The following is a 55,763-nucleotide window of genomic DNA, read 5'->3' as shown; positions in this document are numbered from 1 at the left end:
CTTCGCGGGTTTACCCGCGAAGCCGCCCACTCCGTCTGCAGAATCTTTCCACGGTGCCCCCTCGTTGTCGCGTGCATTTCTCGGTATGGTGGTGTCAAAGAAGGATGTTTTACCCGCACAGGAAAGACTTAGATGCCTCAACGCCATGTCATAAATGCATCCGTCAGCCCCAAAGGCAGCCTGGAGACGCTGTCGCAACGTGAAGTGCAGCAACTGAGTGAAGTCGGTACCGGTAGCCTTTACACCCTGTTCCGCCAGTGCGCCCTGGCCATCCTCAATACCGGCGCGCATGTCGACAATGCCAAGACCATCCTCGAGGCCTACAAGGACTTCGAGGTGCGCATCCACCAGCAAGACCGCGGCGTACGCCTGGAGCTGTTGAATGCCCCAGCCGATGCCTTCGTCGATGGCGAGATGATCGCCAGCACCCGCGAAATGCTCTTCAGCGCCTTGCGCGACATCGTCTATACCGAAAGCGAGCTGGCCAGCCAGCGCATCGACCTGGAAAGCTCCCAGGGCATCACCGATTACGTATTCCACCTATTGCGCAACGCCCGCACCCTGCGCCCCGGCGTAGAGCCGAAGATGGTGGTGTGCTGGGGCGGCCACTCGATCAGCACCGAGGAATACCAGTACACCAAGAAGGTCGGCCACGAGCTGGGCCTGCGCAAGCTGGACGTCTGCACCGGCTGCGGCCCTGGGGTGATGAAGGGCCCGATGAAGGGCGCCACCATCGCCCATGCCAAGCAACGCATGCACGGCAGCCGCTACCTGGGCCTGACCGAGCCGGGCATCATCGCTGCCGAGGCGCCGAACCCGATCGTCAACGAACTGGTGATCCTGCCGGACATCGAGAAACGCCTGGAAGCCTTCGTCCGCGTCGGCCACGGCATCATTATCTTCCCCGGCGGCGCCGGTACAGCCGAGGAGTTCCTCTACCTGCTCGGCATTCTCATGCACCCGGACAACCAGGGCCTGCCCTTCCCGGTGGTGCTGACCGGGCCGCGCAGTGCCGAGCCGTTCCTGATGCAGTTGCACGCGTTCGTCGGCGCCACCCTGGGGGACGCCGCCCAGCGCCACTACCAGATCATCATCGATGACCCGGCCGAAGTGGCGCGGCAGATGGTCGAAGGGCTCAAGGAGGTGAAGCAGTTCCGCCGCGAGCGCAACGATGCCTTCCATTTCAACTGGCTGCTGAAGATCGACGAGGGCTTCCAGCACCCGTTCGACCCGACCCATGCCAACATGGCCGAACTGGCCCTGCGCCGCGAGCTGCCGCCGCATGAACTGGCCGCCAACCTGCGCCGGGCGTTTTCCGGGATTGTGGCGGGCAACGTCAAGGACAAGGGCATCCGCCTGATCGAGGAACACGGGCCGTACCAGATCCGTGGTGACAGTGCGGTTTTGGCGCCGCTGGGGCACCTGTTGCAGGCGTTTGTCGACCAGCACCGGATGAAACTGCCGGGTGGCGCGGCGTATGTGCCTTGCTATCAGGTTGTGACCTGAGTGTTTGGGGGCCGCTTTGGCGGCCCCCAGCGTCAAGCGTTGCTAGCTACCCGAGCTGACCAGCGTCCGGTCAACCAGGCGAATGCTGTCGCGCCCACCGCGCTTGGACTGATACAGCGCTACATCTCCCTGCTCGATCAACGCCGCCAGGCTCGCGGGCGGCTGGTCGAACAGGTTGGCACCGATGCTCAAGGTCACGGCCTGCGGCGTGGGCACCGTTTGCAGCGCAAACTGCTGAAACTGTTCACGCAACTGGCTGCCCAGCGCCACCACGCGCTCGCTGGTCGCCGCACTGAGCAGGATGACAAACTCGTCGCCGCCAAGCCGCGCCGCCAGTGACCGCTCCGGCAACACCGCACGCATCATCTCGCTCAAGGCGATCAACAGCCGATCACCGGCAATGTGCCCGTGCAAATCGTTGACCAGCTTGAAATTGTCGATGTCGATCAGCAGCAAGGCGCCTGGCCGTGCCGGGCTCACCTCTTTGAAAAAGTGCGTCGCCCGCACTTCCAGCGCGCGGCGGTTGTACAACGCCGTCAGCGGGTCCCGTGCCGCCAGCCGGGCGATGCGCTCTTCACGGCGATAACGCACCGTGCCGGTCATCGACAGCGCAATCAGCATGATTGCCATCGCCCCCTCGACCAGGGAAACCTGGATGATCAGCCCGCCAAACGTCGCCAGGTCAATCAGCGTGCCCGGGGCAATCGCAATGATCGCCTTCGCCACATAGAACAGGCCATGAATCAGCAGCACATAACGCAACTGCACCGCGCCCACGCTCAACGACCTGCCGTGGGGCTTCAACAGAAAACTGGCTTTGAGCGTCAGCAACGCCACCAGCAACGAGTTGACCATCAGCATCACCTTCGACCACTCCGGGCCGGCGGGCAACAGCAGCAAGGCGAACCACACCCCTACCATCAGCAGCCAGGCGCGCGACAGGCGGTGCTGGGTGAAGCGCAACACCCCCAGCAGAAAAAACCCGTGCGCCACCACCAGCAAGCCATTGGCGAACCAGATACCGATCAGCAGCAAGCCGATGCCCCGCAACAGGGCCAGGGTGGAGCCGACGGTGATCGTGGCGAAGCCGGCGCTCCAGAACAGCAGCGAAGGCTCGCGAACACTGCGCCACTCGATCGCCAGGTACAAGGCAGCCGCAGCTGCCAGGGCGATGGTGATTGTCAGCATCGTTGGGGGGTCAAGCGCCATGGACGGTTTGGCCTATCTGGTTAACGTGGAAAAGGCCTGATTGTATGCGCTTGCAAGACTTTTTCAGAGCCCCCTCACCAGCGTTACAGCACCCGCTTGATCAACGGTTCCAGGCGGCTGTAGCGCAACCGCCGCAAGAACTTGCGCACTTCCTTGGGGTGCTCGGCCTTGACCCCCAGCTCGGCAGCTGAATCGATCCTGCGCGCATGCTGGCGCAACCCCGCCAACTCGGCTTCGCGCGGCACTAACCACTGTGCCTCGGGGTCATCGATCAGCAGGCCGTTTTCCAGGTCCAGGTTGAACCCTCGGGGGTTCAGGTTGTTGCCGGTCAACAGCGAGTAGCGCTGGTCGACCCACAGCCCCTTGGCATGGAAGGTGTGCCCTGGGTCGTTCCAGATACGCACTTCAAGCTGGCCACTGGCAAGGGCGGCCTGGCGACGGCGGGTGAAGGCGCGCAGGTTGTCCTCGTACAAGTAAGGCAACGCGCCGCTGGCACTGAACGGCTCGCCGGGCGCGATATAGAAGTCATTGGCGGTACGATCGCCGACAATCAGCTCCACCCGCACGCCTCGGTCGAGTGCATGGTCGATCTCGCGCATCAATACCCGTGGCGGGTTGAAGTACGGCGTGCTGATGACGATTTGCGTGCGCGCAGCGCCCAGCAGTGCGCAAAGCACCCGGTTGAGCAGATTGCCGCGCCCGACACCCAGCAGCGGGATCACCCGCAGGCCCTGCCCCGACGCGCTGGCAGGCACGTCATAGGCCATGCGCCGCAGCCGCGCGCGCAAGCGCCGGATGTCGCCGCGCAGGCTGCGGGACGAGGGCGGTGCCGGCAGGTCGAGGCGCGGCGTGGCAGTGTGGTGCAGCAGGCGACGCACCAGATCGACCATGGCATCGGCCAGGGCCGGTGAGTGGAACAGGTGGTAGCGATCCAGGCGGTAGCGGTCGAAACGGTGCAGGTAGACGTTGTTGAGACTGGCGCCGGTGTAGATCACGCAATCGTCGATGATGCTGCCTTTAAGGTGCAGTACACCAAACAGCTCGCGGGTTTGCACGGGCACGCCATGGATGACGATGTCCAGGCCATGGTGCTGGCGCTGAGCCTGATACCAGGCAGCGTTGCCCGGCTGCCGCCCTCCCCCCAGCAGGCCACGCCGGGCACGGAACCAGTCGACCACGATGGTGATCTCCAGGCCTGGCCACGCGGCTTTGGCCTGGTACAAGGCATCCAGCACTTCCTGGCCGGCTTCGTCTTCCTGCAGGTACAACGCGACGATGACGATACGCCGGGTCGCCGCCCTGATGCGCTCGAGCAGGCAGGCGCGGTAGGCCCTGGCATCGGGCAGCACCTCGATCGACGCGGGTGTCATGGCGAAACCTGGCAATGCCGCCAGCATGGATTCGGGGTTCACTGAACGTTCACCTTCTATGGGCAATCACTGTTGGCAGCCGCCAGCCGGCGGAGCCATTCCTGGCCGCTGCGCCGGGGGTGTAAGATCGACCCGGCAACGACCCATAACAACAAGAAACACGCGAGGCTTGGATTTTTCACTGCCCCTGACCAACTATGCCTCAGCTTGCACAGGAAGATCGCAATGGTCCACCCCGCTACAGCACCCGTATCACCCTGCACCGTCAAGACCTTCGGCTTTCTGATCCTGCCCAACTTCACCACCATCGGCCTGGCGTCGGCGGTGGAGACCCTGCGCATGGCCAACCTGGCCGCCCGCCGCCCGATGTTTCGCACTGTGCTGATCGCCGCCAGCCACGAGCCGGTAATGGCCAGCAACGGCATGCGCGTGCTGCCTGACCACAGTATCGACAACGCCCCTGCGCTGGACGCCCTGCTGGTGGTCGGTGCCAACCCGATCGACCGCAGCCGTGGCACCCGGCCACTGATCGACTGGCTACGCCAACTGGCCCGTCAACGCCTGCCGCTGGGCGGCATCTGCACCGGCAGCTACCTGCTGGCCAAGGCCGAGCTGCTCAAAGGCTACCGCTGTACCATCCACTGGGAAGACATGCAGACCTTGCAGGAGCAGTTCCCCGGTATCGTCATTTCCGGCCAGCTGTTCGAACTGGACCGCGACCGCTATACCTGCTCGGGCGGTGTGGCGGCCATGGACATGATGCTGCAACTGGTGGCCCGTGAGGAAGGTGGCCAGGGCATCGCCGCCAAGGCGGCCGAGCTGCTGCTGTGCGACCGGGTGCGTGGCGAGCGCGAACGCCAGCGGGTGCCGCTGCGCACGTTGCTCGGCAGCGCCCAGCCCAAGCTGAGCCAGGTGGTGGCGATCATGGAGGCCAACCTGGAAGAGCCACTGGGGCTGGAGGAGCTGGCCAGCCTCAACGAGGTGACCGTGCGCCAGTTGGAGCGGTTGTTCCATAAATACCTGCAGCGGACACCCAGCCAGTACTACCTGGAGTTGCGGCTGTCGCGCGCGCGGGAGCTGCTGCTGCGCAGCGATGTGCAGGTACGTGAGGTGGCGCTGGCGTGCGGCTTCAGCTCGCCGGCGCATTTCTCCAAGAGCTACAGCCGCTTCTTTGGGCTGTCGCCGTTGGGGGAGCGGCGCCAGGCTTCGTTGCACTGAGTGAGGTGATGCCGCTTCGCGGGTAACCCCGCGAAGCGGCCGGCAAAGCCCGCTAGTCTTTCAAGGCCGCATGCGCCGTCTCCCGGCACATCAACATCGCCACCAGCGCCACCAGTGCCGCCGCCAGCAGGTACCCGGCCGGCGCCAGCTTGCTGCCGGTCACTTGTATCAACCAGGTGGCAATGAACGGCGCCGTCCCGCCAAACAAGGCATTGGCCACATTGAAGCTCAGGGCAAAGCCGCTGAAGCGTACCCGGGTCGGGAAGATCTCCGCCAACAGGCACGGCAAGGTACCGTCGTTCATCGCCAGCATCGCGCCGAAGAGGATCTGGATGGCCAGGATCACCAGCAGTGGCTGCCCATCTAGCAGGGTGAACAGCGGCACGGTAAGCCCCAGAAACAACAGCGAGGCGATCACCAGCATGGTCTTGCGGCCGAAATGGTCAGACAGCCGCCCCATCAGGAAGATCAGGCCGATGTAGGTGGCCAGCGAGACGGTCGAGGCGATGAAGGCATCCCGCTCGCCCATGCCCAGCTCGGTGGACAGGTACGTGGGCATGTAGCTGAGCAGCAGGTAGAACGCGACCGCGTTGAGGCAGGTGACGCCGATACCGATGGCCAGGCTGCGGCGGTGCGCGGTCAGCAGCTCACGGATCGGCGCCGGGGCCATGCAGGCCTTGTTCTCCAGGCGCTGCTCCATCTCCAGAAACTTGGGGGTGTCCTGCAGGCTCATGCGGATATATCGGCCTACCAGGCCGAAGGGTGCCGCGAGCAGAAACGGCAGCCGCCAGCCCCAGCTGTGCAGGTCTTCGCTGCTAAGCACCTCATGCAGCACCGCCACGAACGCCGCGCCGAACAACAACCCCGCCGCCGTACTGGCCGGTACGATGCTGGTATACAGCCCGCGCCGGCCCTGTGGAGCGTACTCAGCCAGAAACGCCGACGCCCCCGCGTATTCGCCCGAAGCAGAAAAGCCCTGTACCAGGCGGATCAACAACAACAGGCACGGCGCCCACACGCCGATTTGCGCGTAGCCGGGCAGCAGCCCGATGCAGAAGGTCGAAATCGACATGATCAGGATCGACAACGACAGCGCGTTGCGCCGCCCGTGGCGGTCGCCGAAATGGCCCCAGACCACACCGCCCAAGGGGCGAACGAGAAACGACAGGGCAAACACCGCGAAGGTTGCCAGCAAACCGCTGGTCTTGTCGGTTTGCGGGAAAAACGTAGCGGCAATGATGGTTGCAAGGTAGCCGTAGGCGGCGTAATCGAACCATTCGACGAAGTTGCCCATGAAACTGGCGCGCGCGGCCTTGCGCAAGGCCTGGCGTTCGGCGCTAGGCGCGGAGCCGTCGAGAGTGGAAGCGTTCAGGGTGGTGCTGGACATGACGGGTACCCTCTGATTCTTCTAATTGGAGGCAGGGTCTAATGGTCATTCAGTAATTATTGTGGTGTGCGTGCCGGCCTCTTTGCGGGGCAACCCCCCGCCCAAGAAGGCCGGCACCGGGCGTTATTTGCGAATGATGTTGTGCTCCGGGCCATACGGGAAGCGCGTGATGTTCTCGGCACCGTTGTCGTTGACGATCAGGATGTCATGCTCGCGGTAGCCGCCAGCACCCGGCCGACCCTCGGGCAGCATGATCATCGGCTCGATCGACACCACCATGCCGGGCTCCAGCACGGTGTCGATGTCTTCGCGCAGTTCGAGCCCCGCCTCGCGGCCGTAGTAGTGGCTGAGGGTGCCGAACGAATGGCCATAGCCGAACGTGCGGTACTGCAGCAGGTCGTGACGCAGGAAGATCTCGTTCAGCTCACGGGCAATGTCGCTGCAGCGCATGCCCGGGCGCACCAGTTTCAGCCCTGCTTCGTGCACCTCGACGTTGGCCTGCCACAGGCGCAGGTGATCATCCGGGCAATGGTCAAGGAACAGGGTGCGTTCAAGCGCCGTGTAATAGCCGGCGATCATCGGGAAGCAGTTGAGGCTGAGGATCTCGCCCTTGCCGACCTTGCGGCTGGTAACCGGGTTGTGCGCGCCATCGGTGTTGAGCCCGGACTGGAACCAGGTCCAGGTGTCCATCAGTTCGCCGTCGGGGAAGCGTTTGGCAATTTCACGCACCATGGCCTGGGTAGCATGCAAGGCCACTTCGTACTCTGGCACATGCTCACGCAGGGCCTCGACCACCGCAGCGCCGCCGATATCGGCCACCTGGGCACCGTGGCGGATCAACGCCTGCTCTTCGGCGGACTTGATCATGCGCATGCGCATGCACGGGGCGCCGATGTCCAGCAACTCGGCCTTGGGGTAGCAGGCGGCGAGCTTGCCATGGTTCTGCAGGTTGAGGTGGTCGTACTCCACGCCGATGCGCGAGGCCAGCGGCAGCGCCTGCTGGATGGCGACGAAGTAGTTGTCGCGTTGCCAGTCGGTGTAGACGATGTTGTCGGTGCCGACCGTGCGCCGCCAAGGTTGGCCGCCATCGATATTGGCGCTGATCGAGACGACCTTGTCCTGGGTCACGACCAGCGCGTACGGGCGGCCGAACGAGCAATAGAGGAAGTCGCTGTAGTAATTGACGTTGTGGTACGAGGTGAAGATCGCCGCCTCGATGTCCTGCTCGGCCATGTAGGCCCGCAGACGGGCGTGGCGGGCTGCGTATTCCTGTGCGGAGAAAGTCGCTTTGACCTTTTCGCCGTTACGGATCTTCAGGGTCTTTGGCATTTGCATGGTCGGGTTCCTTGTCGTTGTGAGCACGCTGTTCAGGCCGGCCGCCTGAGAAGCATTGCAACAGAACGAACAAGGACGCTTTTGTATCTATCCGACCTGGAATTGGCGGGATGGCCAGGGCTGCTTTGCCGGCCATTTGCGACAAAAGGCCGCCCCCACACCCTGTGGAAGCGGCCTTGCGCCGCGAATGGGGCGCACAGCGCCCCCACGTACTGATGGCGTTACTTCAGATCAAAGCGATCAAGCTCCATCACTTTTACCCAGGCAGCAACGAAGTCCTTGATGAACTTGGCCTGGCCATCGCTGCTGCCATATACCTCGCTCAGCGCGCGCAACTGGGCATGCGAGCCGAACACCAGGTCGACGCGGCTGCCAGTCCATTTCACCTGCCCGGTCTTGCGGTCCCGGCCTTCGAAGGCTTCGTTGTCGGCCGAGGTCGGCTTCCACTCCACGCCCATGTCCAGCAGGTTGCGGAAGAAGTCGTTGCTCAGGGTACCGGGCCGGTCGGTGAACACGCCGTCCTTGCTGCCACCCTGGTTGGCGCCCAGTACGCGCAGGCCACCGATCAGCGCGGTCAGCTCGGGGGCGGTGAGGGTCAGCAGTTGCGCCTTGTCCAGCAACAGCTTCTCGGCCTTGACGCTGTAACGGTCCTTGGTGAAATTGCGGAAGCCATCCGCCAGCGGCTCCAGCACCGCGAACGACTCGACGTCGGTCTGTTCCTGGGTCGCGTCGACGCGACCGGGGCGGAACCCCACGCTGCCCGTGTAACCGGCATCCTTGGCGGCCTTTTCCACCGCTGCAGTACCGGCCAGCACGATCAGGTCGGCCAGGGAGACCTGCTTGCCGCCGTTGTTGAACTCGCCCTGAATTTTCTCCAGCGCCGCCAGTACCTTGTCCACGCCCTGGTTGGCAGCCCAGCCTTTCTGCGGCGCCAGGCGCAAGCGCCCGCCATTGGCGCCACCGCGCTTGTCCGACCCGCGGAAGGTGGAAGCCGACGCCCAGGCGGTCGACACCAGTTCACCCACGCTCAAGCCCGAGGCCAGCACCTTGGCCTTGAGCGCAGCGATGTCCTGCTCATTCAGCGACGAGGGCTCGGCTTTGGGCAACGGGTCTTGCCACAGCAGTACCTCGTTGGGCATTTCCGGCCCGAGGTAACGCGCAAGCGGGCCCATGTCGCGGTGGATCAGCTTGTACCAGGCGCGGGCAAAGGCGTCTGCCAACTGCTCGGGGTTGTCCTTGAAGCGCCGGGCGATCGGCTCGTAGATCGGGTCGAAACGCAGCGCCAGGTCGGAGGTGAGCATCGAAGGTGCGTGTTTCTTGCCCGGGTCATGGGCATCCGGGACGGTGCCGGCGCCCTTGCCTTCCTTCGGCCGCCACTGGTGCGCGCCGGCCGGGCTCTTGGTCAGTTCCCAGTCGAAGTTGAACAGGTTGTTGAGGTACTCGTTGCTCCAGCGCGTCGGCGTCGAGGTCCAGGTCACTTCGAGGCCGCTGGTGATGGTATCGGGGCCTTTGCCGGTGCCGAAGGTGTTGGCCCAGCCCAGGCCCTGCAGCTCAAGCCCGGCGGCCTCGGGTTCGGCGCCGACATTGTCGGCGGGGCCGGCGCCGTGGGTCTTGCCGAACGCATGGCCACCGGCGATCAGGGCCACGGTCTCTTCGTCGTTCATGGCCATGCGGCCGAACGTTTCGCGGATATCCTTGCCCGAGGCGACCGGGTCGGGGTTGCCTTCCGGGCCTTCCGGGTTGACGTAGATCAGGCCCATCTGCACGGCGGCCAGCGGGTTTTCCAGGTTGCGCTCGGCCTGCAGGTCGCGGCTTTGCTCTTCGCCATGCTTGGCAGGCTCGGCCACCAGGTCACCCTGGCCGGGCGTCTGGGCCTTGAGCTGTTCCTTGCCGTAGCGGGTGTCGCCGCCCAGCCAGACCTTTTCCGAGCCCCAGTACACGTCTTCGTCCGGTTCCCACACATCGGCGCGCCCGCCCGAGAAACCAAAGGTCTTGAAGCCCATGGACTCCAGCGCGACGTTGCCGGTGAGCACGATCAGGTCGGCCCAGGAAATCTTGTTGCCGTACTTCTGCTTGATCGGCCATAGCAGGCGCCGGGCCTTGTCCAGGCTGACGTTGTCCGGCCAGCTATTGAGCGGCGCGAAGCGCTGCTGACCAGAGCCTGCGCCACCCCGGCCATCACCAATACGGTAGGTACCGGCGCTGTGCCAGGCCATGCGGATAAACAGCGGGCCATAGTGGCCGAAGTCGGCGGGCCACCAGTCCTGCGAGTCGGTCATCAGGGCCGTCAAGTCTTGCTTGAGGGCCTGGAAGTCGAGGCTCTTGAAGGCTTTGGCGTAGTCGAAGTCCGGGTCCATCGGGTCGGACTTGGACGAATGTTGGTGGAGGATTCTCAGGTTGAGCTGGTCAGGCCACCAGTCACGGTTGGTGGTGCCGCCACCTGCGGTTTGATGGAACGGGCATTTCGATTCGTTCGACATCTGTGGGTACCTTTGGGTCGGTTATCCAGATTTCCGGTCTATGCCAGGTGTTCTATCAGCCGAGCACTGGGGCTCGTGCCTACCCCTCATCAGGTCGGGTCGGTCTTTTGCCGACACGGGGCTTGCAACGCTGTCACGCCATGGCGGCAGGGTCTTGAATACAGGTGCTCAGACGCCGCCCACATGCGCAATTCGCAGGGCCAGAGGAAAGACTAGTCGAGCTTGGGCAGACTTCTAATAGAGCCAGTATTCCGGCGTAATAGGCTGGCTCTGTCAGCGCCGATCCGGCCCGCCATAAGGCCGGCACATCCATACAAGGCACAACGGCCGGCGCCGTGCTTCAATGCACCGCGAACCTTCCAGCCAACGTGAGCCAAGCCCCATGAACCGCAACGACCTGCGTCGCGTCGACATGAACCTGCTGGTGCTGTTCGAAGCCCTGATGATCGAACGCAACCTGACCCGCGTCGGTGAAAAGCTGTTCATCACCCAGCCCACCGTCAGCGCCGCCCTCGCCCGCCTGCGCGAGCTGTTCGACGACCCACTGCTGATCCGCAATGGCCGGGCCATGGAGCCCACGCCGCGGGCGATGCAGATTTTCACCGAGCTGGGGCCGGCCATGGATGTGATCTCCTCGGCCATCAGCCGCGCGCGGGCATTCGACCCGGCCAACAGCTGCAATGTATTCCGCCTCGGGCTGTCGGACGATGCCGAGTTCGGCCTGTTCCCCGCCCTGCTCCAGGCCCTGCGCGAAGAGGCGCCGGAGATCAGCGTGGTGGTGCGGCGGGCCAATTTCCTGTTGATGCCGGGGCTGCTGGCCAGCGGCGAGATTTCGGTTGGGGTGAGCTATACCACCGACCTGCCCGCCACCGCCAAGCGCCGCAAGTTGCGCGACATTGGCGTACGGGTGCTGCGCGCCGACGATCGCCCGGGGCCACTGACCCTGGACGAGTACTGCGCCCGGCCGCATGTGATGGTGTCGTTCTCTGGCGACATGAGCGGCAATATCGACCTCGACCTGGCGCGCATCGGCCGTTGCCGCAAGGTGGTGCTGGCCGTGCCGCAGTTCGGCAGCCTGCGTGCGCTGCTGCGCAACACCGAGCTGATCGCCACGGTACCGGACTACGCCGCCTGCGCCCTGGCCGATGACGGCAGCCTGCGCGCCGACCCGGCCCCCTTCGAGATCACCGAAGCGGAGCTGTCCATGGTCTGGAGTGGCGCCCAGGACAACGACCCGGCCGAACGCTGGCTGCGCGAGCGTATCCTGCAGTTCATGGCGTTGCCGTGAACACGGGCAATTTCACTTGCGCCGCTGCATCCAGGCGGCGCCCAGGCCACTGAGGCAGATGATCGAGATGCCCACCAGGCTCAGGCTGTCCGGCACCTGGCTGTAGAACAACATACCGAGCAGCCCGGCAAACACGATCTGGCAGTAACTGAACGGCGCCAGCAGCGCGGGGGCGGCATGGCGAAACGCCTGGGTCAGCAGCAGGTGGGCGGTCATGCCGAACCCGCCGAGCGCCAGCATCAACAGCGCGTGGTCCCAACGCGGTACCTCCCAGAAGAACGGCACCAGCGCACTCATCGCCAGGGTGTTGCACAGCCCTGCATAGAAGTTGCTGGTGGTAGGGCTGTCGTGAGCGGCCAGAATCCGCGTCAGCAACTGATAGAAGCAAAAGCCCAGCGCCGAGCCGAAGGGGTACAGGATTGCCGGTGTGAACATTGCGCCGCCGGGGTGCACCACCACCAGCACGCCGATAAAGCCCATCACCACCGCCACCCACTGCCCCACCGTCACCCGCTCCTTGAGCAGCGGGGCCGACAAAGCCGTGACCAGCACCGGCGCCAGGAAGTTGACCGCAGTGGCTTCGGCCAGCGGCAGATACTGCAGGCCGGTAGTGAACAACAGGCTGGTGCTCAACAGGCTCAGGGCACGCAGGGTCTGCAACAGCGGGCGGCGGGTGCGCAGCACATTGAGGCCCGACTTGGGCAGGAAGATCCCGGCCATCAGCAAGGTGTGCACCAGATAGCGCGCCCATACCACCATGATGATCGGGTACAGGCCACCGAGGAATTTGGACAGGGCATCGTGACTGGCAAACAGGAACGTCGCCACCACCACCAGGGCGATGCCACGCAGCGGTTGGTTGACTCCGGACAGCGGTGTGCTGGAACTCATGGCGTTCTCGACGGCGGCGCGGCTGAATGCAGCGCCCAGGGAAAGCCGCACAGGGCTGGCCTGGCGGATGTAACAGCTGGAATTCTAGAAGAGATGCACGAGCATAAGGAAGTTCAATTGCCGCCTGTCCAGGCCAAAAGCAATTTCCGTTCGCTGATCGACCACTTTCCGCCTGCCGCGCATGGTTCGCACCGGGCTGATCGAAGACCATCCGTTACGGACTCTGTAACCACTACAAGGAATCGTCATGCGAAGGCTCACCACTCACAACGGCCTGGACCTGCCCTGCATCGGCCTGGGCACCTGGCCGATGACCGGCACCGAGTGCACCCACGCCGTGCGCCAGGCCCTGGAACTGGGTTACCGACACATCGACACCGCCACTGCCTACGACAATGAATCCGCCGTGGGCCAAGCCCTGCGCGACAGCGACGTGCCACGCGAGCAGATCCACCTGACCACCAAGGTGTGGTGGGATCGCCTTGAACCCAAAGCCATGCGTCAGTCACTGGAAGACAGCCTGCGCGCCCTGGGCACCGACCAGGTAGACCTGTTTCATATCCACTGGCCCGGCAAGGACTGGGACCTGGCCCGCAGCATCGAGACCCTGGTAGCGCTGCGTGACGAGGGCAAGGCGCGCAGCATCGGCGTGGCCAATTTCCCCCTCGGCCTGCTGCGCCAGGTGATCGAGACGCTGGGCGCGCCGTTGTCGGCTATCCAGGTGGAGTACCACGTGCTGCTCGACCAGCAACCACTGCTCGACTATGCCCGCAGCCATGACCTGCTGCTTACCGCCTATACCCCGCTGGCCCGTGGCCAGGCGGCGCAGCAGCCGGTGATCCAGTCGATTGCCCGCAAGCACGGCGTACTGCCAAGCCAAGTGGCGCTGCAGTGGCTGCTCGACCAAGACGGCGTCGCGGTGATCCCCAAGGCCAGCAGCCGCGAAAACCAACTGGCGAACCTGGCGGCACTGGAGGTACGGCTGGATGATGAAGACCGGGCGTTGATCGCAGGCTTGCCGAAGGATCAGCGCGTGGTAAGCCCCGATTTTGCACCCGACTGGAACAGCTAAGGCCAACGCCCAGCCTATACGGTTGGGCGCACCTTACTGAGCCATCTGCGCCTGCAAGAACCCAAGCAAAGCCTGCGCCGCCGGCGACAGGCTGCGGCCTTTGCGAGTCAGCATGCCAATCTGCCGCTCTACCTTCGGCGCCGCCAGGGGCAGGAATGCGAGCTTGTCGTTTTCCTGCGGGAACGCCAGGTACGGCAGGGTACTGATACCCACGCCCTCCTCCAGCATCGCAATCAGCGAAATCATGTTCGAGACAAACAGCCGGCTGTGGGCGAGCAAGCGCTCGGCATCCGTACCTTCGAGCAACCGCGAGGTGCCGTTGCGGATCATCGCCAGCCCCTGCAACTGTGACCAGTGCAGCGTCGCACCGGCCAGCACCAAGGGGTGGTCGGCCCGGCACACCACCCCGACCTGATCGTGGATGATCGGCACAAAGGCGATCTGCTCATCGCTCAGCCACAGGCTGCTGATACCAAAATCCACCTGCCGGTGTGCCAGCAGATGCTGAACGCTTTCAGCGGTGCCGTCCTGGATGCTGACCTGTACGTTCGGGTGCTCGGCCACAAAGCGCGCCAAAGGCCCCGGCAGCAGGCGGCTGGCCACCGATGGCACGGTGGCGATACTGACCTGGCCGATCTCGTGCCGGGCCAGCAAAGTGGCCTCCCGAGCAATGCGGTCGTGGTGCTCCAGCAGGCCACGAAACAGGGGCAGGCAATGCTCGCCGAACGGCGTCAACTCGACCCGACCACCGCCCTTCTCCACCAATGCCTGGTCAAGCTTTTGCTCCAGCTCACGCACCGCCAGTGAAATCGCCGGCTGGGTGCGGCAGGCCTGGCGTGCGGCGGCGTGGAAGCTCTTGAGTTCAGCGACCAGCACAAAGTAGCGCAGCTGGGTGATTTTCAGCTCGGGCAACATGGTTAGCTTTCCTTATCGAAGCATTTTTTTTATTAATTTTTATTTGGGCCATATTGCTCGCAAGATGAACGCCAGGCAAACAGAGGCTTTCATCCATGTCACACAACACCTACAAAAACTTCATCGATGGCCAGTGGTGCGAAGGCCAGGCCACCCTTGCCAACCACAACCCCTCGGACATCAGCGACCTGATCGGTGACTACCATCAAGCCAGCACCGAGCAGCCCCTGCAGGCCATTCAGGCGGCCCGAGCCGCACAACCACAGTGGGCGGCCATTGGCCTGGAGGCGCGCCAGCAAGCGCTGATGGCGATTGGCGATGAGTTGATCGCCCGCAAGCAGGAGCTGGGTGAACTGCTCTCACGTGAAGAAGGCAAGCCGCTGGCCGAGGGTATCGGCGAGGTCAACCGCAGTGGTCAGTTCTTCCATTACTACGCCGCCGAGGTATTACGCCAGATGGGCGAAACCGCAGCGTCGGTGCGCGCGGGCGTAGACATCGAAGTGCACCGAGAACCGGTGGGCGTGGTCGGTATCATCACCCCCTGGAACTTCCCGATGGCCACTGCCGCCTGGAAGATCGCCCCGGCCCTGGCCTTCGGCAATGCCGTGGTGTTCAAACCCGCCAACCTGGTGCCGGCCAGCGCCTGGGCACTGACCGAAATCATCAGCCGCCAGCAGTTGCCGGCCGGCACCTTCAACCTGGTCATGGGCAGCGGCGCCAGTGTCGGCGAAACCCTCGTGCAATCTGCTGACATCGACGCGCTGACCTTCACCGGCTCACTGCAGACAGGCCGGCGGGTCGCCGTGGCCACCGCAGGTAACTTGGTGCGCTGCCAGCTGGAGATGGGCAGCAAGAATGCCCTGGTGGTGATGGATGACGCCGACCTTGAACTGGCTGTGGACTGCGCCCTCAACGGTGCCTTCTTCGGCACTGGCCAGAAGTGCACAGCCTCTTCACGGTTGATCGTCTGCGACGCTATCCACGACCGCTTCGTCGAAGCCCTGCGCTTGCGCATGCGCCAGCTCAAGGTTGGCCATGCCCTGCACGCCGGCTCGCAGATCGGCCCGGTGGCCGAAGCACGACAGCTGGAGCAAAACCTGGAGTACCTGCGCCTGGGCCAAGCCGAAGGCGCGACCCTTATAGAAGGCGGCGAACGCCTGCACCTGGAAACTGACGGCTACTACATGCGCCCTGCGCTGTTCATCGACAGCCGCAACGACATGCGCATCAACCGTGAAGAAGTATTCGGCCCGATCGCCTGCGTGATCCGCGTCAGCGGCTTTGAAGAGGCCGTGGCGACCCTGAACGACACCGAGTACGGCCTCACCGCCGGCATCATCACCCAATCGCTGCGCCATGCCAGCGCGTTCAAGCGCCGCGCCCAGACCGGCTGCGTCATGGTCAACCTGCCGACCGCCGGCACCGACTACCACGTGCCGTTCGGCGGCCGCAAAGCCTCAAGCTTCGGCCCGCGCGAACAAGGCCAGTACGCCCGCGACTTCTACACCGTGGTCAAGACCACCTACCTGCGGCCCTGAAGGAGTACGGACCATGCACGACATCCTGATGATCGACGGCCTGCAATACTCCAACTGGAGCCCGGAAATATTCCAGCAGATGCAGGCCGGTGGCCTGAGCGCCGTTCACGCCACCATTGCCTACCACGAAAACGCCCGTGAAACCCTGTCACGGCTGGGCGAGTGGAACCGCCGTTTCGAGACCTGGCCCGAGCTGATCCGCCCGGTGCGCTCGGCAGGCGATATCCGCCTGGCCCAGCAGGAAGGCCGGGTGGGCATCTTCTTCGGCTTCCAGAACTGCTCGCCGATCGAAGACGACATTGCGTTGGTAGAGGTATTCCGGCAGCTCGGCGTGTTCGTCATGCAGCTCACTTACAACAACCAAAGCCTGTTGGCCAGTGGTTGCTACGAGCACGAGGACAATGGCATCAGCCGCTTCGGCCGCCAGGTAATCGCCGAGATGAACCGGGTCGGCATGCTGATCGACATGTCGCACAGTGCCGAACGCAGCACCCTGCAGGCCATCGAGCTGTCCAGCCGCCCGGTGATCATCTCCCACGCCAACCCGTCGAGCTTCCATGCGGCCAAGCGCAACAAGTCTGACGCCGTGCTGCGTGGTATCGCCGAATCCGGCGGCCTGCTGGGCTTCAGCACCTACCCGTTCCACCTCAAGGGTGCTTCGGACTGCAGCCTGGAAAGCTTCTGCGACATGGTCGCGCGCACCGCCGACCTGATGGGTGTGGACCATATCGGCATCGGCACCGACCTGTGCCAGGCACAACCACTGGCGGTGCTGGAGTGGATGCGCAACGGCCGTTGGAGCAAGGACAAGGACTACGGCGAGGGGTCCAAGGACAACGCCAACTGGCCGGCGCCCCTGCAGTGGTTCCGTGACAGCCGCGACTTCCCCAACATCGCCCGGGGCCTGCGTGCCAGGGGCTTTGCCGAAGACGAGGTAGGCAAGATCATGGGGCTGAACTGGTTGCGCCTGCTGGAGACCGCCACCCCGGCGCCAGCTTGAGCTCTACACACGGACAGCATCAACAATAACAACAATCGCAGGTTCCGGAGGCATCATGAAAAACCCCACCACCCTGCCGGCCGAAGGCCAGGCCATGCGCCTGCCACTGGCACGGGACATCGACTGGCCGCTGTTCCTGATCAGCGGCGGCTTTCTTGGCGCATTCCTGATTGCGGCGCTGGTCGACATCGATGCGGTGTCGGCGTTGGTCAACACGCTGTTCGCCTGGTCGACCAAGTTCTTCGGCCTGTACTGGCAGGTGCTGATGCTGGCGACCTTCGCGGTCAGCCTTGGCATTGGTTTCTCCCGCTGCGGGCGGGTGCGCCTGGGCGGTGTGGCCCAGCGCCCGGACATCAGCACCTTCAACTGGATTGCGGTGATCATGTGTGCGCTGCTGGCAGGTGGCGGTGCCTTCTGGGCCGCCGCCGAACCGCTGATGCACTTCGCCAGCCCGCCGCCCTTGTTCGCCGGCGTACAACCGCACAGCGCAGCCGCAGCAACCGCAGCACTGGCGCAGTCCTTCGTGCACTGGGGCTTCCTGGCCTGGGCCGTGCTCGGCAGCCTGTTGGCGATCGTGCTGATGCACCTGCACTACGACAAGGGCCTGCCACTGGCGCCACGTACCCTGCTCTACCCCCTGTTCGGCGAGCGTGCATTGAAAGGCCCGATCGGTACCCTGGCCGACGCCACCTCGATCATTGCCGTGGTCGCCGGCACCATTGGCCCGATCGGCTTCCTCGGGTTGCAGATCAGCAGCGCCCTGCACGCCGTATGGGGTGTGCCCAACGGCATTCTCACCCAGTCACTGACCATCGTCCTGGTCACACTGATGTACACCGTATCGTGCCTGGTGGGGCTCAAGGGCATTCGTTTCGTCAGCGAGATCAATGTCTGGCTGATGATCGGCCTGGCGCTGTTCATGGTGGTGTTCGGGCCGACCCTGTTCATCCTCGGCGGCTTCCCGGCAGCGTTCGCCCTGCACGTGGAAAACTTCATCCCCATGACCCTGTTTCGCGCCGACCCGAAATGGCTGGACTGGTGGACGGTGTTCTACTGGGGCTGGTTCATCGGCTATGCACCGATGGTCGCGCTGTACGTCGCCCGAATCTCGCGGGGGCGCACCATCCGCGAGATCATCATGACGCTGTCGATCATCGCCCCGCTGGTGACCATGTTCTGGTTCACCGTGGTGGGTGGCACCGGCATCGGCCTGGAACTGCAGACACCGGGCATCGTTACTGCCCATGGCACCCAACCGGAAGACTTGCTGCTGGGGGTGACGCAGAACTTGCCGCTGGGCGGCCTGATCAGTGCGCTGTTTCTGTTCTTGAGCTTCATCTCGGTGGCTACCAACGGTGATGCCATGGCCTTCACCGTGGCCCTGGCGATGTCCAGCAACGATAAACCGAAGAAGTGGCTGTGCGGCTTCTGGGCCATCGGCATGGGCCTGGCGGCGGTGGTGCTGATCACCATTGGCGCGGGCGGGGTGACGGCCTTGCAGTCCTTTATCGTCATTACTGCGGTGCCGGTGTCGCTGGTGATCCTGCCAGCGTTGTGGGATGCGGTGCGCATCGCCCGCCACATGGCCCGCGAACAAGGCGTCTGAACCATGAAGCATGCAGGTACAACAACAATGTCCAACCCCGTGTTTGCAACCGCCCCACTGCGCCCGGCCAGCCAGGTCATGGACCTGGCCCGCCTGGGCAGCCACTTCCAAAGCCCCTTGAGCTTCGTGCGCAGCAGCATGCGGCGGATGATGACGCAGCGCTGGCAAATCCGACGCTGGCGCTTCGACCTCGACCACCAGGGCTTCGGTACCGCCATCTACCGGATCGACACGCCGCACGCCCATTACCATTGCGTGCTCTTCTCGGCTTACCTGCCCCCGGAAAAGCGCAGCGACCGGGTGATCGCCGACCAATGGGACGTGACCTTCGTGCTGGTTGCCGGCGATGTCGATGACGCGCAATTGGCCGACCTGCAGCGCAATGTGCCCTTGCAGGAAGCCGGTCGCTTCGACGCCCGCGTACTGGTGCTGTCACGTGCCAACCGTAGCCTGCGCAACTTCGACCGCTTCCTCGTGGCGTTAGCCGAAGGTCACCAGCCTGCCGCGCAGCAACTGGCCGAGGTCGGCTACCTTTATCGCACCACCGCCGTGTACGGCAATGGCAAGTTCGGCATCGCCGACTTCGCCTGCCTGCAAGGCAACGCAGACTTCAATCAGCCTTTCAGCGCACAGATGTTCACGGTGTACCTGTTGCGCCATTTCAGCATCGAGCAGATCGAGCACATGGCCCGTGCGCTCAATCCGCATCGCGCAGCCCCCCTGGATGTAGCGTTGCAACGTTACCTGGGGGTGGGCAATGCCACCGGGCTGGGCATGGCGCCGTTCCTGATCAACCACCCGCAACTGGTCGAGCGCTGGGTCCACACGCGGGAAACCGCCTTGGCGCGGGTACTGGCTCAAACACCTGCGCCGGCAACGCTGGCCCGCCTGCACAACCTGCTGGCACGTGCCCGTGAGCATCTGCAGCAGACCCGCACCGAAGATCAGCGCCAACATCAACAGGACCAACAGACCCTCGTCGAGCTGGCTCAACTGGCCGACTGGCTCGCCTGCCAGCCTTGCAGCGAAGGGCTGTGGCAACGCGTGCAGGCCTGGGGCGAGGCACACGCGGGGCTGGGCTGCCAGGAACTGCTGGTGAGCGTACTGCTGGAGCTTTACCCCGAACAGGTTGCACCGCTGGCCGAGCAAATGGGGGTCGTCGAAGGGTGGCGCCTGGATGCACAGATGCCGCTGGGGCAGTTGCGCGAGCTTATCGAAACGCACTATGCCTGGGCCTTGGCCTACGACTTTGACAACGTCGAGGCCGAGCACTTCTTCTGGTACCGCTCAGCAGAAAAGGAAGAGCCACGCCTGGGCATGCGCAGTGAAGAACCTGGCGCCGAGAAAGAAATGCAACTGGGCATCGCGCGCAATATCCAGCGTTGCCACCGCGCCCTGCTCGCACACCTGCGCGCACAACCTCAGGCACTGACGGCACACTTCCTGATCGCCCAGCCGGGGTTCAAGGGCACGGTGCGTCGCCTGCAAGGCATGGCGCAGAGTGCCTATGGCGAAATACGCGCCAACCTGCTGGCCAGCGACATGCTGCCCATCCACCTGCTGCGCTGCAAACTGGCGTTTTTCGGCGCTGGCAAGTTCGACCCCAAATCAAGCCGTTGGGTGCGCATTACGCTGTTCCAGGGCGCGCCCCTGGTCAGTGAAATCGGCCAGCCGTTCGACGACGACTGGAACTTCGCCGTCATGCCGCACGGAGGCCTTTGACCATGCGCGTGTCACTCAACGAAATCCAGGTGATGTGCCGCAAGGCCTTCGAAGGCATGGGCTTTGCCGCCGGCGACTGCGAGGACGCCGCCGAGCTGGTCGGCTGGCTGCACCTTCAAGGGCTGGACGGCTTGGGCACGCTGGAAAAAGCCCTGGACTACCTGCACCACGAAGCAGCCCAGCCCTACACCCTGTGCCTGGAAGACAGCGCCCTGCTGGTGATCGACTGCCAAGGCCAGAGCGTGCTGCGCTGCGCGGCGACCGTGGTGGAGCTGGCCATGGACAAGGCGTTGCAGGTTGGCCACGGCGTGCTGCGCATCCAGCACTGCCACAACCGCCTGTTATTGCTGGGCTACCTGAGCCGGGCCGCCGAGTTGGGCCTTGAGGTACAGGCGCGGTGGGGCGATGCGCGCCAGCAGCATGCGGCGTTCTTCGCCGCGGGTGCCACCCGCCCGCAACTGCTCAGCGACGACCAGCCTTGCCCCGGTGCAGCAGTCGACCAGAGCATCACGGTGCTGCTCGATCGCCCTCTGCAAACGGCCCACCCGGTTGCCCCCCATGCCCCGGTCAGCCTGGGGTTCACGGTGCAAGCGCACACCTGGCAGCGCCTCAAGCAGCTTGCCGAGCAGATCCTGGTCGAGAGCACCGATGCCTCGCGTCAGCATGGCGCAGGTGGCGGTAGCGATGCCGACTGAGCACTTCGAACACTCAAGGAATTACCCATGAAACATGCCATCAAGACTGATCTGTATGCCTCCAAAGCGCCGCTGGAATGGGCGGTGGTGGGTAACGGCACGCTGTACACGGCACAAATCCCCATCGACGCCCAGGGCCAGGTGGTCGCCGGTGGCATCGAGGCGCAGACTCGCCAGACCCTCGACAACCTGCGCCACACCCTGGAGGCTGCGGGCGCGTCACTGGACGCCGTGACCCAGGTGCTTATCTACGTTACCGACCGCAGCTACCTGGCAACGGTCAACAGCCTGTATGCCGAGTATTTTCAGCCGCCCTACCCTAACCGGGCAGCGGTCGTGGTGGCGGGGTTGGCGCGTGAGGAAATGCTGGTGGAGCTGGTGGTGTATGCCTGCGTGTAAGGCGTCAGGCTAGGAGGCCTCAAGCCGGGGGGCTCAAGCCACAGCCCCCTCGGAGACGCGAACGAACACGCTGTACTTGCCCCCCTCCATCTGCTCGAAGGCAATCAGCTTTTCCACCAACGCCGTACTCAGCACCTTGCCGGCATTGAGCAAGAGCATGCCGTTGTCCGCATTCAGATTGCGCACCAGGACCATGCCGGCGGCCAGGTCGCGGGTACCGAGGGCCTGCACCGTCGGGTCGGCCAGGGTCACATCGCTGAGAAACTCCGCGCAGACGTTTACAAAGTCTTCCACAAGCGCCGGGTCATACAGCTTGCCTGCGTATTTGCGGATGTACATCAAGGCCTCATCGCTGTTCATCTGCCGCTCCAGCACCAGGCCGCGTTGCAACTCGATGAAGTCCACGGCCAGCTTCAACCAGCGCGCCCCAAGGGGGATGGCCTCGCCCTTGAGATGGTCGGGGAAGCCGCTGCCATCCCAACGTTCCTGATGGTGCAAGATCAGTTGCGCCGCTTCTTTCATCGGCTCCAGGGTCATCACCAGCGATTCGCTCTGTTTCGGGTACGACCGGTACAGGTCGCGCTCGGTATGCGGCAGCAGGTCTACCGGGCAGGTCAGCATGCTGTCGGTCCAACTCATCTTGCCGATGTTGTACAGGGCGGCAGCCATGGTCAGGTCGCGGCGGCTGGCTTCGTCCAGGCCATGGCGGGTGCAGTACACACGAATCAGTTCGATGACCTGGCGGTTGGTCTGCTTGGGCTTGGGCAGGCGCAGGTTGGCCAGCAGCGAGAACACCTCGGTGCCGGTGACGTAACTGTGCTTGAGCTCTTCGTAGGCAAGGTCGAGCATGTCGGCCGTTTGCTGCAGCTCGGCGGTGCGCGCCGCGACACGCTGTTCGAGGCTGGCATTGAGCACCTTCAACTGCTGGTTCTGTGCCTGGGTCAGCGCCTCCAGGCGCCGTCGCTCGCTTTCCGAGTGTTGCAAGGCCAAAGCCTGGCGCACGGTCACCAGCATCTCTTCGTCATTCCAGGGTTTGCTGATGTAGCGGTGAATCTGGCCGTCATTGATTGCCTTGGTGATCGTGGCCATGTCGGCATAACCGGTCAGCAGGATGCGCAAGGTGCCGGGAAAGCGCTGGTGCACCTGGGCCAGCAAGGTCGCGCCATCCATGCCGGGCATGCGGGCATCGCTGATCACCAGGTTGACGGGGTGTTGTTCAAGCAGCTCAAGGGCCTGAGCGCCGCTTTCGGCCAGCAACACATCATAGGGCTGGCCACGCAGCAGCCGGCGCAGGCTGTTGAGAATCGAGGCCTCGTCGTCGACCAGCAGCACAACGGCTTTCTCACAGGCGCTGTCGGCCACATCATCCATTACCGGTTGTTCCATGGTCCCCTCCGTGCACCGGGTAATCAAACGGGTCCTTGATTACAGGCTAGATGACATTTGCCCCACCGGTTAGCGCTGGCGCACGGCACTGACTATTCTCAGCGGCATAGCGCGTTGTCACCAGGGAGGGTTGCCCGATGCCTATCCACCCGCCGTTTCGCACGTGCGCGGGCGTGCTGTTGCTCCTGGTGCCTTCGATTGGGTTGGCACAGGCCATTGGCGGGCCCCTCACCCCATTGCCCGCGGTGCCTGCATTAGCGCCTGAGCGGGTCGAACTGGGCCGCAAACTGTTCAATGACCCGCGCTTGTCGAGCAACGCCAGCCTGGCCTGTGCCAGTTGCCACCGGCTTGACCAGGGGGGCGCCGACGGCCAGGTGCGCTCGCTCGGCGTCGATGGCAAGCCCTTGCCGGTCAATACCCCCAGCGTGTTCAACGCCAGCCTGAACTTTCGCCAGTTCTGGGATGGTCGTGCGCAAACCTTCGAAGAGCAGGCCCACCTGGTGGTCCAGCGCCCAGGCGAAATGGGCAGCGACTGGCAGGTGGTTGTGCAGCGCATCGCCGCAGACCCAAGCTACCGCGCAAAGTTTGCCAAAGCTTATGGCAAGGCGGTGGATGAACACACCCTTCAGGACGCGCTGGCCACCTTTCAACGCACGCTGTTGACGCCGGGTTCACGCTTTGACCGCTACCTGCAGGGCGACACCGAGATCCTCAGCAAGGACGAAAAATACGGCTACGCGCGGTTTCAGGAGTACGGCTGCATTGCCTGCCACCAAGGCGTCAATATCGGCGGCAACATGCTGCAGAAGTTCGGCGTGCTGGGCGATTATTTCGCTGACCGCGGCAACCCTATGCCTGCCGACCTGGGGCGCTTCAACGTGACCGGCGATGAAGAAGACCGGCATGTGTTCAAGGTGCCCAGCCTGCGCAATGTCGCGGTCACCGCCCCGTACTTTCACGATGGTTCGGCGCCGACCCTGGAAGCGGCGGTGGACGTCATGTTCCGCTACCAAGTGGGGCGCACGCCAAGCACCGACGACAAAGCGCTGATCATTCAGTTTCTCAAGACCCTGACCGGTGAATGGAAGGGCAAACCCCTATGAGGCTGACCCGCCGCCGCAGCTTGCTGTTGTTGACGACCAGTGCCGTGTTGCTGGCCTCGGTGCTGATCTACCTGTACTTGATGTCCAAGGCCGACGAGAGCGGTACCTACACCCAGGCCCGTGACCTGATCCGGCAGATCAAGCAAAACGACTCGCAATGGGAAAACGAAATACTCAAGGCCCGCACCAGCATCAACTACAACTACGACCCCTTGGTCTGGCCAGTGGTCGAGATGAAGCGCCTGTGGCGGGCTTTCGAAAGCATTGAAACCCGCAACCAGCACGGTGACTCCCCGGCATGGCGCCAGGCCTACGCCGACTACCAGCAGGCGTTCGAGGAAAAGGCAAACTACGTCGAGCGCTTCAAGTCGCATAACGCCGTGCTGCGCAACTCCCTGGCGTTTCTGCCCGCCGCCGCCGACGGTATCCAGGCACAACTGGGGCAGTTGGCCGATGCCGACGCACTGCGCTTGCACAACATTTCTACCGACACCTACGACCTGATGCTCAGCAGCCTTGAGTTCGCCCAGATGACCACGGATGACAAGGCGGCTGACATCCTCGTCGGCCTGAACAAGCTGGCGGTCAACAAAGAGCGCCTGCCGCTGGAGTTTCATGCGCCCATCGACACCCTCAGCAACCACATTGCGTTGATCCTGCGCGAGCAACCCAAGGTCAATCAATTGCTTGAGCAGATCGGCGCCTTGCCGGTCGCCGCGCACCTGGATGCCATTGCCATGATGCTCGACCGTGACGAACGCACGGCGCTGCTGGTCAATCAGCGCTACCACTTCTACCTGCTGGTGTTCTCTACCCTGTTGGTCTTGCTGTTGCTGTACATGGCGGTGTGGCTGTTGCGCAGCTTCGGCGAGATAAACCGGGTCAACCGCGCCTTGGTGGTCGCCAACGATGAACTGGAACAACGGGTCGCGCGCCGCACCCAGGCACTGACCCAGGCCAGCGCGGCGCTGCAGCGCGAGATCGATGAACGCAAACTCCTCGAAAGCCAGCTGGTGCAATCAGAAAAACTCGCCTCCCTTGGCCAGCTGGCGGCGGGCATCGCCCATGAGGTCAACAACCCGATCGGCTTCGTCTCCTCCAACCTGGGGGCGCTGGGCAGCTACTTCGCCCGCTTGCAGGACATGCTCAAGGCCTACCGTGACGCAGAGCCGGCCATCGGCCCGGCGACGCTGCAGGCGAGCTTGGTGAAGCTGCGCAGCGAAATGGAGCTGGCATACATTCTCGACGATATTCCGTTGCTGATCAGTGAGTCCAAGGACGGCATCAGCCGCGTCGGGCAGATCGTCAGGGACCTCAAAGACTTTTCGCGGGTGGACAGCAGCCAGGATTGGCAATGGGCCAACTTGCACCAGGGCATCGACTCGACCCTGAACATCGCGGCCAGCGAGCTCAAGTACAAGGCTGACCTGGTCAAGCAATACAGTGTGCTGCCAGAGGTCGAGTGCCTGCCGTCACAAATCAACCAGGTGATCATGAACCTGGTGGTCAATGCCGCCCACGCCATGGGCACCGAGCGTGGCACCATCACCGTGCGCACCGGTTGCGCCAACGACGACAAGGTGTGGATCGAAGTGGCCGACAATGGCTGCGGCATTCCTGCACAAAGCCTGCAGAAGATCTTCGACCCTTTCTACACCACCAAGCCGGTCGGCCAAGGCACCGGGTTGGGGTTGTCGCTTTCGTACGGCATCATCAAGCGCCACTGCGGCGAGATCCATGTGCACAGCGAGGTCGGCGTGGGCACCACGTTCAGGGTCGAACTGCCGGTGCGCCAGGCACAAGCGGCCATTCGTTGATCAAGGCAGGCGCTTTTCCATCGGCTGATAGACCAGCCCGGCAATCTCGCCTACATCCCCTGCCAGTGCGAATCCGTAGCGTTGGTAGGCGGCCACCGAGCTCAACGATGCGCTGACCGTCACTACCGCCGCTCTCGCCTGCTCCAGTGCTGCGTTCATCAGGCGCGTGCCCACGCCCCGACGCTGCCAACTCGGCGCGACAAACAGCATCGCCACGTGGCGCCCTTGCTTGAGTTCGATCAGCCCGGTGATCACGCCCCCTGCGACACAGACCAGCATCAGGTTGTCGCCGGCCATGCGTTCGGCAAACGCCTGCGCCGTAGCTACCTTGGCGAAGGTTTCCACCCCCTGTGCCGACAGCGAGGGCGCAACGGCCTGGGTGAATGCATCCAGGCACAGGGCGCTGGCGTGGGGCAGGTCATCGTGGGTCAGCTTGCGTACTTGCACGGTCGTCGTCCTTGTCTTGTCGAAACCGGATAATGCATGCATTCACGGGTGCGGCGCACGCCCTACCTGTGGCTCAGCCTTGGCCGTTGGCCTCATGTCGGGAGATAGGGCGATGGCGGCTAGGTGCCTGTCTTAGTTTTTCGGGGGGCGGGCTGCCCTCGATCTCCGCCCCACCGCCAACCCCAAGCCAGGCGCCGCATACGTATGAACTGGCCTGCGTCACGCGCGCAGCTGATACCAAGTGGTCTTGAGCTGTGAGTATTTGTCGAACGAATGCAACGACAGGTCGCGACCAAACCCCGACTGCTTGCCCCCACCAAAGGGCACCGTGACATCCAGCGCATCCACCGTATTGACCGAAACGGTGCCCGCCTTCAACGCCCGCGCCACGCGATGCACCTGGTTGAAGTCATCGCTCCATACCGACGCGGCCAGGCCATAGACACTGTCGTTGGCCAAGCGCACGGCCTGCTCCTCGCTGTCGAACGCGCTGACCGCCAGCACCGGCCCGAACACTTCCTCCCGGGCCAGGCTCATGCTCGCCTCGACCCCGGCAAAAATGCTCGGCTCGATGTAGTTGTCCGACCCGCCCTGGGTCAGGCGCCGGCCACCACACACCAGCCGGGCGCCCTGCTCGTGCGCATGGTCGATGGCGGCCTTGATGCGGCCGGTCTGCTCGGCATCGACAATTGCACCCGCGCGGCTCGCAGGGTCCAGCGGGTTGCCTGGCATCCATTGGCGGGCCTTGGCTTGCAGGCGTTCGATGAACTCATCGTGGATCGAACGCTGCACGTACAGGCGCGAATTGGCCGAGCACACCTCACCCTGGTTGAAGAAGATGCCAAATGCCGCTTTTTCCGCCGCCATGTCCAGGTCCTGGCAGTTTTCGAACACCAGGTTCGGGCTCTTGCCGCCACACTCCAGCCAGACCTGCTTGAGGTTGGACTGCGCCGAGTACTGCATGAAGTATTTACCGACCTGGGTAGAGCCGGTGAACACCAGGCAGTCGACGTCCGGGTGCAAACCCAGCGCCCGACCCGCCTGTTCACCCAGGCCAGGCACCACATTCAGCACGCCTTCCGGCAAACCGGCCTCCAGCGCCAGTTGCACCAGGCGCAGCGCTGAGAACGGTGACTGCTCGGCAGGCTTGAGCACCACGCTGTTGCCGGCGGCCAGCGCCGGCGCAAGCTTCCACGCGGCCATGTCGAGCGGGAAGTTCCACGGCACCACGGCGGCGACCACGCCCAGCGCTTCGCGGGTGATCGTGGCCAGCGCGTTGGGCGCCGTGGGGGCCACCTGATCGTACAGCTTGTCCAGCGCCTCGCCGTACCAGGCGAAGACATGGGCCGAGCCAGGCACGTCGAGGGTGTAGGCATCCATCACCGGTTTGCCCATGTTCAACGAGTCCAGCAGTGCCAGCTCTTCGCGATTGGCCATGATCAGCTCGGCCAAGCGCAGCAGGACTTTCTTGCGCTCGACCGGGGCCATGCGCGACCACGCGCCCTGTTCGAAGGCCCGCCGTGCGGTGGCCACCGCGAGGTCGACTTCGGCCTCAGCGCAGGCGGCAACCTGCGCCAGCACCTGCTGGGTGGCCGGGTTGATGGCCGCGAAGGTGGCGCCGGAGTTGGCGCTCACCTGCTGGCTACCGATCAAGGCCTTGTCGATAAAACGCAGGCCTGCGGCGCGGGTTTGCCAGTATTCGAGACTTTTCATTTGCGCTCCATACGACTGTCTTGGATTTTGCGGCTGCCTTGCGGCCCCAGATACTCAGAGCCTGCCCACCAACTTGGCAGTGCGGTCCACGGCAATGCGGGTCTTGTCGACCAGCTCGTCCAGCTCGGCGCGGTTGGCCACCAATGCCGGCGCCATGATCATCCGCCCCAACGTCGAGCGAATGATCAAGCCTTCCTCGAAACCGAAGGTGCGGCATTGCCAGGCCAGGTCGTTCTCGTTGGCAAAACGCTTGCGGCTGGGCTTGTGCTCGGCAAACTGCAGCGCCGCCACCAGGCCGGCACCCTGCACCTGGCCAATCAGCGGGTGGTCGGCGAACACTTCGCGCAGGATGCGCTGCAAGTACGGTCCGGTGTCGTCCTTGACCTGACGCACGATGCCTTCGTCACGCAGCGCCTTGAGGTTGGCGATGGCCACCGCCGCCGCCACCGGGTGGCCCGAATAGGTCAGGCCGTGGGCAAACACCCCGCCGCGCTCCACCAGTGCCTCGGCGATGCGCTTGCTCAACACCAGGCCACCCATGGGCACGTAGCCGCTGGTCAGGCCCTTGGCGATCGACAGCGTGTCCGGCTCGAAACCGAAATACTCATGGGCAAACCACTCGCCGGTGCGACCAAAGCCGCCGATCACTTCGTCGGCACACAGCAACACGTCGTACTGGCGGCAGATGCGCTGGATCTCGGGCCAGTAGCTTTCCGGCGGGAAGATCATGCCCCCAGCGCCCTGGAAGGGTTCGGCGACAAAGCCTGCGACGTTTTCCGCGCCCAGTTCGAGGATCTTCTCCTCCAGCTGCAGCGCGCAGCGCCGGCCGAACTCGGCCGGGGTCAGGTCACCGCCCTCGGCGTACCAGTACGGTTCGTCGATGTGCGCCACGTCCGGGATCAGCCCGCCCATCTCGTGCATGAACTTCATCCCGCCCAGGGCCGTGGCCGCCAGGGTCGAGCCGTGGTAGCCGTTCCAGCGGCCGATCATGACCTTCTTGTTCGGCTGGCCGACCACCTGCCAGTAACGGCGCACGGTGCGGATCAGCACTTCGTTGGCCTCGGACCCGGAGTTGGTGTAGATCGCATGGCTGTAGTGGCCTGGCAGCAAGCTGAACAGCAATTCGGACAGTTCGATCACCGCCGGGTGGGTGGTGTGGAAGAACATGTTGTAGTAGGCCAGTTGGTCCATCTGTGCGGCGGCCGCGGCGGTCAGGTCCTTGCGGCCGTAACCCAACTGGGTGCACCACAGGCCCGACATACCGTCCAGGTAGCGCTTGCCCTCGCTGTCCCACAGGTGCAGCCGTTCGCCACCGACCATGACCCGCGGGCCTTCGGCATTGAGCGCCTTCTGGTCGAGGAAGGCATGAATGTGGTGCGCCGCGTCAGCGGCCTGGTAGTCACGGGTCTGGCGTTTGGGGGCAAAAGGCGCGTTCATTGGCGGGTTTCCTTGTGGTTATAGGGGCGGGCGAGGCGACTGCGCTCAGCGCAGCTTGCCCATGTAGCTTTCCAGCGGGTCCTTGCCCAACACGCCCTGGGCATTGGCCAGCGCGTCGATGAACAAGGAGAACAGCTCGGACTGCGTGCCGATGTCGAGCTTGGCGTAGACATGCTTGCGGTGTGACTTGATGGTGTCTTCCGAAACCCCCAGGCGCTCGGCCAGGGACTTGGTCGAGTGGCCACGCAAGATGAGCTGGGCAATGCGGCATTCGCGCATCGTCAGCAACGAACTGCCGAAGTTGTTGAGGGCGGCATGGATGCGTTGCTCCAGCACATTCTCGAAACGCCCACCGCGGCTGCCCAGCCCGGCAAAGTGCTTGCTGAGTACCGCCAGCACCCAGGGCGTGATGCGCCCGAACAGGTCGCGGCTTGGGGCGTCCAACTTGTCGGTGAAGGCCAGCGACACTGCCAGGCTCTGGCCGGGCGCGACCTGCAGGATGTAATTGAGCTCATCCTCCAGGTGTGAATGGCGGTAGAACGACTGGTAGTACTCACTCACTTCGAAGTGGTCGGGCGCCACGTCGAACAGGCCATAGCAGCCAGACGCGACCTGCTCGACGCAGGCGCCGTAGAACGGGTCGAGCAGATAGAAGCCGGAAAGGTAGCGGCTGACGTTGCCTTCTGGCTGCCAGGGAGCCTTGTCATCCTGCTCGAACAACGCGCATGGCATGCCGTCATGCGGGTAGAGGTAGACCGTGGTGGCCTGGATGGGCCGGATCACCCCGAGCGCTGCGAACAAGGTGGCGGCAAAGCCCGGTTGGCCGATCATGTCGGTAACCCTGGCAATGTGCTCGAACCACTGTGTTGAAGCCAATTGATCACTGGTCACTGGAAATCTGCCGGTAGCGGGAAAACGGTATCGCCGTCGGGGCGGCGCGTTGTTTCCAGATACTCCCATGGCCAGGCGAAGACCGAAATCACCCTTTGGGGTGAGCGTTTTCAGGCGACCAGCGGCTCACCCCAAAGGGTGATTTCGAGCGGGCCCGGGGTATGGGAGCATCGTCCGGCCCCACCCCTGAGGGCTGCGCAACCCAAGCTGGCCCAGCCTCCTTTCATGGCCCCTCAACAGTATCGAGCCCGCTCGCATACTGCGGCGTCCTGCATCCGATTTCAGGAGTTCGCAATGCATACAACAACAACTACGGCCCAGACCCACTCCGCCAACGCCTCGTCACCCTCCGCGTCTTCCGGCCGCTTCAGAAAGTCCATGGGGCTCAGCGCCCTGGTGCTGTTCGGCCTTGCCTACATGGTGCCCCTGGCGGTGTTCACCACCTATGGCCTGGTCACCCAAATGACCAAGGGGCACCTGCCCACCGCCTACCTGCTGACCCTCGCCGCCATGCTGTTGACTGCCTACAGCTACGGCCGCATGGTGCAGGCGCACCCCTACTCCGGCTCGGTGTACACCTACACCCGCAAGGCATTTGGCACCCACATCGGCTTCATGGCCGGCTGGACGCTGCTGCTCGATTACATCTTTTTGCCGTTGCTCAGCTACCTGCTGATCGGCATCTACATGTCGGAGTACTTCCCGGCCATCCACGCCTGGGTATGGGTCGCCGGCTCCATCGCTTTGGTGACCTTCCTCAACCTGATCGGCATCGAGTCGATTACCCGGGTCAACTGGATCCTGGTGGTTGTGCAACTGGTGTTCATCGTCGTGTTCGTCGGCTTGTCGATCAACAACCTGGCAGGTCAATCGGCGCCGGTGTCACTGCTTGCCCCCTTCCACCACGAAGGGTTCAGCGTGCCGCTAATCATGACCGGTGCCGCGGTGCTGTGCCTGTCGTTCCTTGGTTTCGACGCGGTCTCGACCATGGCCGAGGAAACCAGCAACCCGACGTTTCGCATCCCACTGGCGATCATGGCCGTGTCGCTGATCGGTGGCCTGCTGTTTCTGGTGGTGTCGTACTGCGCGCAGAGGGTCTTCCCCGAGTGGGGCGCCTTCGCCGACCCCGATTCGGCCTCGGTGGACGTGATGCGCCGGGTCGGCGGTGAACTGCTGGTGACGGCGTTTACCGCCACCTACGTGGCCGGCTGCTTCGCCTCGGCCATGGTCTCCCAGGCAAGCGTGTCGCGGGTGCTGTTCGCCATGGGCCGCGATGGTGCGTTGCCAGGGGTGTTCGGCCAGTTGGTGACGAAAAAACGCGTACCGGCTGCGGCCATCATGCTGGTCAGCATCCTCTCGCTGATCGCCCTGGTCATCACCCTGGACACAGTCGCCAACATGATCAGCTTCGGTGCGCTGTTCGCCTTTTCGGCAGTCAACCTGGCGGTGGTCAAGCACTACCTGGTCGACCAGAAGCTGCGCGGCACCCGCAATTACCTGCTGTATGGCGCGATTCCGGGGTTGGGGTTTCTCAGCACGCTCTGGCTGTGGAGCAGCCTGTCGAGCCTGTCGTTCACCATCGGGCTGTGCTGGATGGCCGTGGGCTTCCTCTGCCTGCTCGGGCTGACCCGGGCGTTTCGGGTGAAACTGCCCGAGTTGCAGATGGCCGAATGACGCTCAGAGCGTCATGAGCATTTCGTGCCAGGCCATGCCGCCGTGGTCGGACGGCGACGGTTTAACGTAGGCGTAGCCGAGCTTGGCGTACAGCGCGACATGCTGTTCCTTGCACATCAGGTGGATGGTCTGCTTGCCTTGCGCCTTCATGCGCTGGATGAACGCGCCCATCAGCAGCTTCGCATAGCCTTTGCCCTGATGGGCGGGGTCGACCACGACCGACATGATCACCACGTTGGGCGCCGCCGGGTCATGGCCGACCAGTTCCTTGAAGGCTTCGTCGGACATGACCACGTCATGGGCACAGCCACTGTTGATGAAGCCGACGGTTTCACCCTCGGCTTCGAGCAGCAGGAACCCTTCGGGGTACTGCGCGATGCGGGTGCGGATTTTTTCCAGGGTTGCCGCTTCATCCCCTTCATAGGCACCGATTTCGATCGCGTAGCAGCGTTCAGCGTCGGTGGGTTCGGGGTTGCGGAACTGGGGGGCGCTCATGCGCTGACTCCTTTGGGACATGACAACAGACTGCATGATAAATCACTGCCGTTTATTTTCGGCGTGACAGGATCGTTTCCTAGGCTGAGTGATCTTATTACCATGCTCCTTTTGCCACTTCGACATGGAAATCCCCGATGACTGCAACCGCCACGCGTCTCACCGTCCCCGGCCGCTGCGCGCGCCTGAAGGCGTCCAGCAGCCGCGACCACGACAGTGTCGATGAACTGGTCATGGCCGCACGCCCCTTCGAAGACCGTGAGCGCTATGCGCGCTTTCTGCAGGTGCAACACCGCTTCCATGGCAGCCTGCTGGCGTTGTACCACGATGAGTTGCTCAACGATCGCCTGCCAGGGCTGATGCAATTGTCGCGCTTCGCGGCGGTCGAGCGCGATCTGCTTGACCTGGGCCTGGCGCTGCCTTCGGCGCCGCCGACGGTCATTGCCAGCCCGGCCCAGGCTTTGGGTTGGCTGTATTGCAGCGAGGGGTCGAACCTTGGGGCGGCGTTTTTGTTCAAGCAAACCCAGCGCCTGGGCCTTGACGGCAACCAGGGGGCTCGGCACCTGGCGCCCCATCCCGACGGGCGTGCCCTGCACTGGCGGGAGTTTGTTGCCAGGGTTGATGGCCTGGCACTTGATGCCGGGGAAGAGGCTGAGGCGATTGTAGGGGTGATTGCGGCGTTTGACAGTTATCGGGGGCATTTGCGTGCGGTGTTTGCCGGGGGTGACGGTGTGGGGGGCTGACTGGTGCCTGGCATTGGATCTCACAGGCGCTAAAAACCTCAAGCCAGGAACCCCCAAAACACCGCGCGAGCACCCGAGCCCAAGACAACCATCAAACCTACCTCACCAGAACTTTTCCCAATTTAAAGGTCTATGTACTCAGGAAAAATGGTTTACCAGAGGTTGCCTTCGCTGATGAAAATGCATGTCGCACGGTTGATGCTTCTCGGCCTGTTCACCTTCGCGGCGGTGGGCTCGGCATCCGCATCACAAATGAAAACCCCGAACGCTGCCTCGCCTGTCGCAGCCCCTGCCGAATCCCCTTGGCCCAGCGTGGCCAGCCTGGCTGGCGAGCACTCAGCGCCCTTGCTCGCCCATGATGACCGCTACCGGCACGACGACCGTTGGCACGATCACCGAGGCGACTGGCGCCGGGACCAGTGGCGCCGGGAACAAGCCCGCCGCGAAGCCGAGCGACGTCGCGACTGGGAACGCCGGCGGGACTGGGAACGTCATCATGAGCGGGCGATGCGTCACCGCTACCAGGACGACCATCGTTACTATCGCCGTTGATACGTCCAGCCCTCACCCGCTCAGCTCTGGGCGTCTACAACCGCACCCTCGGCAGCTTCGGCTGCCAGCTTCAACCGGTCGGCTTTACTGATGTACTTGGGCTTGCTCTTGGGCGCCAGCTTGGCACTGGCCTTCTTGGCATGCGCCTGCATCAACTGTTTGATCTTTTTACGACGGTTCATATTCCACTGCGCCTGTAGGTCTGGTTACGCTGCCGACATCATACCTGCACGCGTGGCGGGGACCACGGGTTAAGTTATCGCACCCATTACAGGACAGGCGTTGGCGCCCTTGGCAGTTCGCGCAATGGCGCAATACGGCTGGGCCTCCTTGCCAACGGCATTGACGTTATTTTCACAGCCATCAGATTAGCGTCACGCCCTTTCCGGCCGCCCGCACATTGGGTGGCTGCCAAGGTTCAACGAGGCATACGTGTCAGACACTACAACAACCCCCTCCCCGAGCAAACGGGTGGACTGGGCCGGCCTGGGCTGGCTCCTGCTGTTCTTCTGGTATTTTTCCGGCGTAACCCAAGCGCTGCTGCTGTTCAGCGGTACCACAGGGTTTGCCGGTTTTCGCGATGCGCTGTTCCTCAGCAGCCTGTGGCTGGCCCCGGTGCTGCTGCTGCCGCGCTTCACCCGGGCCACTTCGGCGGTCATCGGCCTGGTGCTGTGGGGCGCTTCGCTGGTAGGCCTGAGCTACTTCGGCATCTATCGCCAGGAGTTCTCGCAAAGCGTCATCTTCGTGATGTTCGAGTCCAACACCGCCGAGGCCGGCGAATACTTCAGCCAGTATTTCAGCCTCTGGCTGGGCCTGGCGCTGCTGCTGTACAGCCTGGTTGCCGTGGTGCTGTGGAAACGCGTGCGCCCGGTCACCTTGCCTATGCGCAGCCGAATCCCGGTAGTTGTCCTGCTGTTGCTGGCCAACCTGGTCTACCCCTTCTACAAGCAGATGGTTACCCAGGAACGCAACTTCCTCGACGCCGCAGAAAAGGTCCAGCAGCGCATGGAGCCCGCCGTGCCCTGGCAACTGCTGGTTGGCTACAAGCAATATCGCCAGCAACTGAACAACATGCAGCAGCTGCTGGCACAGAACGCCGCGCTGCCGCCCTTGCAGAACCTGCGCAACAGCAGCGGTGACACACCGCGCACCCTGGTATTGGTGCTGGGCGAATCGACCACCCGAGAGCACATGCACTTGTATGGCTACCCGCGCGATACCACACCGAATCTCGACGCGCTGGCGGCCAGCGACAAGGGCCTGACAGTGTTTCAAAACGTCGTTTCGCCGCGCCCCTACACCATCGAAGTGATGCAGCAGATCCTTACCTTCGGTGACGAACAGCACCCGGACCGCTTCCTCACCGACCCGTCGCTGATCAACCTGATGAAACAGGCGGGGTACAAGACCTTCTGGATCACCAACCAGCAGACGATGACCAAGCGCAACACGATGCTGACCACCTTCTCCCAGCAAACGGACGCACCGGTCTACCTGAACAACCAGCGCAACCAGAATGCCAGCCAGTACGACGAGGTGGTGCTGGACCCGTTCCAGAAGGCGTTGCAAGACCCTGCACCGAACAAGTTCATCATCATCCATCTGCTGGGTACGCACATGGATTACCGCTACCGTTACCCGAAAACCTACCAGCACTTCAGCGATCGCCAGGGCGTACCGGCCAAGCTGACGCAGAGCCAGGCAGAAACTTACAACTTCTACGACAACGCGGTGCGTTACAACGACCACGTCGTCGCCAGCCTGATCAAGCGTTACTCGGCCAGTACCCCCAACGGCTTCCTGCTGTACCTCTCCGACCATGGCGAAGATGTCTACAGCTCTGGCGATCATGACCGCCTGGGGCGCAACGAAGGTGCCCCGACCCGGCCGATGTACACCATCCCGTTCCTGCTCTGGACCTCGCCGAGCTGGCAGGCGGCCCACCCACGCGACCTGCAGGCCATGGCCAACCGCCCCTACAGCAGCTCGCACTTGATCCACACCCTGTCCGACCTGGCCGGGCTCAGCTATGACCACTACGAGCCGGCAAAAAGCATCGTCAACTCGCAGTTCGTGGTGGCGCCGCGCTGGATCGGTGACCCTTACCGCAACAACGGCCTGCGCGAGTTCGACAAACTGCCCCAGGACAAGGCCGCACGGGTGCAGGAGACTGCCAGTAGCGCCAAGGCGCAGCCAGGCAACAACCTCAACTGATCGACCGGTGCTATCAACCGGTGCAAGCGCCTGGCAGTGCCGCACCGGCCACCGCGCCCAGGCGCCGGTAACTGCACAGCGCAACCAGTGCAACGGCAACCCCTGCGGCCACGGCCACCTGGTAGCCCGCCGTGGCCCCCAGCAGGTCGACCACCTGCCCTGAGGCCAAAGCCCCCAGCGCGACGCCGACATTCAGCCCGGCCAACAGCCAGGTCATGCCTTCGGTGAGCTGGTGCGCGGGCACGCTGCGCTCCACCAGTGACATCGCCACGATCAGGGTCGGTGCGAAGAACAGGCCTGCCAACAGCACGGCGCCTGCAAGCGCGAAAACGCTGCCCGCCAGTAGCAACGGCAGGGTCGTCGCCGCCGTCGCCAGGCCGCCGAGCAGCAACAGCCGGTGCGGCGGCATTGGCAATTTCAAGGCACCGAACACCAGCCCCGCCGCGCATGAGCCAATGGCGTAGCACGCCAGCACCAGGCTGGCCGCGGCCGGCATGCCGGCCTGTTCGGCGAATGCCACACTGACGATATCGACGCTGCCCACGATCACCCCCATGGCTACCATCAACAGTGCCAGCAACTGTACCTCCAAGCGCCGCAACACCGACCCCTGACCATTCAAAGCGCCTGCGTCTGCGTCCACCGCTGGCTCGGTGCCGGTTTGAACGACCAGCGCGAACACCCCGATCGCCAGCAGCACCGCCGCAGCCAAGGGCCCGGCCTGGGGCGACAGCCCCACGCACAGCCCTACCGACAGCGGTGGCCCAGCGATGAAGGTGAGCTCGTCGAGTACCGTTTCCAGCGAATAGGCCATCTGCAACTGCGGTGTACCCCGGTAAAGCGCCGTCCAGCGCGCACGCACCATCGCCGACAGGCTGGGCATCAAGCCTGCCAGCGCGGCCCCGATGAACAGACTCCAGTCAGGCGCCTGCCACCCGCTGCACGCCAACAGCAACAGTATGCCCAGCACACTCAAGGCGGCAGCGACAGGCAGCACACGGCGCTGGCCGTGCCGATCGACCAGGGCGGACACCTGAGGCGACATCAGCGCATAGGTCAACACGAACGTCGCCGCCACGGCGCCCGCCAGGCCATAGCTGCCGCGCAGTTGCGCCAACATGGTGATGATGCCGATGCCCATCATCGGCAAGGGCAAGCGAGCCACCAGGCCAGCCAGGGCAAAACCTGCCGTGCCTTTGGCCTGGAACAGTTGGCGGTAGGGGCTGAGCATGATCGGCTCTCCTTAGGAAAAAACGTTTACATACACTCCGTATGATTATGATCTTATTATCATACGCAATGAATGTAAAACGGCCCGCAAGTCCGAGAGCAGTCGGTGTTTTGTTTCGCACGGACTATCCTGTGAAAGGGGGTCACGCCCACAGGAGGTGTGCCATGCGTTCGTTTACTTGGAGTTACCTGCTGGTGCTGCTATGCACAGCACCTGCCGCCCAGGCGCAGACAGTGGTGCCGCTGAAGGGCCAGAGCAGCCAGCAGATGCAACAGGACATCAATGAGTGCAATAGCGTCGCAACCAATGCCGCGAACAGCACCGCGACTTCCAGCGATGCCCACGTCGGTGGCCGGGTTCGCGGCGCAGCGGCAGGTGCTGCCGCAGGTGCCGTAGGTGCGCAGGTGCGTGGCAATCAGCATGACGAGGTGTATGACCGGGCCAGTGACGATGCCAAGCAGGCGTACCGGCAGAACCGTGCCGGTGAAACCGCCGCCGCCGGGGCTGCGGTCGGTGGCATGCGCCAGCGCCAGGACCGTCGAGAGGATCGGCGCACGCAGGACCAGGCGCAGAGCTCGGCCCATGCCAGCGCGTACAGTGGTTGCTTGCAGGGGCGCGGGTATCAGCTCAACCCTTGACCCTCAGGCACGGTCAGCCCAGCGGCGCGCATCAGAATTTGGCCAGTTCTTCACGGCAGAACTCCACGAACAGCTGCGCCGGTTTGGTCAGCTGTACCCGCTTCAAGCGGGCTGCCGCCAGCCCTGACAACGCCACCGGCTCGGCGATGTCCACCATCGCCAGGCGCTGCCCGTCGTAGGTGCACTCCGAATGCGGGCGTGTCACCAGCAACGAAAAGCCGAACCCCTGCCCGACCATGCCGCGCACCATCTCGATCGACGGCGAGCTGAAGACGATGTTGGGGGTCAACCCCATTTCGTTGAACAGGCTGACGAAGTAGGTACGGCTGGGTGCCACGTCCAGCAGAATCATCGGCTCGGGGCAGAGGTCGCGCAGCGACACCTGGCTTTGCCCGGCGAAGCGGTGCTTTTCGGGCAACAGCACATAGGGTTTTTGCGGCGGCATCAGTGGCTCGGCCTCGATCGTGCCATCCAGGTCGTGGTCGTAGAGAAACACCAGGTCGAAGGTGCCGGCGGTCAGGCCCTGGATCAGGTCCTGCTGCTCGCCATCGCGCAGGCGGATATCGACGCCCGGGTAACGCTCGCGAAAACCGGCGATCAGCCGCGGCAGGTACAGCGGGGCCACCGTTTCGAAACAGCCGATGTCGATCTGCCCGGCCACGGTGTCGTTGTCAGCCAGTGCGTTCTGCTCGAACTCGTGGGCCATTTGCAGCAGCGATTTGGTCTTGGCGTAAAAGCGCTTGCCGCTGGGGGTCAATGACACACCTTGGGCGTGGTGGCGGATGAACAACTGCACGCCAAAGCTTTCTTCCAGGCTCTTGATTGCCGTGGAAATCGACGGCTGGGCGATGTACAGCTGGCGCGAGGCCTCGGCGACGCTGCCGGCCTCCACGGTGGTGACGAAATACTTGAGTTGTCGCAAGGTATAGGAAGCCACAGGTACCTCTCTGGCGCTGTCTGGGCGCTCGGGGATTTTGCCTGTCACTGTAACGTGCGGCCTGGCTGCCGGGGGATCGGCCGATGAAGGATTTACCTATGGCTTGAGCATGTTTTTTGTAGCCGGCGACTGGCGCCCTGTGAAGCCTGCCACTGGTCAAATAGGCCCGAGCGTCTTTACTAAGAGTGAACGAGCCCCGCAAACGGTGTGTGCCTATGAAGATTGTGGTCACCAGCATCCTTGTCGACGACCAGGCCAAGGCCTTGGCTTTCTATCACTACGTGCTCGGCTTCATGCCCAAACATGACATCCCCCTGGGCCGGCACCGCTGGCTGACCCTCACCTCACCTCACGACCCCAATGGCGTCGAGCTGCTGCTCGAACCCGATGCCCACCCCGCAGCCAAGGTGTACAAGGCAGCGCTCAAGCAAGACGGCATTCCCGTCACCTCATTCGGCGTGCGCGACATCCAGGCCGAGTACACCCGGTTGTGCGCGGCCGGCGTGCAATTCACCCAACCCCCCACAGTGGTGGGGCCGGTCACTGTGGCAGTGTTCGACGACACCTGCGGCAACCTGATCCAGATCGCCCAGAAACATTAGCAACCGCCCGCCCGGCGGGCACCTGTGGCCCGCCCTCCGCTAGCGTTGCCATTGCTCACTTGCGCACCTGACAAGGAAAACAAATGCGCCACGAATTCAGTGAAGTCCTCAACGACCTGATCGATTACTTCCTGGTCGGTGACATCCAGCTACTCGAACGCTTCAAGCAGGAAAACGGCCTGGCCGACGACCTGGCCCACGCATTCACCCATGACGACAGCGGCGATCAGGCAGTACGCGAAGGCGTGGTGCTACCCATGGCGGGCATCGACAACCTGCCCTACCGGATCATCTTCACCCTCGATGGCCACCCACCCGCCCTGCGTGAACCGGGCAGCCGGCTGAAGCATCAGCGTTCTGGGTATGTACTGCACGTCGAGCACCGTGCGGTGATGCTTTATACCTGGCGCATCCTGCAGCACTTCACCAACAAGACCCTCGGCGACCTGCTGGCACGCTACCAGGCGCCGGGGAGGCCGATCATCGAGCTGGAAAATGGCTGGTACGACGTGGAGGTGCTCGGCGGTGCGGTGGTGCGCGACGGGCTGTACGAGCCGGCGTTCGAGTTCGTCTTGAGCAAGCGCTGGAGCCGGGCTGAAGCCGCAGAGGTAGATACCGGGTACGCCTTTACCCTGCGGGGCTATTTCGACTGACGCCGCTTCCCGCCATGCGCCCTTGCAGGGGCGCCCGTGCCAGGGCGCTCCTGCATACAGCGACAGGATCAGGTGTGGCTGATGTCCCGGTCCTTGGTCTCCGGCATGAAGAAGATCCCCAGCACCGCCGTCATCAGCGCGATCACGATCGGGTACCACAAGCCGTAGTAGATATCCCCGGTCGCCGCCACCATGGCAAACGCCACCGTCGGCAGGAAGCCGCCGAACCAGCCGTTGCCGATGTGGTACGGCAGCGACATCGAGGTGTAACGGATGCGCGCCGGGAACAGCTCCACCAGCCAGGCCGCAATCGGCCCGTAAACCATGGTCACGTAGATCACCAGGATGGTCAGCAGCAACAGCACCATCGGATAATTGATTTTCGCAGGGTCGGCCTTCTCGGGGTAGCCCGCCTCTTTCAGCGCACCGCCAAGGGTGGCGGTGAAGGCATCGTTCTGCGCCTTGAAGTCGGCTGCGGCCAAGCTGCGGCCGTCAAAGCTCGGGATCACCCGCTCGCCGATACGGATCTGCGCCACACTGCCAGGCTCGGCTTTTTCGTTGGAGTAAGGGATCGCGCGCTTGGCCAGCACACTCTTGGCAAGGTCGCAGGAGCTGGTGAATTTGGCCTTGCCCACCGGGTCGAACTGGAACGCGCACTGGCCGGGGTCAGCCACCACCACTACCGGGTTCTGCTCCTGGGCGACGAACACGTCGGGGTTGCCGTACTCGGTCAGCGCCTTGAAGATCGGGAAGTAGGTCAGCGCCGCGATGATGCAGCCAGCCATGATGATCTTCTTGCGCCCGATGCGGTCCGACAGGCTGCCGAAAATGATGAAGAACGGCGTGCCGATCAGCAGCGAACCGGCAATCAGCAGGTTGGCGGTCTGTGGGTCGATCTTCAATGTCTGCAACAGAAAGAACAGCGCATAGAACTGCCCGGTGTACCACACCACGGCCTGGCCGGCAGTACCGCCGAGCAGCGACATGATCACCACCTTGAGGTTCTCCCAGCGGGCGAACGATTCGGTCAGTGGCGCCTTGGACGCCTTGCCCTCGGCCTTCATCTTCAGGAACACCGGCGACTCGTTGAGCTGCATACGGATGTACACCGAGATGGCCAGCAACAGGATCGACAGCAAGAACGGAATGCGCCAGCCCCAGGCTTCGAAGGCCTCGGTGCCCAGGGCCGTGCGGCAAGCCAGGATCACCAGCAGCGACAGGAACAGGCCCAGGGTAGCGGTGGTCTGGATCCAGGCGGTAAAGAAGCCACGCCGGCCCTTGGGCGCATGTTCGGCCACGTAGGTTGCCGCCCCTCCGTATTCACCGCCCAGTGCCAGGCCTTGCAGCAGGCGCAGGGTGATGAGGATGACCGGCGCCGCCACGCCGATCGTCGTATAGCTGGGCAGTAACCCGACCAGCGCGGTGGACAGGCCCATGATGACGATGGTGATCAGGAAGGTGTGCTTGCGCCCGATCAGATCGCCCAGGCGGCCGAACACGATGGCGCCAAACGGCCGCACGGCAAAGCCTGCGGCAAACGCCAACAGGGCGAAGATGAACGAGGTGGTCTCGTTGACGCCGGCAAAGAAGTGCTTGGCGATGATCGCGGCCAGTGAGCCGTACAGGTAGAAGTCGTACCATTCGAACACTGTGCCCAGGGACGAGGCGAAGATAACCTTGCGCTCCTCCCGGGTAATACCGCGTTGGGGCGCGCTACTGCCCGTGGATGCGCTGTCGATAACCGCCATGGGTTGCCTCCGTCTTGTTGTTATCCCAGGCCGGAGCACCTCACACCCATTTCACCGTCGCACCCAGGCCCTAGGGCTTTCATTGGTTGCGCGAAGCACGACGAGGCGGGCCGCCTCGGATCGCAGCAAGTATCTGAAGCATAATCGGCTTTACCGGGATATCCACCCGCCGTGATGGCGAACTGGCACAACGGGCGCGTCATTGCCTTTTCGGCGCCTCGGGCGACGGAATCGGCCCTTTGAGCTCGACCTGGTTGCCGTCCGGGTCAAAGCAATACAACGACAACCCCTCGCCCTCGGCGCCGTAGCGCTTCTCGGCAGGCTCCACCTGCACCCCCGCAGCGCGCAGGTAAGCGGTCAATGCCTGTTCATCGAAGGGTTCGATACGCAGGCAGAAATGATGCAGGTTGCGCCCCTCTGCGCCCGGCGCAGCGCCACCGGGCTGCCCCAGCACACCGTCCAGCGTGACCAGGTCGATCATCGCCGCCCCCGTGGCCAGGTGGACCATGCCCAGGTCTTCACGCACCCTGCTGACTGTGCAGCCGAGCACATCCACATAGAAGGCGATGCTGCGCGGCAGGTCGCTGACCCGCAGCACAAGGTGGTCGATGTGCTTGATGGCGAACGGTCGCATGTGGGGGCTCCTTGTGGCGTCTGCGCGAGGTGAACCGCCACCATAGCCCAGTACCCGGCGCGCTGGCCATTGCCCGCTACTCGTTGACCAACCGCTGCAGTACCCCGCCTTCGTGCCGCGCCAACAACCGCAGAAGCTGATCGACCAGGGCCCGATCGGGCGACTCCAGGTGGAAGTGGTGCCCGCCGGGGTGCCAGGAAACCTTGGCATGGCTGGGCAAGGCCGCCTCACGCTGGGCAAAGGCGTTGCCGCTGAAAGCGCCTTGCCGACCGAACATCAAGTACAGCGGGCAGCGGATCTGGCCGAGCAGGTCACAGGCTTCGCGCTCGGTCAACGGCATAGGCTCGGGCAGCACCAGGCGCGGGTCGTGGCGCCAGCAATAGCCATCGCTGAGCTGCAACAGGTCGCGTTGCGCCAGCAGCCGTGCGGCGCCCTCCGACAGCTCGCCATCCAGACGCGTGCGCCGCTGCTCCAGGGCAGAGGCGAGGCTGTCGAAACGGCTCGCATCGGGCTCGGAGAAACCCTGCAACTGGCTGCGCTGAACCATGCGCTTGAGCCGATAGGCGCGGGCCAGGTGCTGTACGCGGTCATCCTCGGCGACCGTGAACGGCGCCCCCATGCCATCGAGGAAAACCATGCTGGCGATACCGCTGGTCATGGCCGCCAGCAGCGATGCGACGCCGGTGCCCATGCCGTGCGCCAGCACATGAAATTGCGCCAGTCCCAGGGCGTCGGTCACCGCCAGCATGTCCTCGGCGTGCTCCCACAGGTAGTAGCCACTGTCGTGGCGACGATGGTCCGAACGGCCATGGCCGACCAGGTCGGGGGCCACCACGAAACAGCCATCGAGCATCGGTGCCAGGCGCTCGAACGAGGCGGCGTTGTCCAGCCACCCATGCAGGGCCAGCACGGGAATGCCGTCCTCCGGGCCCCAGCAGCGTATGGCAATCTGGATGCCATTGAGGTCAAGCAGGTGATCCTTGGGTGTTGCACGCATGGGTACGCTTCCTGACTTGAAGCCTGGCACGACCCCACCAGGCCGAATACGCCGCCGGCCTCTTCGAAGCAGATCGCCAGCGACAACCCTTGCGCCGGGCCGCACGGGGCTCCGACAGGTTACCTTGGCGTAACGGCAGGCGATTGATTGGCCCGTCACCGACTGTGACTTAGCCGTCACCGACCCTCAGGTTCAAACCCGTGCACCCATGCACGTCACTGGCCGCGCAGGTCCTCGAAGAAGGCCTGCCGGCCATCCACCTGGCCCGACGCCCGGGGCGCCGCCGGCGCTTCGCTGTTGGCCGCTTCCACATGCCAATAGCAGTGCCTGACCGCACGCGTGACCGCCACGTAGGCCAGCCGCTGGACCTCTTCCTTCTGCGCCGTATCGAATGCCTGGGCATCACCGGGCTTACCAAGGCCGGCCAAGCGATACACCTGGTTCTTGTAGGGCGAACTGGTCAGGTATTGGCAGTCGCCGAGCATGAACACCGCATCGGCCTGCAAGCCTTTGGCGCTGTGATAAGTCAGCTGCCGCAGCCGACGCTGCTCGGCGGGCAATCCAGCCTCGGCGTGCAGCACCGCTTGCAGGTGTTCGTTCATCAGGGCTTTGTCGCTGCCCTTGCGGTACAGCATCATCACCGACTCGCCACGTTGATAATGCTCGATCAGGGTCTCGCCCAGCGCCGCCTCATCACGGTCGAACACCTTGACCGGCGAGCCCGGCAACTCGGCTGCAGGCCCACTGGCCCGGGCCTTCTTGCCGGTAATCGCCGGGGTGCCCTTGACCAGGAACTCGGCAGCGTCGATCACCTGCTGCTGACAGCGGTAGTTCTCGACCATCATCACCCGGGTGTTGGCCGGCGACACGAATGCCTTGGTGAACTCCATGAAGTACTTCGGCGAACTGCCGCGCCAGCCATAGATCGATTGCCAGTCGTCCCCCACACACAACAGCGAGGAATGCTGGGCGTTACGACCGGTGTGCATCGACGGCCCGCGCCGGCGGATCTCGGCAAGGCTGGCACGCAGCCAGCTGACGATCTGCGGCGAAACGTCCTGGAACTCATCGATCATCAGGTGCGCCAGCGGCCTGAGCAAGGGGTCGGGCAGCAGTTGCAGGTTTTCCGGGTTGTTCTCGCCAAACAGGGCGAACATGCGGTTGTAGCTCATCACCGGTGGCGACTGGCTCAGCAGATGTGCCTCCAGGGCTTTCCAGTACAAGGCCAACGCTTCGAAGAACAGGCCGTCGCTGTCGCCTGCCGGGAAGCTCATCGCCGCCACGGCGCTGCTCACGTCAAGGCCCAGGTTTTCGATGAAGTTGGCGGCGCCGACAAAGGCGTCGAGCAGCGGTGCCGGGGCCAGTTCACCCTTGACCTTGTATTCGAACCCGGGGCCGGCCACCGCATCACCGGCCAGGGACGCAGCCAAACGCCGGGCGGCTGCATAGTTGTCCAGCCAGATCAGGGGCTTGTCGCAGAACGCCTGCAACAGGGTGCGCTTGACCGCCCACTCGGCACGCACCGCCAGCTTGGCGCCGGGGCGCTGGTACTGCGCGCTCTCTGCGGGGTCGAAGCCCAGCACCACCCAGGCACCCTGCCCCTGCAGGCGGCCATGCACATGGAAGCGGCTGCCGCGGATTTCAAGCGTGTCGCGACACGGCTCGATGCCCTTGATCGGCCAGGCACCTGCAGCGAACCACAGGTCCTCGATCACATCGCACAGCTCTTCGTCGCGCTGGGCGGCCAACTGCGTCACCTGCGCACGCTTTTGCACATCGGGGTGGTTGGGGTCCAGCGGCTTGAGCTGCAACGCCTCGCTGCGCAACAGGCCAACAAGCTCGGCGAAACGCGGGTTCTCGCCCAGCAAGGTGCTGTAGCAGAGGTTGAGCTGCTGGCGTTGCGCATCGTTCAGGCGCAGGTCGAACGGGTTGCTCTCGGCCTCGGCCTCACGGCCGGCCGGCATCTCGTTGCCCAGCGTCTCGAACGCACGCACCTGGCCAAAGCCTGGCAGGCTGCGTACCAGCGGCAAGATGCGCGAATGGAAGGTGCGCACCAGCTCACGGGCAAGCGCGGGCTGCAGGTCGATCTGCCACAAGGCGAACACCTGCAACAGGCGCTTGATGAAGTCTTTGCGCGACTCGCGGGTGAAGGTGACCACGGTCATCGCATCCAGCTCGTAGCCCAGGTAATGGCGCAGCAGCAGAATCCGCAGTACCAGCGAGGTCGACTTGCCCGCCCCGGCCCCGGCCACCACACAGGTGGAGGGGGTGTCGCTGAAAATCAGCTTCCACTGCGCCGCACTGGGTTGCGCTTCGGCCGGCAGGCGCTGCGCCACATCTGCCTTGAAGCGCTTTTTCAGTTCGGCGGTCAACGGCAGGCGCCAGTCGTCGAAAAGGTTGTTGTCCTGGCCGGGCACGGCGGCGGTATCGGGGCGGGTATCGCGAATGACCAGCACCTGTCGCCCCGCCTCGTAGCCTTCTACCCGCCCGCGCTCGAAGCCTTCACGCACACCGTCTTCATGGCCACTGCGCTGCCCCGTGGCATGGCCGAGGAACCAGGAGTCGCGATGCTGGGCTTGCAGGCGGCTCAGGCCTCGGCCCAGCAGGCGGGCGGCCAGGCGGCGAAACCAGGGTAACTGGGCAGGTGGGGTCAGGTCGGCAGGCGCCTGGGGATGCTCGTGGGCCACGGTCACTCCGATGGAAAACAAATCAGCGTGCCATGTTCGCCGCATCTACTAAAAATCACCAGCGAATGCTTGCAGATCAGTGGATTAGGCGATGAAACGGATAAAACACCGCACCCAGAACAATCAATTTAATTGATTATATTTAGCCGATATTTACGCTTATTTTCGATCTTTCTTTGACGCATCATGGCCCCATTCCACCCATTCAAGGAGCACGACCATGCTGCAACTGCGACCCTTCGAAAGCCTCGGCCACGCCAACCACGGCTGGCTCGATGCCCATCACCATTTCTCGTTTGCCGAGTACTACGACCCCGCCCGTATGCACTGGGGCAACCTGCGAGTCTGGAACGACGACCTGATTGCGGCTGGCAGCGGTTTCCCGTCGCACCCGCACCGGGACATGGAAATCATCACCTATGTCCGTGAAGGCGCGATCACCCACCAGGACAGCCTGGGTAACAAAGGCCGTACCGAAGCGGGTGATGTGCAGGTAATGAGTGCAGGCTCCGGCATCGTCCATAGCGAGTACAACCTGGAGGACGTCGATACGCGCATCTTCCAGATCTGGGTGGTGCCTGAGCGGGTGGGCGATGCGCCGACCTGGGGCAGCCGGCCCTTCCCTAAAGGAGAACGTGGCGAAGGCTTCGTGACCCTGGCCAGTGGGCGTGCAGGTGACGAAGACAGTTTGCAGATTCGTACCGATGCACGGTTGGTGGCTGCGACGTTGCAGGCGGGGGAAAGCGCCGAGTACCGCTTTGATGCCGGGCGCCGTGGTTATCTGGTGCCGGCCAAGGGGGTGGTGGAGGTCAACGGCGTGCGCGTCAAGGCACGTGATGGGCTGGCCATCGAGCAAGAAGCGGTGTTGCGGGTTACGGCCATCGAAGACAGCGAGATCGTGCTGGTGGATGTTGCCTGAGGATCTGGGGCTGCGAAGCGGCCCCAAAATTCCGCCTCAACACAATCACCGCAGGGGCATTGGCGCCAAACGCCAGCCTGCACTAGCGTTGTGCTATCCAGCCAACCCCCTGCCGTTGATGCGGAGCAAACACCCAACATGCCGGATATGCGCCCGAACCCGACGCAGAACCTGGAATATCGCGCCGAGCGCCCGATCTTTCACGCCTTTGTGGAGCAAGCAAAGCACTCGCCCGATGCCACCGCCATCTTCGCCCACGACGCCACCTGCAGCTACGGCCAGCTAGACCGCATCAGCCAGGGCATTGCCACGTACCTGCTGGAAAACGGCGCCAATGGCACCGATCGGCTGGTAATCGTCGCCAGCCGTGGTGCCGCGCTGGTGTATGCCATGCTCGGCGCCTTGCGCGCCGGGCTGACCTTCACCGTAGCCGACGCCGCTTACCCTGCTGCGCGCATTGCGCAGATCATCCACACCCTCCAACCAGCCTTTGTCTTGCGCTGTGGCGATGCCCAGGTCGAGCCAAGCCTTGCCCGCACCGTCAACGTGCCGCCCTGCCCCGACCAAGCACTGCAACACATCGCCAGCAAGCAGTCGCCCCTGCCTGAGGTTAGCCCCGCGCAGCCGGCCTATATCACCTTCACCTCAGGCAGCACTGGCGAACCGAAGGGCATCATCACCCACCACGCGCCCCTGGTGCATTTCATCGACTGGCATGTGCAGCAGCAGGGTTTTACCCGCGGCGACTGTTTTTCCCTGCTCTCGGGCCTGGGCCACGACCCGGTCTACCGGGACGTGTTCACGCCGTTGTCGATCGGCGCAACGGTCGTCTGCCCGGCCCAGGCAACCCTGACCGACCCGTCGCGCCTGGCCGCCTGGATACACCACCACGGCCTGTCGGTCATCCACCTGACCCCGCCCCTGGGCAAGCTCATCGAAACCGGCGCGCGCATGAACGGGCAGGTGTTCGAGCGCCTGCGCTACCTGTTCTGGGGCGGCGATGCACTCAGCCCTACGCTGTACCAGCAGGTGTGCGCGATTGCGCCCAACGCCAGTAGTGTGAATTTCTACGGCACCACCGAAACGCCGCAGGCCATGGCGTACCACCCACTCGACCCGGGCGCCGACAACAGCCGCATCCCTTTGGGCAAAGGCATAGACGGCGCGCAGCTGTTGATCATCGATGAAGCCAACCGCTTGGTCGAAGCCGGCGAAGTCGGGGAAATCCTGATCCGCAGCCCCTACCTGTCGCTAGGCTATTGGGGTGATCCGGCACTGACCGCAGAAAAGTTCGTGGCCAACCCCTTCACCGGCGCCCAGGCCGACCGCTGCTACCGCACTGGCGACCTCGGCACTTACCTGGCCGATGGCAGCGCCAGCTTCCTGGGGCGCGGCGACAGCCAGGTGAAAATTCGTGGCCACCGCATCGAACTGGCGGAAATCGAAAATGCCCTGTGCCAGCATCCGTGCATCAAACAGTGCGTGGTACTGGCCAACCACGACAACGCGACGGTCAGGCTGGTTGCCTATTGCGTTGCCGAGCACCCCGTAGCCACCGCTGAACTGCGCCAAGCCATGGCGGGCATGCTGCCCGACTACATGGTGCCGGCGATGTTCCTGTTGGTGCCCGGCATCCCCCTCACACCCAACGGCAAGGTCGACAAACGCGCCTTGCCAGCGGCGTTCGACAGCAGCGACACCCTCGACAACGCGGCCACGCGGCCCCTGTCACCGCTCGCCCTGAAACTGACCGACGCTTGGTCACAGATCCTGCAGGCCCCGCGCATCGATGCCCGGCTCAGCTTCGTGGAGCTCGGCGGCGATTCCTTGTCGTTCGTCCGCGCGTCGATGGTGCTGGAAGAACTGATCGGCCACCTGCCGGATCGCTGGGAAATGATCCCGGTCCAGGACCTGGCCGAACTGGCCGAGCAGCGCAGCAAGGCATCGAAGTGGTCGATGCGGGTCATGGAGGTGCCGGTTTTCCTGCGGATGATCGCCATCATCCTGATTGTGGTTGGCCACCTGGAGGTGTTTTCCGAATGGCGGATCGCAGGCGAGACGTCGGTGCTGTTCCTGATCTCTGGCATCAGCCTGGCCAGGTTCCAGTTCAAGGCCATCGACGAGCGCGGTGACGCCCGTATGCTGGTCAAGTCGGTGGCAGCCATCGCAGTGCCGACCATTGCCTATACGGTGTTGGTTCAGGCGCTGTTCGACCAGGTACATTGGCAATCGCTGCTGTTGATCTCCAACTGGTTCCCCCCCGACAAGGTCGGTATCTTCGCCTACTGGTACATCGAAGTGCTGGTGCAGATGATCCTGGTCATTGGCCTTGTGTTGTCGTTCAAACGCGTGCGCAAGGCGATCCTTGCCAACCCGTTCCGCTGGCTGACCATGGCCGCCTGCGCGCTGGTGGTGGCGGATCTGCTGCTCAGCCATTTCGTCTTCGACGCCACGGCCCTGCTCAACCGCGTGCCCCAGCATTACCTGGCGGTGATGGTGCTAGGCATGGCGATTCACTACGCCGACTCGACGCTGCGCAAAGGCGTCGCCAGTGCAGTGGCGGTACTGCTGATTGCCGAGCTGGACCTGGTGGCCATTGCCGGCATCGGCTGGCAGGCGTTTGCCAGCTACATCGATATTGCCCTGCCGGCGATGCTCGCCTTGATCTGGTTCCGCGCTGTGCCCGTGCCGGGCGTGGTTGCCAGGGCGGGGGCGATGATCGCGTCGTCGACCTTGTTCATCTACCTGACGCACTTCCAGTTCCAGTCGCTGGCGCGCCACATCTACGATCAGCCGTTGTTCGCGGTGGCCCTGGCGCTTGTCGGTGGCGTGGTGCTGAGCTACTGCTGGAACACCCTGCTGCGCGGCGTACTGACACGCTGGCACGTGAGCAGGAAGGCGCGCGCAGCGCAGGCCTTGGAACGCGCGACCTCCTCATGAACAAGGCACTGCCCGCCCGCTGGTGATTGCCAAGCCTGAAACACTTTGCATAAAATGCGAACCATTAACATTTGCAACTCTTTTCAGGCGGCATGGATGAGCACCCCGGACGTAGCCCTCAATTCCCAGGTCAGCCAGCTCTACCGTGCGCAGAGCAAATGGCTGCACGGCTGGCTGACACCTCGGGTCAACTGTACCCACCTGGCCGCGGACCTGGTCCAGGACGTGTTCGTTCGCGTGATGACGGCCGCCGATGCGGCGGCCAAGCTCGAAGCGGTCCGCGAACCCAAGGGCTACCTGGCCACGATCGCCCGTCGCCTGATGATCGACCACCTGCGCCGGGTGCACCTGGAGCGGGCCTGGCTGCAGGTACTGGCCGAGCAACCCGAAGCCTTGGATATCTCGGCCGAACAACGCTTTTCGCTGCTGCAAACGTTGTTTGAACTGGATGCGATGCTGGCAGCGCTTGGCGCCAATGTGCGGGAGGCATTCTTGCTGTCGCAGGTCGATGGCATGCCGTACAAACGCATCGCCGCCCAGTTGGGCGTCTCTGAAGTGACGGTGCGCCGCTACATTGCCAAAGCGGCGGAACACTGCATGATCTACAGCCTGACCCACGGCCAGTGAGCATGGCTTTGAGTGCCGAGCAGCGCACAGCCCTGCGTCAGGCCGCGCATTGGTACAGCCAGCTCAACAGCGGTGAAGTGCAGCCCAGCGACCATAGCGCCTGGCAGTCATGGCTGAACGCTGCGCCCGCCAATGCCTGGGCCTGGCAGCAGGCCGAACGTTTGCAGACCCGCATGAGCGCAACCCCTGCCCCGGCCACCAGCCGTGTACTGTCGCTGGCGGCGCATGGCCGCCACGCCACCCGCCGCCGCGTGGTCAAGGCCGGGCTGGTACTGCTGGGTGGCAGTGCACTGGGCTTGGGTAGCTATCGCGAAATGCAGTATTCACCGTTGCTGGCTGATGTACGCAGTGGCGTGGGTGAACAGCGCTCACTGACCCTGAAAAACGGCAGCACGCTGCTGCTCAACAGTGCCTCGGCAGTTGATATCGATGACACCCGCGAACAGCCGTATGTGCGGCTGCGCCAGGGCGAGATCATGGTCGAGGTGCCAGAGCAGCAACGCTGCAGCGTGGTGACCCGGCACGGCAGCATCGCGGCTGGCCACAGCCGCTTTTGCGTGCGGCTGTTCGATGACGCCAGCAAGCTCGATGTGTTTGGCCAGCAGGCACGTGTGACGCTCGCCTCGGGCCAGGCCATGGAGGTGCACGGCGGCCAGAGCTGCCAGTTCGATGGCAAGGGCTTTTCGGCTGTGCAGACGCTGGCCAACGCCGCAGACGCCTGGAGCAGAGGCTTGCTGATCGTCAATGACCAACGCCTGGACACCTTCGTCACCGAGGTTTCACGGTACCGGCCAGGTTGGCTGCACTGCGCGCCGTCGGTGGCTGGGCTGCGCATCAGCGGCACCTACCGGCTCGATGATACCGAACAGATCTTGCGGGCACTGGCTACCTCCTTGCCGGTGCAGGTGCAGCGCCGCACGCGTTTCTGGGTGACGATTACCGCCGCATGAAATAAACGCAAAATGCCTGATCACTTTCGCGCGGCTCATCCGACTCATAGGTAACCCCAGCTGTGGCTGCCTCTTTACCTTTCCGAGACCTCGACGATGACCTGCCGCTTCACTCTCAGGCCCTTCAGCGCGCCAGACCTGCGCACCTGCCTGCTGTTGACTGTTCTGCTCGGTGGGCCGGGCGCAGCCTGCGCCGCGCAAGCGCATGACTACCACCTGCCGCAAGGGGACCTGGGCGAAACATTGACCCAGTTCGCTGCAGAGTCCGGCATTGTGCTGTCGTTCGACACCCAGTGGACACGCGGTAAACGCTCGCCGGCCTTGAATGGCCAGTACCCGGTCGACCAGGCCCTGCAGATTCTGCTCAGCGGCACAGGCTTGCAGGCCGTCAAGGAAAGCGACGGCCGCTACTCGCTGCTGCTCACCACCCAGCAGGGTGACGTGGTTGAACTGGCCCCCAGCCGCATCGACGGCCAAGGCCTGGGCAACATCACCGAAGGCACTGGCAGCTACACCACCGGTGGCTCCACCACCGCAACCAAGCTGCCGCTGACCCTGCGCGAGACGCCCCAGTCTGTCAGCGTGATAACCCGCCAGGCCATCGACGACCACGGCTCGCAAGACATCGGCGAAGTGCTGCGCAACACCCCTGGAGTTTCGGTGCAGGCGTATGACAGCGAGCGCATGGAGTATTCCGCGCGCGGCTTTGCCATCACCAACTACCAGTACGATGGCGTCAACACCATCTATGACGGCGTCTACGACGAGGGTGCGACCCATGTCGACATGGCCGCCTACGACCGCGTGGAAGTCATCAAGGGCGCAACCGGGCTGATGACCGGCTCCGGCGACCCCTCCGCCACGGTCAACCTGATCCGCAAGAAGCCTACCCACGACTTCAAGGCCTCGATCACCGCCAGCGCTGGCTCCTGGGACAACTACCGCACCGAAGGTGACATTTCCGGCCCGCTCAATGCCAGCGGCAACGTGCGCGGCCGCTTCGTCGGCGCCTACCAGGACCGCAAGTCGTACCTGGATCACTACAAACAGAAGAAGGACGTCTACTACGGCATTCTCGAAGCCGACCTGACGCCCGACACGCTGCTCACCTTCGGCATCGACAACCAGACCACCACCCCGCGCGGCTCGTCCTGGACCGGTAACCCGACGTACTTCTCCGACGGCAGCCGCACCGACTTCTCGCGCTCGCACAACCCGGGGGCCGACTGGAGCCGCCGCGACTTCCAGTCCACCACCTACTTCGGCTCGCTGGAGCAGGCGCTGGCCAACGACTGGAAGGTCAAGCTCAGCCTCAACCACATGATCAGCGACCATGACACCCGCCTGGCATCAGCCAGTGGGGGCAACCCCGACGCCACGACCGGCGAAGGCATGTTCTTCTATTGGGGGCGTTGGGAAGGGCATCGTGTGCAGAACACCGCAGACCTGAGTGTGTCGGGGCCCTTCACCCTGTTCGGCCGTCAGAATGAGCTGGTCGCAGGCTTCATGACCTCGCATTCGCGCCTGACCGGCGACACCTACGACGGCAGCGCCTTCGCCCAGGTACCGGGCTCGATCTTCGACTGGAACGGCAAGGTTGCGGAACAGGACTTCCCGAAGAACGGCGATTACACCACCACCCAGAGCCAGAACGGCGCTTACGTGGCCACCCGCCTGAAGCCGACCGACAACCTCTCGGTGATCCTCGGCACCCGGGTCAGCACCTTCAAGTACAACGACGACCAGGACTACTACCCGACCTCGCCCCTGGATGACACCCACGCCAGCTACAAGCAGCACGGCGTCGTCACCCCTTACGCCGGCGTGGTCTATGACCTGGACGACACGTACTCGGTGTACGCCAGCTACACCTCGATCTACCAGCCGCAAGTCTACAAGGACGTCAGCGGCGCCACCCTCGACCCGGTGGAAGGCGATGGTTATGAGGCAGGCCTCAAAGCCGCCTATTTCGATGGCAGGCTGAACGCCACGCTGGCGTTCTTCCGTATCGAGCAAGACAACGTCGCCTCTTCGGTGGGCACCAACCCGGTCACCAACGAGGGCATCTACACCGCCATCGACGGTGCCACCACCCAGGGCGTCGAACTGGAACTGGCAGGCGAACTGGCCCCGGGCTGGAACATCACCGCCGGTTACACCTACGCCCGTACGCGCGACGCTGACGACAACCGCCTGTTCGGCTTCCCGCTGGCGACCACCAAGCCTGAGCATGTGGCGCGGCTGTTCAACACCTACCGGTTGCCCGGCGCATTGGACCGCATCACCGTCGGCGGTGGGCTGCGCTGGCAGAGTGGGTTCTACGGCAGCATCTACAGCCCGGCCGCCAACGACTACACACGCATCAAGCAAGGCGGTTACACCCTGGTGGACCTGATGACCCGCTACCAGTACAGCGAGCACCTGAGCTTCACGGTCAATGCCAACAACGTGTTCGACAAGGTGTACCTGACCGGGCTTGGCAACTTCGGCACCACCTACTATGGCGAGCCACGCAACCTGATGGTCACCACCCGCTGGGACTTCTGAGCAAGCCCCCACCTGCAGCGCCCCTCATGAATCAATGGCTACGTATTGATCCAGGAGGCGGCGCTGCAGGGGCGGCCAGATTGGGCTAGCTGGCCTGTACGATGATCTGGCTCTGCAGGTCCCTGACCATCGTCTCGATGGCCGGCTTCATGGCGGCAAAATCTTCAGGTGAGCAGACCACATCCGGGCGGCTGAACTTGAAATGCCGCTCGATCACTACGGCATTGCCCTCCTGGGCATACTGCGCGCTGTACTCAACGTTGGCGTCCTGCAGACGCACTTGTTTGGGGATCGCCAGCACACTGACCTCAGGCGGGAATTCGAAGCGCGACTTTTCCACGGTGTCATTGGAAATGCACACGAAGCGCTGGCTGCGTTCCTTCTCCATGGCAAAGCTGTAGACGTTCTGCGAGATACCCCCCGCCAGGCTGCTCAAGGCCACCATGCCCACAGGCCCTGGCAGGTTGACGAGGTTTTCCGTGCGCCCATCGACGGTGCTGACAAAGTCGCCATTGGCGTTGCTCGGGCGCACCTCGAAGGTACCGCTGCCACGCTGCCCATAGGCACCGAGCACCTTCTCGACGAGCAGGTCGCGGTCCGCCGGTTTCATCGATTTCACACCATAGCGGCTGACCTCGCTGGCCCAACCCTGCACGGTCGCGACGTTGGTGAAGTCTGCGCCACCATCGCCCTTGACCTTGAACTGCAAGTCACTGGAAACCTTGTTGAGCTGGATGGCCGGGGTTCGCCCGAACTCACCCGTCGCGGTCAGCAGCACCCGCTTGTTCAACACGGCCAACGGCAGGTAGCCCGCGGCGATCGACGGGTCGGTGGAGTCCAGGTACAGGTCCAGGCTCGGCACATAGGTGATCACATGGTTCAACACCCCCAGCGCGGGCACCTTGGGGAACACGTAGGCGTTGCCCAGGTTGATCAGGGCTGGCGTGCTTTTGATCCCCGCCGCCGTCAGCAGCGCCTCAAGCAGGGCAACATGGTCCTTGCAGTCACCGTAACGGTTATCCAGCACGGTTTGCGCCGCGTGCGGCACTACCCCACCGGCGCCGACATACACGGCGACATAACGGATGTTTTCACGCACCCAGTCACTGAGCGTCAGTGCCTTTTCCCGCGTGGTGGGCAAATGGGCCGTGAGGCGTTGCGCCAACTCGCGGATCGGTGCCGTGACCTCGACCTTGGCGCGTGCCTGGTAGGCCTGGGCGAACGCTTTGAAATCGGTGAATGTCGACACCGCCAGGTAGTGCCCGTAGTCCAGGTAGGACACCGCACTCGCCTCGATCCGCGCACGGTCCGCCGGCACGTAATCCCAGCGATAGACCTTGCGCCCTGGCGCAGCCGCCGGCAGCGACGCCTTGAAGTTGCGCGCATCAGCCTGCAGGGGCATGCCCTCAGGCATGTCATAGATGAGCGTGAACTGCCCGACCGGGTGGAATTCCGGCACGGTGATGTCTTCGAACTGGCCAGGGAACAGCGGCGTGAAGCGGTTGCGCTGATAACGCAGCACCAGACGGTCCCCCACCGCAACCTCAGGG

45 protein-coding genes (1 of these 45 only partly in view) are annotated in these 55,763 nt (G+C 63.6%); 24 read left to right on the top strand and 21 right to left on the bottom strand.

Translation table 11 applies throughout. From position 1 onward, the window contains the following. The first annotated feature begins 132 nt into the window (after positions 1-132). Complete coding sequence (gene ppnN, locus HU766_RS20095) at positions 133-1,506, top strand: nucleotide 5'-monophosphate nucleosidase PpnN (protein WP_033697295.1); 1,374 nt, start codon at positions 133-135, stop codon at positions 1,504-1,506. A gap of 42 nt (positions 1,507-1,548) precedes the next feature. Here the strand turns inward: ppnN and HU766_RS20090 are convergent, their stop codons facing one another. Both HU766_RS20090 and pssA read right to left on the bottom strand, forming a co-directional pair. After that, positions 1,549-2,715 carry a GGDEF domain-containing protein gene (locus tag HU766_RS20090; RefSeq protein ID WP_186660053.1) on the bottom strand — a complete coding sequence of 389 codons (1,167 nt, stop codon included), beginning with the start codon at positions 2,713-2,715 and terminating at the stop codon, positions 1,549-1,551. Positions 2,716-2,798: 83 nt separating this feature from the next. Then, complete coding sequence (gene pssA / locus HU766_RS20085; RefSeq protein ID WP_346656698.1) at positions 2,799-4,127, bottom strand: CDP-diacylglycerol--serine O-phosphatidyltransferase; 1,329 nt, start codon at positions 4,125-4,127, stop codon at positions 2,799-2,801. 183 nt (positions 4,128-4,310) lie between these two features. Here pssA and HU766_RS20080 point away from each other — a divergent pair, with 183 nt between their 5' ends. Next, the gene (locus HU766_RS20080) at positions 4,311-5,303 is read left to right on the top strand and encodes a GlxA family transcriptional regulator (RefSeq protein ID WP_033697293.1); all 993 of its coding nucleotides are present in this window, start codon (positions 4,311-4,313) and stop codon (positions 5,301-5,303) included. Positions 5,304-5,355: 52 nt separating this feature from the next. On the opposite strand, the gene HU766_RS20075 is transcribed toward HU766_RS20080, so the two are convergent. From HU766_RS20075 to katG, 3 genes are all read right to left on the bottom strand, one after another. After that, positions 5,356-6,690, bottom strand: coding sequence for an MFS transporter (locus tag HU766_RS20075; protein WP_033697292.1), 1,335 nt, complete (start codon positions 6,688-6,690; stop codon positions 5,356-5,358). 123 nt (positions 6,691-6,813) lie between these two features. Next, positions 6,814-8,025, bottom strand: coding sequence for a M24 family metallopeptidase (locus tag HU766_RS20070; RefSeq protein ID WP_033697291.1), 1,212 nt, complete (start codon positions 8,023-8,025; stop codon positions 6,814-6,816). A 221-nt stretch (positions 8,026-8,246) separates the two neighbouring features. Next, positions 8,247-10,505: a catalase/peroxidase HPI gene (gene katG / locus HU766_RS20065; protein ID WP_186660051.1), complete on the bottom strand. Its 2,259-nt coding sequence runs from the start codon at positions 10,503-10,505 to the stop codon at positions 8,247-8,249. Between the two features lie 382 nt (positions 10,506-10,887). Between katG and HU766_RS20060 the strand changes: the two genes are divergently transcribed. After that, positions 10,888-11,793, top strand: coding sequence for a LysR family transcriptional regulator (locus HU766_RS20060; RefSeq protein WP_033699993.1), 906 nt, complete (start codon positions 10,888-10,890; stop codon positions 11,791-11,793). A 12-nt stretch (positions 11,794-11,805) separates the two neighbouring features. Here the strand turns inward: HU766_RS20060 and HU766_RS20055 are convergent, their stop codons facing one another. Beyond that, positions 11,806-12,684, bottom strand: coding sequence for a DMT family transporter (locus tag HU766_RS20055; protein ID WP_033697289.1), 879 nt, complete (start codon positions 12,682-12,684; stop codon positions 11,806-11,808). 247 nt (positions 12,685-12,931) lie between these two features. Between HU766_RS20055 and HU766_RS20050 the strand changes: the two genes are divergently transcribed. Then, positions 12,932-13,756 carry an aldo/keto reductase gene (locus HU766_RS20050; RefSeq protein WP_033697288.1) on the top strand — a complete coding sequence of 275 codons (825 nt, stop codon included), beginning with the start codon at positions 12,932-12,934 and terminating at the stop codon, positions 13,754-13,756. 33 nt (positions 13,757-13,789) lie between these two features. Here the strand turns inward: HU766_RS20050 and HU766_RS20045 are convergent, their stop codons facing one another. Beyond that, complete coding sequence (locus HU766_RS20045) at positions 13,790-14,671, bottom strand: LysR family transcriptional regulator (RefSeq protein WP_186660044.1); 882 nt, start codon at positions 14,669-14,671, stop codon at positions 13,790-13,792. A 95-nt stretch (positions 14,672-14,766) separates the two neighbouring features. Between HU766_RS20045 and HU766_RS20040 the strand changes: the two genes are divergently transcribed. Genes HU766_RS20040 through HU766_RS20015 form a run of 6 tightly spaced genes read left to right on the top strand, consistent with a single transcriptional unit; the run spans position 14,767 to position 21,631 of the window. Then, a complete protein-coding gene (locus HU766_RS20040; RefSeq protein ID WP_186660042.1) occupies positions 14,767-16,209 on the top strand; it encodes an aldehyde dehydrogenase family protein in 1,443 nt (480 codons plus the stop codon). A gap of 13 nt (positions 16,210-16,222) precedes the next feature. Then, positions 16,223-17,209, top strand: a complete 987-nt coding sequence (locus HU766_RS20035) for a dipeptidase (protein ID WP_186660039.1) — start codon at positions 16,223-16,225, stop codon at positions 17,207-17,209. A gap of 55 nt (positions 17,210-17,264) precedes the next feature. Then, entirely contained in the window at positions 17,265-18,815 is a 1,551-nt protein-coding gene (locus HU766_RS20030) for a BCCT family transporter (RefSeq protein ID WP_186660037.1), read from the top strand. Between the two features lie 27 nt (positions 18,816-18,842). Next, complete coding sequence (locus HU766_RS20025; protein ID WP_186660035.1) at positions 18,843-20,537, top strand: hypothetical protein; 1,695 nt, start codon at positions 18,843-18,845, stop codon at positions 20,535-20,537. Between the two features lie 2 nt (positions 20,538-20,539). Next, entirely contained in the window at positions 20,540-21,232 is a 693-nt protein-coding gene (locus tag HU766_RS20020; RefSeq protein WP_186660033.1) for a DUF3726 domain-containing protein, read from the top strand. A 27-nt stretch (positions 21,233-21,259) separates the two neighbouring features. Then, on the top strand, positions 21,260-21,631 hold the full coding sequence (locus HU766_RS20015) for a RidA family protein (RefSeq protein ID WP_186660031.1): 372 nt from the start codon (positions 21,260-21,262) through the stop codon (positions 21,629-21,631). A gap of 33 nt (positions 21,632-21,664) precedes the next feature. Here the strand turns inward: HU766_RS20015 and HU766_RS20010 are convergent, their stop codons facing one another. Next, positions 21,665-23,017 carry an HD domain-containing phosphohydrolase gene (locus HU766_RS20010; RefSeq protein ID WP_186660029.1) on the bottom strand — a complete coding sequence of 451 codons (1,353 nt, stop codon included), beginning with the start codon at positions 23,015-23,017 and terminating at the stop codon, positions 21,665-21,667. Between the two features lie 137 nt (positions 23,018-23,154). On the opposite strand from HU766_RS20010, the gene HU766_RS20005 reads away from it, so the two are divergent. Together HU766_RS20005 and HU766_RS20000 are read left to right on the top strand one after the other, a co-directional pair. Next, positions 23,155-24,120, top strand: coding sequence for a cytochrome c peroxidase (locus HU766_RS20005; RefSeq protein WP_186660020.1), 966 nt, complete (start codon positions 23,155-23,157; stop codon positions 24,118-24,120). Continuing rightward, positions 24,117-25,937: a DAHL domain-containing protein gene (locus HU766_RS20000; RefSeq protein ID WP_186660018.1), complete on the top strand. Its 1,821-nt coding sequence runs from the start codon at positions 24,117-24,119 to the stop codon at positions 25,935-25,937. Before HU766_RS20005 ends, HU766_RS20000 begins: the two co-directional genes overlap by 4 nt. On the opposite strand, the gene HU766_RS19995 is transcribed toward HU766_RS20000, so the two are convergent. The 4 genes from HU766_RS19995 to HU766_RS19980 all read right to left on the bottom strand — a co-directional run bounded on the left by HU766_RS19995 (position 25,938) and on the right by HU766_RS19980 (position 30,365). Beyond that, a complete protein-coding gene (locus tag HU766_RS19995; protein ID WP_186660016.1) occupies positions 25,938-26,384 on the bottom strand; it encodes a GNAT family N-acetyltransferase in 447 nt (148 codons plus the stop codon). 219 nt (positions 26,385-26,603) lie between these two features. Next, positions 26,604-28,097, bottom strand: coding sequence for an aldehyde dehydrogenase (locus HU766_RS19990; protein ID WP_186660014.1), 1,494 nt, complete (start codon positions 28,095-28,097; stop codon positions 26,604-26,606). A 54-nt stretch (positions 28,098-28,151) separates the two neighbouring features. After that, entirely contained in the window at positions 28,152-29,534 is a 1,383-nt protein-coding gene (locus HU766_RS19985; RefSeq protein WP_033697281.1) for an aspartate aminotransferase family protein, read from the bottom strand. Between the two features lie 45 nt (positions 29,535-29,579). Beyond that, positions 29,580-30,365 (bottom strand): helix-turn-helix transcriptional regulator, encoded by a 786-nt coding sequence (locus HU766_RS19980; RefSeq protein ID WP_050506037.1) that lies wholly within the window; start codon positions 30,363-30,365, stop codon positions 29,580-29,582. A 354-nt stretch (positions 30,366-30,719) separates the two neighbouring features. Here HU766_RS19980 and HU766_RS19975 point away from each other — a divergent pair, with 354 nt between their 5' ends. Then, positions 30,720-32,099, top strand: a complete 1,380-nt coding sequence (locus tag HU766_RS19975) for an APC family permease (protein WP_186660012.1) — start codon at positions 30,720-30,722, stop codon at positions 32,097-32,099. 3 nt (positions 32,100-32,102) lie between these two features. Here HU766_RS19975 and HU766_RS19970 read toward each other — a convergent pair whose 3' ends face one another. Then, the gene (locus HU766_RS19970; RefSeq protein ID WP_033697279.1) at positions 32,103-32,594 is read right to left on the bottom strand and encodes a GNAT family N-acetyltransferase; all 492 of its coding nucleotides are present in this window, start codon (positions 32,592-32,594) and stop codon (positions 32,103-32,105) included. Positions 32,595-32,731: 137 nt separating this feature from the next. Between HU766_RS19970 and HU766_RS19965 the strand changes: the two genes are divergently transcribed. Together HU766_RS19965 and HU766_RS19960 are read left to right on the top strand one after the other, a co-directional pair. Continuing rightward, positions 32,732-33,337: a biliverdin-producing heme oxygenase gene (locus HU766_RS19965; RefSeq protein WP_186660010.1), complete on the top strand. Its 606-nt coding sequence runs from the start codon at positions 32,732-32,734 to the stop codon at positions 33,335-33,337. Positions 33,338-33,511: 174 nt separating this feature from the next. After that, the gene (locus HU766_RS19960) at positions 33,512-33,889 is read left to right on the top strand and encodes a hypothetical protein (RefSeq protein ID WP_186660008.1); all 378 of its coding nucleotides are present in this window, start codon (positions 33,512-33,514) and stop codon (positions 33,887-33,889) included. Positions 33,890-33,909: 20 nt separating this feature from the next. Here HU766_RS19960 and HU766_RS19955 read toward each other — a convergent pair whose 3' ends face one another. Next, entirely contained in the window at positions 33,910-34,071 is a 162-nt protein-coding gene (locus HU766_RS19955; RefSeq protein ID WP_186660006.1) for a DUF2986 domain-containing protein, read from the bottom strand. A gap of 250 nt (positions 34,072-34,321) precedes the next feature. On the opposite strand from HU766_RS19955, the gene HU766_RS19950 reads away from it, so the two are divergent. Further along, positions 34,322-36,103, top strand: a complete 1,782-nt coding sequence (locus tag HU766_RS19950) for a phosphoethanolamine transferase CptA (RefSeq protein ID WP_186660004.1) — start codon at positions 34,322-34,324, stop codon at positions 36,101-36,103. 13 nt (positions 36,104-36,116) lie between these two features. On the opposite strand, the gene HU766_RS19945 is transcribed toward HU766_RS19950, so the two are convergent. Then, positions 36,117-37,334, bottom strand: a complete 1,218-nt coding sequence (locus HU766_RS19945; RefSeq protein ID WP_186660002.1) for an MFS transporter — start codon at positions 37,332-37,334, stop codon at positions 36,117-36,119. A gap of 164 nt (positions 37,335-37,498) precedes the next feature. Here HU766_RS19945 and HU766_RS19940 point away from each other — a divergent pair, with 164 nt between their 5' ends. Continuing rightward, positions 37,499-37,972: a YMGG-like glycine zipper-containing protein gene (locus HU766_RS19940; protein ID WP_047583536.1), complete on the top strand. Its 474-nt coding sequence runs from the start codon at positions 37,499-37,501 to the stop codon at positions 37,970-37,972. A gap of 31 nt (positions 37,973-38,003) precedes the next feature. Here the strand turns inward: HU766_RS19940 and HU766_RS19935 are convergent, their stop codons facing one another. Beyond that, on the bottom strand, positions 38,004-38,909 hold the full coding sequence (locus tag HU766_RS19935) for a LysR family transcriptional regulator (RefSeq protein ID WP_033697274.1): 906 nt from the start codon (positions 38,907-38,909) through the stop codon (positions 38,004-38,006). A 215-nt stretch (positions 38,910-39,124) separates the two neighbouring features. On the opposite strand from HU766_RS19935, the gene HU766_RS19930 reads away from it, so the two are divergent. Together HU766_RS19930 and HU766_RS19925 are read left to right on the top strand one after the other, a co-directional pair. Continuing rightward, on the top strand, positions 39,125-39,511 hold the full coding sequence (locus HU766_RS19930; RefSeq protein WP_186660000.1) for a VOC family protein: 387 nt from the start codon (positions 39,125-39,127) through the stop codon (positions 39,509-39,511). Positions 39,512-39,594: 83 nt separating this feature from the next. Further along, positions 39,595-40,164, top strand: coding sequence for a hypothetical protein (locus HU766_RS19925; protein WP_186659998.1), 570 nt, complete (start codon positions 39,595-39,597; stop codon positions 40,162-40,164). 68 nt (positions 40,165-40,232) lie between these two features. Here the strand turns inward: HU766_RS19925 and HU766_RS19920 are convergent, their stop codons facing one another. The 4 genes from HU766_RS19920 to HU766_RS19905 all read right to left on the bottom strand — a co-directional run bounded on the left by HU766_RS19920 (position 40,233) and on the right by HU766_RS19905 (position 46,275). Further along, positions 40,233-41,912 carry an MFS transporter gene (locus HU766_RS19920; protein ID WP_186659996.1) on the bottom strand — a complete coding sequence of 560 codons (1,680 nt, stop codon included), beginning with the start codon at positions 41,910-41,912 and terminating at the stop codon, positions 40,233-40,235. A gap of 199 nt (positions 41,913-42,111) precedes the next feature. Beyond that, entirely contained in the window at positions 42,112-42,546 is a 435-nt protein-coding gene (locus HU766_RS19915) for a VOC family protein (protein WP_186659994.1), read from the bottom strand. A 76-nt stretch (positions 42,547-42,622) separates the two neighbouring features. Continuing rightward, positions 42,623-43,543 (bottom strand): alpha/beta hydrolase, encoded by a 921-nt coding sequence (locus HU766_RS19910; RefSeq protein ID WP_186659992.1) that lies wholly within the window; start codon positions 43,541-43,543, stop codon positions 42,623-42,625. A 215-nt stretch (positions 43,544-43,758) separates the two neighbouring features. Further along, entirely contained in the window at positions 43,759-46,275 is a 2,517-nt protein-coding gene (locus tag HU766_RS19905; RefSeq protein ID WP_186659988.1) for a UvrD-helicase domain-containing protein, read from the bottom strand. Positions 46,276-46,450: 175 nt separating this feature from the next. Between HU766_RS19905 and HU766_RS19900 the strand changes: the two genes are divergently transcribed. The 5 genes from HU766_RS19900 (at position 46,451) to HU766_RS19880 (ending at position 54,213) form a co-directional block, all read left to right on the top strand. After that, positions 46,451-47,149 carry a pirin family protein gene (locus HU766_RS19900; RefSeq protein ID WP_033697268.1) on the top strand — a complete coding sequence of 233 codons (699 nt, stop codon included), beginning with the start codon at positions 46,451-46,453 and terminating at the stop codon, positions 47,147-47,149. A gap of 138 nt (positions 47,150-47,287) precedes the next feature. Beyond that, positions 47,288-50,089 (top strand): amino acid adenylation domain-containing protein, encoded by a 2,802-nt coding sequence (locus HU766_RS19895; RefSeq protein ID WP_186659986.1) that lies wholly within the window; start codon positions 47,288-47,290, stop codon positions 50,087-50,089. 96 nt (positions 50,090-50,185) lie between these two features. After that, the gene (locus HU766_RS19890; protein ID WP_186659984.1) at positions 50,186-50,716 is read left to right on the top strand and encodes a sigma-70 family RNA polymerase sigma factor; all 531 of its coding nucleotides are present in this window, start codon (positions 50,186-50,188) and stop codon (positions 50,714-50,716) included. Positions 50,717-50,718: 2 nt separating this feature from the next. Next, positions 50,719-51,666, top strand: a complete 948-nt coding sequence (locus HU766_RS19885; protein WP_186659982.1) for a FecR domain-containing protein — start codon at positions 50,719-50,721, stop codon at positions 51,664-51,666. Positions 51,667-51,762: 96 nt separating this feature from the next. After that, a complete protein-coding gene (locus tag HU766_RS19880; RefSeq protein WP_186659980.1) occupies positions 51,763-54,213 on the top strand; it encodes a TonB-dependent receptor in 2,451 nt (816 codons plus the stop codon). An 85-nt stretch (positions 54,214-54,298) separates the two neighbouring features. Here HU766_RS19880 and HU766_RS19875 read toward each other — a convergent pair whose 3' ends face one another. After that, positions 54,299-55,763: the 3' portion of a DUF3857 and transglutaminase domain-containing protein gene (locus HU766_RS19875; protein WP_186659978.1), read on the bottom strand. It continues 386 nt past the right edge of the window; 1,465 of the gene's 1,851 nt are visible here — the last part of the coding sequence; the start codon falls outside the window, past its right edge — the gene reads right to left on this strand; the stop codon is at positions 54,299-54,301.

It is taken from the genome of Pseudomonas sp. SWRI77 (assembly GCF_014269105.1).
Classification (GTDB): Bacteria; Pseudomonadota; Gammaproteobacteria; order Pseudomonadales; family Pseudomonadaceae; genus Aquipseudomonas; species Aquipseudomonas capeferrum.
Note: the sequence above shows the minus strand (reverse complement) of the source record. Positions and strands in the feature narration are given on the sequence as shown.

Bases quoted from the DNA above. Each gene is read 5' to 3' on its own strand.
- ppnN (WP_033697295.1), top strand. From the start codon at position 133: ATGCCTCAACGCCATGTCATAAATGCATCCGTCAGCCCCAAAGGCAGC.
- HU766_RS20090 (WP_186660053.1), bottom strand. From the start codon at position 2,715: ATGGCGCTTGACCCCCCAACGATGCTGACAATCACCATCGCCCTGGCA.
- HU766_RS20080 (WP_033697293.1), top strand. From the start codon at position 4,311: ATGGTCCACCCCGCTACAGCACCCGTATCACCCTGCACCGTCAAGACC.
- HU766_RS20075 (WP_033697292.1), bottom strand. From the start codon at position 6,690: ATGTCCAGCACCACCCTGAACGCTTCCACTCTCGACGGCTCCGCGCCT.
- HU766_RS20070 (WP_033697291.1), bottom strand. From the start codon at position 8,025: ATGCAAATGCCAAAGACCCTGAAGATCCGTAACGGCGAAAAGGTCAAA.
- katG (WP_186660051.1), bottom strand. From the start codon at position 10,505: ATGTCGAACGAATCGAAATGCCCGTTCCATCAAACCGCAGGTGGCGGC.
- HU766_RS20060 (WP_033699993.1), top strand. From the start codon at position 10,888: ATGAACCGCAACGACCTGCGTCGCGTCGACATGAACCTGCTGGTGCTG.
- HU766_RS20055 (WP_033697289.1), bottom strand. From the start codon at position 12,684: ATGAGTTCCAGCACACCGCTGTCCGGAGTCAACCAACCGCTGCGTGGC.
- HU766_RS20050 (WP_033697288.1), top strand. From the start codon at position 12,932: ATGCGAAGGCTCACCACTCACAACGGCCTGGACCTGCCCTGCATCGGC.
- HU766_RS20045 (WP_186660044.1), bottom strand. From the start codon at position 14,671: ATGTTGCCCGAGCTGAAAATCACCCAGCTGCGCTACTTTGTGCTGGTC.
- HU766_RS20040 (WP_186660042.1), top strand. From the start codon at position 14,767: ATGTCACACAACACCTACAAAAACTTCATCGATGGCCAGTGGTGCGAA.
- HU766_RS20035 (WP_186660039.1), top strand. From the start codon at position 16,223: ATGCACGACATCCTGATGATCGACGGCCTGCAATACTCCAACTGGAGC.
- HU766_RS20030 (WP_186660037.1), top strand. From the start codon at position 17,265: ATGAAAAACCCCACCACCCTGCCGGCCGAAGGCCAGGCCATGCGCCTG.
- HU766_RS20025 (WP_186660035.1), top strand. From the start codon at position 18,843: ATGTCCAACCCCGTGTTTGCAACCGCCCCACTGCGCCCGGCCAGCCAG.
- HU766_RS20020 (WP_186660033.1), top strand. From the start codon at position 20,540: ATGCGCGTGTCACTCAACGAAATCCAGGTGATGTGCCGCAAGGCCTTC.
- HU766_RS20015 (WP_186660031.1), top strand. From the start codon at position 21,260: ATGAAACATGCCATCAAGACTGATCTGTATGCCTCCAAAGCGCCGCTG.
- HU766_RS20010 (WP_186660029.1), bottom strand. From the start codon at position 23,017: ATGGAACAACCGGTAATGGATGATGTGGCCGACAGCGCCTGTGAGAAA.
- HU766_RS20005 (WP_186660020.1), top strand. From the start codon at position 23,155: ATGCCTATCCACCCGCCGTTTCGCACGTGCGCGGGCGTGCTGTTGCTC.
- HU766_RS20000 (WP_186660018.1), top strand. From the start codon at position 24,117: ATGAGGCTGACCCGCCGCCGCAGCTTGCTGTTGTTGACGACCAGTGCC.
- HU766_RS19990 (WP_186660014.1), bottom strand. From the start codon at position 28,097: ATGAAAAGTCTCGAATACTGGCAAACCCGCGCCGCAGGCCTGCGTTTT.
- HU766_RS19985 (WP_033697281.1), bottom strand. From the start codon at position 29,534: ATGAACGCGCCTTTTGCCCCCAAACGCCAGACCCGTGACTACCAGGCC.
- HU766_RS19980 (WP_050506037.1), bottom strand. From the start codon at position 30,365: ATGATCGGCCAACCGGGCTTTGCCGCCACCTTGTTCGCAGCGCTCGGG.
- HU766_RS19975 (WP_186660012.1), top strand. From the start codon at position 30,720: ATGCATACAACAACAACTACGGCCCAGACCCACTCCGCCAACGCCTCG.
- HU766_RS19970 (WP_033697279.1), bottom strand. From the start codon at position 32,594: ATGAGCGCCCCCCAGTTCCGCAACCCCGAACCCACCGACGCTGAACGC.
- HU766_RS19965 (WP_186660010.1), top strand. From the start codon at position 32,732: ATGACTGCAACCGCCACGCGTCTCACCGTCCCCGGCCGCTGCGCGCGC.
- HU766_RS19960 (WP_186660008.1), top strand. From the start codon at position 33,512: ATGAAAATGCATGTCGCACGGTTGATGCTTCTCGGCCTGTTCACCTTC.
- HU766_RS19955 (WP_186660006.1), bottom strand. From the start codon at position 34,071: ATGAACCGTCGTAAAAAGATCAAACAGTTGATGCAGGCGCATGCCAAG.
- HU766_RS19945 (WP_186660002.1), bottom strand. From the start codon at position 37,334: ATGCTCAGCCCCTACCGCCAACTGTTCCAGGCCAAAGGCACGGCAGGT.
- HU766_RS19940 (WP_047583536.1), top strand. From the start codon at position 37,499: ATGCGTTCGTTTACTTGGAGTTACCTGCTGGTGCTGCTATGCACAGCA.
- HU766_RS19930 (WP_186660000.1), top strand. From the start codon at position 39,125: ATGAAGATTGTGGTCACCAGCATCCTTGTCGACGACCAGGCCAAGGCC.
- HU766_RS19925 (WP_186659998.1), top strand. From the start codon at position 39,595: ATGCGCCACGAATTCAGTGAAGTCCTCAACGACCTGATCGATTACTTC.
- HU766_RS19920 (WP_186659996.1), bottom strand. From the start codon at position 41,912: ATGGCGGTTATCGACAGCGCATCCACGGGCAGTAGCGCGCCCCAACGC.
- HU766_RS19915 (WP_186659994.1), bottom strand. From the start codon at position 42,546: ATGCGACCGTTCGCCATCAAGCACATCGACCACCTTGTGCTGCGGGTC.
- HU766_RS19910 (WP_186659992.1), bottom strand. From the start codon at position 43,543: ATGCGTGCAACACCCAAGGATCACCTGCTTGACCTCAATGGCATCCAG.
- HU766_RS19905 (WP_186659988.1), bottom strand. From the start codon at position 46,275: ATGCGGCGAACATGGCACGCTGATTTGTTTTCCATCGGAGTGACCGTG.
- HU766_RS19900 (WP_033697268.1), top strand. From the start codon at position 46,451: ATGCTGCAACTGCGACCCTTCGAAAGCCTCGGCCACGCCAACCACGGC.
- HU766_RS19895 (WP_186659986.1), top strand. From the start codon at position 47,288: ATGCCGGATATGCGCCCGAACCCGACGCAGAACCTGGAATATCGCGCC.
- HU766_RS19890 (WP_186659984.1), top strand. From the start codon at position 50,186: ATGAGCACCCCGGACGTAGCCCTCAATTCCCAGGTCAGCCAGCTCTAC.
- HU766_RS19885 (WP_186659982.1), top strand. From the start codon at position 50,719: ATGGCTTTGAGTGCCGAGCAGCGCACAGCCCTGCGTCAGGCCGCGCAT.
- HU766_RS19880 (WP_186659980.1), top strand. From the start codon at position 51,763: ATGACCTGCCGCTTCACTCTCAGGCCCTTCAGCGCGCCAGACCTGCGC.